The sequence below is a fragment of the Kitasatospora sp. NPDC033851 genome (assembly GCF_055576085.1).
Map to the genome: position 1 here is coordinate 1 of NZ_JBVIRL010000033.1, position 57,671 is coordinate 57,671.

Annotated in this window: 44 protein-coding genes; 11 read left to right on the forward strand and 33 right to left on the reverse strand. The window is 73.8% G+C overall.

Annotated elements, in window-relative coordinates; all coding sequences use genetic code 11:
- Nucleotides 1-246 precede the first annotated feature (246 nt).
- The 12 genes from ACZ51D_RS37530 to nrdR all read right to left on the reverse strand — a co-directional run bounded on the left by ACZ51D_RS37530 (nt 247) and on the right by nrdR (nt 13,636).
- Nucleotides 247-1,638, reverse strand: a complete 1,392-nt coding sequence (locus ACZ51D_RS37530) for an ABC transporter substrate-binding protein (RefSeq protein ID WP_465664763.1) — start codon at nt 1,636-1,638, stop codon at nt 247-249.
- Nucleotides 1,639-1,906: 268 nt separating this feature from the next.
- Nucleotides 1,907-3,121 (reverse strand): cytochrome P450 family protein, encoded by a 1,215-nt coding sequence (locus tag ACZ51D_RS37535; protein WP_465664764.1) that lies wholly within the window; start codon nt 3,119-3,121, stop codon nt 1,907-1,909.
- Nucleotides 3,122-3,250: 129 nt separating this feature from the next.
- A complete protein-coding gene (locus ACZ51D_RS37540) occupies nt 3,251-4,495 on the reverse strand; it encodes a cytochrome P450 (RefSeq protein ID WP_465664765.1) in 1,245 nt (414 codons plus the stop codon).
- Nucleotides 4,492-5,268 carry a GTP-binding protein gene (locus tag ACZ51D_RS37545; RefSeq protein ID WP_465664766.1) on the reverse strand — a complete coding sequence of 259 codons (777 nt, stop codon included), beginning with the start codon at nt 5,266-5,268 and terminating at the stop codon, nt 4,492-4,494. Before ACZ51D_RS37545 ends, ACZ51D_RS37540 begins: the two co-directional genes overlap by 4 nt.
- Entirely contained in the window at nt 5,249-5,617 is a 369-nt protein-coding gene (locus ACZ51D_RS37550; protein ID WP_360505226.1) for a DUF742 domain-containing protein, read from the reverse strand. The genes ACZ51D_RS37545 and ACZ51D_RS37550 overlap by 20 nt, the downstream gene beginning before the upstream one ends.
- Nucleotides 5,614-6,066, reverse strand: a complete 453-nt coding sequence (locus ACZ51D_RS37555; RefSeq protein WP_360505225.1) for a roadblock/LC7 domain-containing protein — start codon at nt 6,064-6,066, stop codon at nt 5,614-5,616. Before ACZ51D_RS37555 ends, ACZ51D_RS37550 begins: the two co-directional genes overlap by 4 nt.
- The gene (locus ACZ51D_RS37560; protein WP_465664767.1) at nt 6,066-7,835 is read right to left on the reverse strand and encodes a sensor histidine kinase; all 1,770 of its coding nucleotides are present in this window, start codon (nt 7,833-7,835) and stop codon (nt 6,066-6,068) included. Before ACZ51D_RS37560 ends, ACZ51D_RS37555 begins: the two co-directional genes overlap by 1 nt.
- Nucleotides 7,836-8,195: 360 nt before the next feature.
- On the reverse strand, nt 8,196-8,771 hold the full coding sequence (locus ACZ51D_RS37565) for a Clp protease N-terminal domain-containing protein (RefSeq protein WP_465664768.1): 576 nt from the start codon (nt 8,769-8,771) through the stop codon (nt 8,196-8,198).
- 3 nt (nt 8,772-8,774) lie between these two features.
- Complete coding sequence (locus ACZ51D_RS37570; RefSeq protein ID WP_465623185.1) at nt 8,775-9,023, reverse strand: RNA polymerase subunit sigma-70; 249 nt, start codon at nt 9,021-9,023, stop codon at nt 8,775-8,777.
- 58 nt (nt 9,024-9,081) lie between these two features.
- A complete protein-coding gene (locus tag ACZ51D_RS37575) occupies nt 9,082-9,849 on the reverse strand; it encodes an SDR family oxidoreductase (RefSeq protein WP_465664769.1) in 768 nt (255 codons plus the stop codon).
- Between the two features lie 205 nt (nt 9,850-10,054).
- Nucleotides 10,055-12,925 carry a vitamin B12-dependent ribonucleotide reductase gene (locus tag ACZ51D_RS37580; protein ID WP_465664770.1) on the reverse strand — a complete coding sequence of 957 codons (2,871 nt, stop codon included), beginning with the start codon at nt 12,923-12,925 and terminating at the stop codon, nt 10,055-10,057.
- Nucleotides 12,926-13,135: 210 nt separating this feature from the next.
- The gene (gene nrdR, locus ACZ51D_RS37585; protein WP_360505213.1) at nt 13,136-13,636 is read right to left on the reverse strand and encodes a transcriptional regulator NrdR; all 501 of its coding nucleotides are present in this window, start codon (nt 13,634-13,636) and stop codon (nt 13,136-13,138) included.
- A 439-nt stretch (nt 13,637-14,075) separates the two neighbouring features.
- On the opposite strand from nrdR, the gene lexA reads away from it, so the two are divergent.
- Complete coding sequence (gene lexA, locus ACZ51D_RS37590; protein WP_465623249.1) at nt 14,076-14,861, forward strand: transcriptional repressor LexA; 786 nt, start codon at nt 14,076-14,078, stop codon at nt 14,859-14,861.
- A gap of 176 nt (nt 14,862-15,037) precedes the next feature.
- On the opposite strand, the gene ACZ51D_RS37595 is transcribed toward lexA, so the two are convergent.
- The 5 genes from ACZ51D_RS37595 to ACZ51D_RS37615 all read right to left on the reverse strand — a co-directional run bounded on the left by ACZ51D_RS37595 (nt 15,038) and on the right by ACZ51D_RS37615 (nt 23,033).
- Complete coding sequence (locus ACZ51D_RS37595; protein ID WP_465623191.1) at nt 15,038-17,152, reverse strand: ATP-dependent DNA helicase; 2,115 nt, start codon at nt 17,150-17,152, stop codon at nt 15,038-15,040.
- Nucleotides 17,153-17,164: 12 nt separating this feature from the next.
- Nucleotides 17,165-18,988, reverse strand: coding sequence for an IucA/IucC family protein (locus ACZ51D_RS37600; protein WP_465623193.1), 1,824 nt, complete (start codon nt 18,986-18,988; stop codon nt 17,165-17,167).
- Nucleotides 18,966-20,372, reverse strand: a complete 1,407-nt coding sequence (locus ACZ51D_RS37605; RefSeq protein WP_465623194.1) for a lysine N(6)-hydroxylase/L-ornithine N(5)-oxygenase family protein — start codon at nt 20,370-20,372, stop codon at nt 18,966-18,968. The genes ACZ51D_RS37600 and ACZ51D_RS37605 overlap by 23 nt, the downstream gene beginning before the upstream one ends.
- 91 nt (nt 20,373-20,463) lie before the next feature.
- The gene (locus tag ACZ51D_RS37610) at nt 20,464-21,153 is read right to left on the reverse strand and encodes a GNAT family N-acetyltransferase (RefSeq protein WP_465623250.1); all 690 of its coding nucleotides are present in this window, start codon (nt 21,151-21,153) and stop codon (nt 20,464-20,466) included.
- Complete coding sequence (locus ACZ51D_RS37615; protein WP_465623196.1) at nt 21,045-23,033, reverse strand: IucA/IucC family protein; 1,989 nt, start codon at nt 23,031-23,033, stop codon at nt 21,045-21,047. The genes ACZ51D_RS37610 and ACZ51D_RS37615 overlap by 109 nt, the downstream gene beginning before the upstream one ends.
- 474 nt (nt 23,034-23,507) lie before the next feature.
- On the opposite strand from ACZ51D_RS37615, the gene ACZ51D_RS37620 reads away from it, so the two are divergent.
- A complete protein-coding gene (locus ACZ51D_RS37620; protein WP_465623197.1) occupies nt 23,508-24,710 on the forward strand; it encodes a trypsin-like serine peptidase in 1,203 nt (400 codons plus the stop codon).
- A gap of 54 nt (nt 24,711-24,764) precedes the next feature.
- Nucleotides 24,765-25,883 carry a trypsin-like serine peptidase gene (locus ACZ51D_RS37625; protein WP_465623199.1) on the forward strand — a complete coding sequence of 373 codons (1,119 nt, stop codon included), beginning with the start codon at nt 24,765-24,767 and terminating at the stop codon, nt 25,881-25,883.
- A 117-nt stretch (nt 25,884-26,000) separates the two neighbouring features.
- On the opposite strand, the gene hflX is transcribed toward ACZ51D_RS37625, so the two are convergent.
- The 5 genes from hflX to miaA form a co-directional block, all read right to left on the reverse strand.
- Nucleotides 26,001-27,503: a GTPase HflX gene (hflX, locus tag ACZ51D_RS37630; protein WP_360505198.1), complete on the reverse strand. Its 1,503-nt coding sequence runs from the start codon at nt 27,501-27,503 to the stop codon at nt 26,001-26,003.
- 268 nt (nt 27,504-27,771) lie between these two features.
- The gene (locus ACZ51D_RS37635; protein WP_465623201.1) at nt 27,772-29,952 is read right to left on the reverse strand and encodes a RelA/SpoT family protein; all 2,181 of its coding nucleotides are present in this window, start codon (nt 29,950-29,952) and stop codon (nt 27,772-27,774) included.
- Nucleotides 29,953-30,144: 192 nt separating this feature from the next.
- Nucleotides 30,145-31,056, reverse strand: a complete 912-nt coding sequence (dapF, locus tag ACZ51D_RS37640; protein ID WP_465623202.1) for a diaminopimelate epimerase — start codon at nt 31,054-31,056, stop codon at nt 30,145-30,147.
- A gap of 75 nt (nt 31,057-31,131) precedes the next feature.
- Complete coding sequence (locus ACZ51D_RS37645; protein WP_465664771.1) at nt 31,132-31,644, reverse strand: hypothetical protein; 513 nt, start codon at nt 31,642-31,644, stop codon at nt 31,132-31,134.
- A gap of 228 nt (nt 31,645-31,872) precedes the next feature.
- The gene (gene miaA / locus ACZ51D_RS37650) at nt 31,873-32,817 is read right to left on the reverse strand and encodes a tRNA (adenosine(37)-N6)-dimethylallyltransferase MiaA (protein WP_465623204.1); all 945 of its coding nucleotides are present in this window, start codon (nt 32,815-32,817) and stop codon (nt 31,873-31,875) included.
- 210 nt (nt 32,818-33,027) lie between these two features.
- Between miaA and ACZ51D_RS37655 the strand changes: the two genes are divergently transcribed.
- Nucleotides 33,028-33,372 carry an antitoxin gene (locus tag ACZ51D_RS37655; protein ID WP_465664772.1) on the forward strand — a complete coding sequence of 115 codons (345 nt, stop codon included), beginning with the start codon at nt 33,028-33,030 and terminating at the stop codon, nt 33,370-33,372.
- A 16-nt stretch (nt 33,373-33,388) separates the two neighbouring features.
- Here ACZ51D_RS37655 and ACZ51D_RS37660 read toward each other — a convergent pair whose 3' ends face one another.
- Together ACZ51D_RS37660 and miaB are read right to left on the reverse strand one after the other, a co-directional pair.
- Nucleotides 33,389-34,087 (reverse strand): class III extradiol dioxygenase subunit B-like domain-containing protein, encoded by a 699-nt coding sequence (locus tag ACZ51D_RS37660; protein ID WP_465664773.1) that lies wholly within the window; start codon nt 34,085-34,087, stop codon nt 33,389-33,391.
- Between the two features lie 87 nt (nt 34,088-34,174).
- The gene (gene miaB / locus ACZ51D_RS37665) at nt 34,175-35,674 is read right to left on the reverse strand and encodes a tRNA (N6-isopentenyl adenosine(37)-C2)-methylthiotransferase MiaB (RefSeq protein ID WP_465623209.1); all 1,500 of its coding nucleotides are present in this window, start codon (nt 35,672-35,674) and stop codon (nt 34,175-34,177) included.
- Nucleotides 35,675-35,769: 95 nt separating this feature from the next.
- On the opposite strand from miaB, the gene ACZ51D_RS37670 reads away from it, so the two are divergent.
- Nucleotides 35,770-36,789, forward strand: coding sequence for a TAXI family TRAP transporter solute-binding subunit (locus ACZ51D_RS37670; protein ID WP_465623211.1), 1,020 nt, complete (start codon nt 35,770-35,772; stop codon nt 36,787-36,789).
- An 86-nt stretch (nt 36,790-36,875) separates the two neighbouring features.
- Here the strand turns inward: ACZ51D_RS37670 and ACZ51D_RS37675 are convergent, their stop codons facing one another.
- Nucleotides 36,876-38,312 (reverse strand): sensor histidine kinase, encoded by a 1,437-nt coding sequence (locus ACZ51D_RS37675; RefSeq protein ID WP_465623212.1) that lies wholly within the window; start codon nt 38,310-38,312, stop codon nt 36,876-36,878.
- A gap of 6 nt (nt 38,313-38,318) precedes the next feature.
- Entirely contained in the window at nt 38,319-39,077 is a 759-nt protein-coding gene (locus ACZ51D_RS37680; RefSeq protein ID WP_360505180.1) for a response regulator transcription factor, read from the reverse strand.
- A 436-nt stretch (nt 39,078-39,513) separates the two neighbouring features.
- Between ACZ51D_RS37680 and ACZ51D_RS37685 the strand changes: the two genes are divergently transcribed.
- The 5 genes from ACZ51D_RS37685 to ACZ51D_RS37705 all read left to right on the forward strand — a co-directional run bounded on the left by ACZ51D_RS37685 (nt 39,514) and on the right by ACZ51D_RS37705 (nt 44,689).
- A complete protein-coding gene (locus tag ACZ51D_RS37685) occupies nt 39,514-40,242 on the forward strand; it encodes an amino acid ABC transporter ATP-binding protein (RefSeq protein WP_465623252.1) in 729 nt (242 codons plus the stop codon).
- A gap of 130 nt (nt 40,243-40,372) precedes the next feature.
- Nucleotides 40,373-41,272, forward strand: coding sequence for a glutamate ABC transporter substrate-binding protein (locus ACZ51D_RS37690; protein ID WP_465623215.1), 900 nt, complete (start codon nt 40,373-40,375; stop codon nt 41,270-41,272).
- A gap of 47 nt (nt 41,273-41,319) precedes the next feature.
- On the forward strand, nt 41,320-41,970 hold the full coding sequence (locus ACZ51D_RS37695) for an amino acid ABC transporter permease (RefSeq protein ID WP_360505174.1): 651 nt from the start codon (nt 41,320-41,322) through the stop codon (nt 41,968-41,970).
- The gene (locus ACZ51D_RS37700; RefSeq protein WP_360505172.1) at nt 41,967-42,815 is read left to right on the forward strand and encodes an amino acid ABC transporter permease; all 849 of its coding nucleotides are present in this window, start codon (nt 41,967-41,969) and stop codon (nt 42,813-42,815) included. The genes ACZ51D_RS37695 and ACZ51D_RS37700 overlap by 4 nt, the downstream gene beginning before the upstream one ends.
- Nucleotides 42,816-42,937: 122 nt before the next feature.
- Nucleotides 42,938-44,689: an FAD-dependent monooxygenase gene (locus tag ACZ51D_RS37705; protein WP_465623217.1), complete on the forward strand. Its 1,752-nt coding sequence runs from the start codon at nt 42,938-42,940 to the stop codon at nt 44,687-44,689.
- A 44-nt stretch (nt 44,690-44,733) separates the two neighbouring features.
- On the opposite strand, the gene rny is transcribed toward ACZ51D_RS37705, so the two are convergent.
- The 6 genes from rny to ACZ51D_RS37735 all read right to left on the reverse strand — a co-directional run bounded on the left by rny (nt 44,734) and on the right by ACZ51D_RS37735 (nt 51,862).
- Nucleotides 44,734-46,203: a ribonuclease Y gene (gene rny, locus ACZ51D_RS37710; protein ID WP_465623218.1), complete on the reverse strand. Its 1,470-nt coding sequence runs from the start codon at nt 46,201-46,203 to the stop codon at nt 44,734-44,736.
- Between the two features lie 132 nt (nt 46,204-46,335).
- Nucleotides 46,336-47,391, reverse strand: coding sequence for a recombination regulator RecX (gene recX / locus ACZ51D_RS37715; protein WP_465623220.1), 1,056 nt, complete (start codon nt 47,389-47,391; stop codon nt 46,336-46,338).
- Between the two features lie 4 nt (nt 47,392-47,395).
- Nucleotides 47,396-48,523, reverse strand: coding sequence for a recombinase RecA (recA, locus tag ACZ51D_RS37720; protein WP_465623222.1), 1,128 nt, complete (start codon nt 48,521-48,523; stop codon nt 47,396-47,398).
- 197 nt (nt 48,524-48,720) lie between these two features.
- On the reverse strand, nt 48,721-49,983 hold the full coding sequence (locus tag ACZ51D_RS37725) for an AI-2E family transporter (protein ID WP_396289634.1): 1,263 nt from the start codon (nt 49,981-49,983) through the stop codon (nt 48,721-48,723).
- Nucleotides 49,984-50,020: 37 nt separating this feature from the next.
- Nucleotides 50,021-50,215 (reverse strand): DUF3046 domain-containing protein, encoded by a 195-nt coding sequence (locus ACZ51D_RS37730; protein WP_360505164.1) that lies wholly within the window; start codon nt 50,213-50,215, stop codon nt 50,021-50,023.
- Between the two features lie 75 nt (nt 50,216-50,290).
- On the reverse strand, nt 50,291-51,862 hold the full coding sequence (locus ACZ51D_RS37735) for a S8 family serine peptidase (protein ID WP_465623224.1): 1,572 nt from the start codon (nt 51,860-51,862) through the stop codon (nt 50,291-50,293).
- A 235-nt stretch (nt 51,863-52,097) separates the two neighbouring features.
- Between ACZ51D_RS37735 and ACZ51D_RS37740 the strand changes: the two genes are divergently transcribed.
- Nucleotides 52,098-56,807 (forward strand): ATP-dependent helicase, encoded by a 4,710-nt coding sequence (locus tag ACZ51D_RS37740; RefSeq protein WP_465664774.1) that lies wholly within the window; start codon nt 52,098-52,100, stop codon nt 56,805-56,807.
- 441 nt (nt 56,808-57,248) lie between these two features.
- Here ACZ51D_RS37740 and ACZ51D_RS37745 read toward each other — a convergent pair whose 3' ends face one another.
- Complete coding sequence (locus tag ACZ51D_RS37745; protein WP_049660741.1) at nt 57,249-57,617, reverse strand: helix-turn-helix domain-containing protein; 369 nt, start codon at nt 57,615-57,617, stop codon at nt 57,249-57,251.
- Between the last annotated feature and the right edge of the window lie 54 nt (nt 57,618-57,671).

Here is a 57,671-nt window from a genome sequence, read left to right on the forward strand (position 1 = left end):
GGGGGGGGGGGGGGGGGGGGGGGGGGGGGGGGGGGGGGGGGGGGGGGGGGGGGGGGGGGGGGGGGGGGGGGGGGGGGGGGGGGGGGGGGGGGGGGGGGGGGGGGGGGGGGGGGGGGGGGGGGGGGGGGGGGGGGGGGGGGGGGGGGGGGGGGGGGGGGGGGGGGGGGGGGGGGGGGGGGGCCCCCCCCCCCCCCTCGACAGGTGGTCCTGGTGTGCCCGAACTTGCGTGGGGCCGGGGCGGCCCGGCTACTGCGGCCAGGCGGCGTCGATGTCGGCGGCGGTCTTCTGGATCGACTGTCCCTCGGCGAACCAGGCGGTCAGCGACTTCCACTCCTGCCCGGCGCCGACCGCGGCCGGCATCAGGTCGGAGCCGTCGAAGCGGAAGGTGGCCGCCGGGTCGGTCAGCGCCTCGGCCGACAGCTTGTCGATCGGGTCGGTGTACAGGCTCTTGTCCACGCCCTGGTTGGCCGAGACCCAGCCGGTCGCGGTCTTCACCCGGCTGCTCGCCCAGTCCGAGCTGGACAGGTAGTTCTGCACCGCCTGCACCTCGGGCCGGCTCGCGAAGGCGGCCAGGAACTCGCCGCCGCCCTCGACCGGGTTGGCGACGGACGGGTTGACCGCGGGCAGGTGGAAGGCGAAGACGTCCCCGTCCGGGCCCACCTTGGTGCCCTTGGGCCACTGCGCCTCGTAGAACGAGGCCTGCTGCAGCATCATGCACTTGCCGCTCAGGACCGGCGTGCCCGCGTCCTGGAAGGTGGTGGTGGCGATCGACTTCACGTCGCCGAAGCCCGCGTTGGTCCAGGCCGGGTTCTGCATCCAGTCGGCGACCGTCTTCATCGCCGTGGTGATCTTCTCGTCGGAGAACTTCACCTGGTGGCCGACCCACTGGTCGTACACCTCGCCGCCGTAGCTGCCCAGCACCACCTCCTCCAGCCAGTCGGTGGCCGGCCAGCCGGTGGCCGTGCCGGAGGCGATGCCGCCGCACCACGGCTTGGGGCCGCCTGCCTTGGCGATCTTGTCACTGAGCGCCATCAGGTCCGCCCAGGTCTTCGGCGCCTCGTAGCCGGCCGCCGTGAAGGCCTTCGGCGAGTACCAGACCAGCGACTTCATGTTGGCGCTCATCGGGGCCGCGTAGAAGGTGCCGTTGACCGAGCCGTAGGTCTTCCAGATCGGGCTCCACTTGTCCTGGTTGGCGACGGTCTGGGCGGGCGGCTTCACCACCTTGCCGCTCTTGACCATCTGCGCCAGCAGGCCCGGCTGCGGGACGATCGCGAAGTCCGGGGCGTTGCCGCCGGCCACCCGGACGGGGAGTTGCGACTCGAAGTCGTTCGACCCCTCGTAGCTGATCTTGATCCCGGTGCACTTGCTGAACTCGGACCAGGACTTCTCCAGGTTGTCCGACTCCGGGCTCAGGATGGAGGCGAACATCGTCACGGTCGTGCCCGAATGCCCGGCGTACTGCTGGTACTTGGCGCAGTCGCCGGACAGCGACTGGGTCGCGCCGCCTCCGCCGTCACCCGAACCGCCGGAGCTGTTGGAGCAGGCCGCGGTCAGCGCCAGTGCCGCCGCCAGGACGGGTACGGCTGCCAGACGGCGGCGGTGACGCGGTTGCGGCGCGGTCGGGTCGGTGGTGGTCAATGCGGTCTCCTCGCCAGGGCGTGCTGCCGACGGTGGCTGAACGACATTGCGCTGTACCGGAGATGGGTCTGAGGGGATCACGGGCGGACGGCGGCCGGACTGATCGAAGACGTTAACGCAGCAGCCGCCCTCCGCCAAGGTCCACGTTCGACCTTCACAAGCCGGTGTCCCGACTGTGACCCACAACCAGGCGTTTCCCGGACCGCCCCCACCAGAAGTCGAAGACCCCGCCCGGAAACCCGGACGGGGCCCATGTCGTGACGCTACGTCAGAACAGCCGGATCGGCAGCTCCAGCAGACTGTTCACCACCAGCGACGGGCTCGGCCGCAGCTCGGCGTCCGACACCGCGAGCGACAGCTTCGGGAACCGCGCGAACAGCGCCGGCAGCGCGACCCCCGCCTCCAGCCGGGCCAACGGCGAGCCCGGGCACACGTGCGGGCCGTGACCGAAGGACAGGTGCCGGCTCGGGTCCCGGGTGATGTCGAACAGCTCCGCCGTCACCCCGTGCTGCAACGGGTCCCGGCCGATCGCGTTGTACGAGACCAGCACCGGCTCGCCCGCCGGGATCACCGCGTCGCCCACCGGGATGTCCGCGGCGGTGAAGCGGAACAGGAAGTTGCTGGTCGGCGGCGTCCAGCGGAGCGACTCCTCCACCGCCGCGTCCCAGGACACCTGCCCCGAACGCACCAGCTCCAGCTGGTCCGGGTGCGCCAGCAGCGCCCGCACCGCATTGCCGATCAGGTTCACCGTGGTCTCGTGGCCGGCCGCGATGATCACCCGCAGGGTAGCCGCCGCCTCCGCGTCGGTCAGCGCCCCGCCCTCGGTGTCGGCCGCCAGCAGCACGCTCGCCAGGTCCTCACCCGGGGCCGAACGACGCTGCGCCACCAGGTCGTTGACGAAGGCGTTCAGCCCGGCGATGGTCGCCTGGATGCCCGCCGGGTCCGGCTTGATGCCGAAGAACCGCTCGTACAGGTCGCGCAGCACGCCGTGGTCCGACTCCGGCACGCCCAGCAGCGAGCAGATCACCGTCATCGGCAGCGGGAAGGCGAAGGCCGCCTTCAGGTCGACCTCCGGCTCACCCGCCGCCAGGCCGTCCAGCAGCGCGCGGGTGATCTCCTCGACGCGCGGGCGCATCAGCTCCACCCGGCGCGGGGTGAAGGCCTGCGCGACCAGCGCGCGCAGCCGGCGGTGCTCGGCGCCGTCCGTGGTCACCATGCTCGGACCGGGCACCGCCAGGCCGATCAGCGGCCAGGTCCTCGACACCTCACCGCGCTGGTAGGCCCCCCAGTGCGCGGCGTCCTTCACCAGCCGGGCGTCCGTCAGCAGCTCGCGCGCCGCCGCGTGCCGGGTCACCGCCCAGGCGGCCACGCCGCCCGGCAGCTCGACCGGCACCACCGGGCCGGCGGCGCGCAGCAGCGCGCCCTCGGCCGCGCTGTCACAGGCCAGCGGGTCGAGGACGATCGGGGCCTGGGCAGCGGTCATCGGCAACTCTCCTTCGGAGGACGGGCATCGACGGTATCGGTGCGTGTCGACGGGTTTCGCCGGTTCTCGACGGCGACGGGGCTAGACGGGCAACGGGTCAGGCCGGGCACGGGTCAGGCCGGGCACGGGTCAGGCCGGGTGGCCCGGGGTGAACGAGACCGGCAGCGCCACCAGCCCGCGCACCCACGCCGACGGCCGCCACACCAGCGCGTGCTCGGCCACCGCCAGCCGCAGGTCCGGCAGCCGGTCCAGCAGCACCTCGATCGCGGTGGTCGCGATCACCTCCGCCGCTTCCTGGGCCGGGAACGGGCAGCCGTGCTCGCCGTACGAGTAGCTCATGTGCGCCCGGTTGCCCTCGGCCGGACGGCCGTCGGCCTGCCGCACCGACGGGTCCGCGTTCGCCCCGGCGAAGCCCAGCAGCACCATGTCGCCCGCGCCGATCCGCTGGCCGCCCAGCTGGGTGTCCCGGACCGCCCAGCGCCCGGCGAAGATCTGCGTCGGGGTGTCCTCCCAGAGCGCCTCGTTCAGTGCCTGGCTGATGCTGCGCCGACCGCCCGCCAGCGAGGCGGCGAACCGCTCGTCGGTGAGCATCAGCCGCAGCGCGTTGGAGATCCAGTACGAGGACGGCTGGTGGCCGGCGATCAGCAGCACCCGCAGGTCGCGCATCACCTCGTCGTGGCTCAGCCCGGCCTCGTGCGCCAGCATCCGCGAGGCCACGTCGGCGCCCGGGAACTCGGCCTTCTCCTCGACCAGGGCGAGCATCAGCTCCAGCAGCCGCTGGGCACCGGCCGGCGCGTCCGGGCCGCCGTCCAGCATCGCCAGCAGCGCCGCGATCAGCTGCGGCGCCTGCTCCTCGTCCAGGCCGAACACCCGGCACAGCACCAGCAACGGCATCCGGTGCGCGTACTCGGCGACCAGGTCCGCCTCGCCGCGGCCGGCGAACTCGTCGATCAGCCGGTCGGCGACCTCCTCGGAGTGCTTGCGCAGCTCGTACGGGTCGATCCCGGCCAGCGCGTCGGTGACCGCGCTCGAACGCCGCACGTGCTCCTCGCCCTCGGCGTACAGGATCGAGGGGACGGGCGCCATCATCGGCTTCAGCGGCCAGTCGGCGGGCAGCGTCTCCCAGGCGTGCCAGCGGCTGGAGTCCCGGCCGAACACCTGCGGCTGACCGGTCACCAGCTGCAGCTCGCGGTAGCCGATGACCAGCCAGGCGGGCACGCCGCCGGCCAGCTCGACCGGGGCGACCGGACCGTGCGCGGCGCGCAGCTCACGGTAGAGCTGGGCCGGGTCGGTCTGGAAGCGCGGCCCGTACAGCGGCGTGGCGCCGGCGTGCGCCGGGCAGCCCGGGGGCGGGGTGGCGGCGGGCTCGGTCACGGGGTGCTCTCCTCGTACATCGCGGTGGGGGCCGCTGCCGGGGCGGCAGCCTCTTCGGAGCCGGGGGCCGGGGCGGCCGCAGCCACAGTCACAGCCGCGGCGTCCCTGGCCGGGTCAACCCCGTCGGCTCCATCGGCTCCGTCGGCTCCGGCCAGGTCGGCCCGGTCGGCCCGGTCGGCCCCGGCCAGGGCCGCCAGGTGGTGGACCAGTTCGATCAGCACCCGCTTGCCGGACTCGCGGTCGCGCGCGTCGCAGTCCACCAGCGGCACCTCGGCCGGCAGGTCCAGCGCCTCGCGGACCTGCTCCAGGGTGTGGGTCGGCTCGCCGAAGTTGTTGCGGGCCACGATGAACGGGGTGCCGTGGTGCTCCAGCCGGTCGATCGCGTGCCAGGACTCCTCCAGCCGCCGGGTGTCCACCAGGACGACCGCGCCCAGCGCGCCGCTGAACAGCCGGTCCCAGAGGAACCAGAAGCGCTCCTGCCCTGGCGCGCCGAACAGGTACAGCACCTGCCGCGCGGAGAGGGTGATCCGGCCGAAGTCGAAGGCGACCGTGGTGGAGCGCTTGCCCCAGGCGCCGGCCGGGTCGATGCCCTCCCCCGCCCGGGTCATCACCTCCTCGGTGTTCAGCGGGCGGATCTCGCTGACCGAGCCGACCAGCGTGGTCTTGCCCACGCCGAAGCCGCCGACCACGACGATCTTCAGCGCGTTGTCGGCGGTCGCCCGCAGCGGGGTGCGCTCGGCGGCGGGCCGGACGTCAGAGCCGTTGGAGGCCATGCAGCACCTGCTTCAGCGTGTCGAGGTCGGGCAGCCGGGCCTTGTTCGGCGCGAACCGGGGGTGGCGGGCGGTGATCCCCCCGGACTCCAGCAGGTCGCCGAGCAGGATCTTCACCACCGAGACGGGCAGCGCCAGCTCCGCCGCCACCTCCACGACGGCGGTCGGGGCCTCGCACATCCGCAGGATCCGGACGTGCTCCGACTGCATCCCGGGCGTCGGCTGCCGCTCGGCGACGATCAGGGTGACCAGGTCGAAGGCGTTCTCCGGGGCGCGGCTGCGGCCCTTGGTGATGGTGTAGAGGCGGTCCGGGTCGTCGTCACGGCCCGGCAGCACCGGCCCGTCGGTCATATCCCCGCGCCCTCCGGTGTGGCGGCGCTCCCGCCCGTCGCCCCGTCCTCCGCGCTGCGGGCCGGTGCGCTGAGGTGGACGCCGATCTGCTCGATCAGGCCGTGCATGTTGTGGCCGACCACGCCGACGTCCGCGTCGTCGTCCGTGACCACTGCGAGGTGCGCTCCCTCACCGGCGGCCACGATGCACAGGATGCCGCCGTGGAACTCGGTCATCGACTGCCGGACGCCGCCGCTGCCGTCACCGAACTCGATCGAGGCGCCGTGCGCCAGGCTCTGCAGACCGGACGCGATCGCGGCCAGTTGGTCGGCCTGGTCGGTGCTCAGCCCGGCGGTGTGGCAGAGCTTGAGGCCGTCGGCGGAGAGAACCAGGGCGTGCCGGGTGCCGGGGGTTGCCGCCAGCAGGTTTTCCAACAGCCAGTCGAGGTCGCGGTCGGGGGCGCTGCTCATCAGGTGTCCTTCTCGGTGACGGGGGAAGCGTCGGGCGGGGTGTCGGTACCGGTGACGGTGCCGGTGTCCGTGGTCGGCGTCGCGGTGGAGCGCTGCTCGCCCTCCATCGGACGGGCGGCGGCCCGGCGGAACGCGCCGAACCGGGCGGCCGCGCTCACCGCGTCGGCGCGGACGGGCTTCGCGGTCCGGTCCGACGCCGGGGCGGTGGTCAGCGTCTGCCCGCGCCGGCGCTGCGGCAGGCCGCTGTCGGTCATCCGGGCGGGCGCGGGCGGCAGGGGGGCGGCGGTGAGCGGGGCGGGTGCGGCCGGGGCGGTGAGCGCGGTCGGCGCGGCGGGCGCCGGCGGCAGGGGCGTGGGGGCCGGACGTGCGGGCGCCGGGCGTGCCGGAGTGAGCGCGGGGCGCGCGGACTCCACGGTCGGCGCCTGCGTCGGGACGGCGGCCGGGGCGGGCGCCGGGGCCGGGTGCGACACCAGCTGCTGCGGGATCAGCATCACCACGCCCGTGCCGCCGCGCGCGGACGGCCGGAAGGAGACCTGCAGCCCGTGCTTGCGCGCCAGCACGCCGACCACCGCGAGCCCCAGCCGGGTACCGGCGGAGAGCGTGGTGAGGTCCAGCGGCTCGGCGGAGACGGCCCGTTCGGCCCGGCGCAGCCAGCCGTCGCCCAGGCCGAGGCCGCTGTCCTCGACGGTGACCACCAGTCCGGCGGGCACCTCCTCGACGTAGACGTGCACCTCGGCCGGCGGGGCGGAGAAGTTGGTGGCGTTGTCCAGCAGCTCGGCCAGCGCGTGCATGACACCCTCGGCGGCGTACCCGGCCACCGCGGCGGTGCTGGCGTTGTGCAGCCGTACCCGCTGGTAGGCACCGATCCGGCCGAGCGCGCCGCGCAGCACCGACTCCACCGCGATCGGCTTGGCCCAGCGGCGGCCCGAGCGGGCACCGGTCAGCACCGCGATGCTGTCGGCCATCCGACCCGCCTGGGCGGTCGAGTGATCCAGGCTCAGCAGGTCGCCGAGGACCTCCTCGTCGTGCCGGTGCTGCATCTCGCGAAGCTCGGCGTGCATGCTCGTGGCCAGCGCCTGGACCCGTCCGGCGGCGGTCGCGCAGACCGCGAGCGCGGCGGCCCGCAGCCGCTCGCCCCGGCCGATCTCCTCACCCACGGCGCGCAGCAGCGCGTACTGCGGGTGCTTGCGGTGGGCGGCCAGCGCGCTGTCCACGGCCGCGCCCCCGCGCAGCTTCTTCACCACCTCGGGCAGGACGCCCTCGGCGATCAGGTCCAGCTCGGCGCGCTCGGACTCGGCCCGCGCCCGCTCCGCCTCCAGGCCGGCCCGCTCGGCGTCGAGCTCGGCGCGCACCCGGTCCAGCTCGGCGTGCGCGGCGGCGACGTCCCCCTCGGCGCGGGCCTGCCCGGCACGGGCGGCGTCCCGCTCGGCCTCGGCGGCGGTGGCCCGCCCCTTGGCCGCCGTCTCGGCCTGCCGGGCGGAGCCGGCCACGACCAGCGCCGTCATCGTCTCCCGGTGCTGCTCCGCCACGTCCTCGGCGAGCCTGCGGGAGCGCTCGGCGCCGGTCGCCGCGAGGCCGACGGCGATCAGCCAGAGGACGGCGACGGCGCCCACGGCGAGGGCGGTGAGCGGCTGGTGCGCGCTCAGGGCCCGGGTGACGCCGACCGGTGCGGCGACCAGCGCCAGCAGGACGGCGGCCGCGGTCAGGGCGACGGTGCGCGGCGCGGGTCGTCGGCGCGGCCGGCCGTCGGGGCTGGTGGCTTCTCTCATCGGGGCGGTCCTCGGCAACGTCGGCGGGCGGCGGCACGGCGGCGAATCGGCGACGGTCGCGACCGCCGACAGCTGGGTGGGGCGCATACCAGACCGCCCGGCGACGTCATCAAACGTCTCCGGGCGGCTGATCGGTTCACGCTTTCGGCCGATCATATCGATTCAGACATTGCCCTCAAGTGGCCAGTTGACGGGCAGTCTCCTTCATCCACGTCCCTTACACCGATTGGCGACGCAACCCCCGCACGACCGAGCGGCCAGGTTCACACCCTGGACTTCACGGCCGGGGTCCGCAGCCGGGGGGCCACCTCCGGGGGTTCGCAGCCGGAGGTTCACAGACTGGGGTTCACAGCCCGGGGTTCAACCCGACGTCCGCTCGATCGCCTCCCGGACGGCCTTCGGGTCCAGTCCGTGGTCGACGATCACCCGCACCGCCGGCCCCTCCCCCTCGCGGAGCACGCCCAGCAGCAGGTGCCCGACCCCGATCTCTCCCGACTTCAGCCGCAGCGCCTCCCGCAGCGAAAGCTCCAGGGCCTTCTTCGCCCGGGGGCTGAACGGCAGCCTCCCCGGCCCGGGCGCGGAGGCCGCGGCGGACCGGAACCAGCCGCGGCGCTTCCCCTCCTCCTCGGACGGGGCATCCAGCGCCCCCTCGCCGAACACCGACTCGACGGCCTCCCGGACGGCGTCCAGGTCGACCCCGATGGAGGCCAGCACCGCGGCGTCGTCCTTCTCGACGGACAGCCGCCGCACGGCTCGCAGCACGGTGTCGTGGTCCAGCCCGGACTCGACCAGCACGGCCGCCGACGGCTCCTCCGGCTGCGCCAGGATCGCCAGGAGCAGGTGCTCGGTGCCGATGTGGCCGTGCCGCAGCGCGCGTGCCTCCAGCTGGGCCCCGACCACCGCCTGTCGCGCCGGCTCGGTGAATCGCTCGAACATCCCTCAGCCTCCGTCCTCGTCCTTGCCGGCTCCCGTACCGGTTCCGCGCCGGGCGTACTTCTTGTGCACGGCCTGCCGGGTCACCCCGAGACAGACCGCGATGTCCTGCCAGGACCAGCCCTGCGACCGGGCGTTGCCCACCTGCAGGGTCTCCAGGCGGTCCGCCAGATCGCGCAGGGCGCGGACCGCCCGGAGCCCCACGGCCGGGTCACGGCTGCTCGCCGCGGCCGCGAGTTCTCCGCTCTCGCTCATGCTGTCAACTTTGGTTGACACCCGCGCCGATGTCAACCCCGGTTGACAGTCGCCGGCCTCACCGGCTGCCGAACCGCTGCTCCAGCGCCTCCTCGAAGGTCCCCACGCCCACCGCGCGCTCCGGCGTCAGGTTCCCGCCCTCGCGCAACCCCCGGCCCACCGCCCCCGGCATCCGCAGCGGCAGCAGCACCCGCCGCTTGCCCGCCGCCCGCAGGTACGCCTCGGCCAGGTCCCGGTACGACCGCACCCGCGGCCCGCCCACCTCCGGCGCGAACCCGGCGGGCTCCTCCCCCACCAGCCCGACGACCGCCGCCGCCACCTCCCGGACGTCCACCGGCTGGACCCGCGCCCCGCACACCACCGGGAACACCGGCAGCTTCACCGAGGCGTCGAAGAACCTCAGCACCAGGTCGTGGAACTGCGTCGCCCGCAGCACCGTCCACCCCAGCCCCGACTCCCGCACCAGCCGCTCACAGGCCAGCTTCGTCCTGTAGTACGCGAGCGGCACCCGGTCGATCCCCACGATCGACACGTACACCAGGTGCCGCACCCCCGCCTCGCGCGCCCGCGCCACCAGCGTCCGGACCGCCGCCACGTCCGTCTTCTTCTGCGTGGTCGCGCAGTCCACCACCACCTCGACCCCGGCCATCGCCTCCGCGATCCCGACCCCGCTCACCAGGTCCCCGACCACCCACTCGACCCCGTCACCCCCGCCCCGCGCCCGCCGGCTCAACCCCCGCACCGCCACCCCGCGCGCCGCCAGCAGCCGCACCACCTCCCGCCCCAACGTCCCCGTCGCCCCGGTCACCAGCACCGTCCCGTTCACCACACCACTCCTTCCGCCGGAACGCCTTCACCCCTACGGACCGGCCACGGCCCCGATCCGTGACATCGGCGGTTCAGGAAACGAAAAAGGCGGGGCGAGGACATGAAGTCCTCGCCCCGCCTCAGCGGTGGCTCACCACGCGGGGTCAGCACCGACGGCCGGAGCCGGCGGTCAGAGCCGGCGGCCGCCGACGGTCATCCGATGATCAGCTGCAGCCGCTGGTGGAGCCGCAGCCCTCGCAGAGGTAGCAGCTGCCGGCGCGGCGCATCTTGGTGCCGCAGGAGAAGCAGAGCGGGGCGTCGGCGTTGAGGCCGAGCTGGATCTCCATCAGCTCCGTGGAGTTGTGGGCCTGCTTCGGGGCCGCCTTGGGCGCCTCGACGGCCGGGGCCGGCTTGGCGACCACCGGGGCCGACTGGGCGAGCGACTCGGTGTCGAGCTCCTCGGCCTCCAGCGGCTCGTAGGAGCCCGTCTCCAGGTGGCGCTGGCGCTCCTCGACGGAGTGGATGCCGAGCGCCGAGCGGGTCTCGAACGGCAGGAAGTCCAGCGCCAGGCGGCGGAAGATGTAGTCGACGATCGACTGCGCCATCCGCACGTCCGGGTCGTCGGTCAGACCGGCCGGCTCGAAGCGCATGTTGGTGAACTTGGAGACATAGGTCTCCAGCGGCACGCCGTACTGCAGGCCGACCGAGACGGCGATGGAGAAGGCGTCCATCATGCCCGCGAGGGTCGAGCCCTGCTTGGACATCTTCAGGAAGACCTCGCCGAGGCCGTCGTCCGGGTAGGAGTTGGCGGTCATGTAACCCTCGGCGCCACCGACCGTGAAGGAGGTCGTGATGCCGGGACGGCCCTTGGGCAGGCGCTTGCGGACCGGGCGGTACTCAACGATCTTCTCGACCGCGGCGGCCGGGGTTTCCTCGGCCTTGGCCTCGGATTCCTTCTTCTTGGCCGAGAGCGGCTGGCCGACCTTCGAGTTTTCGCGGTAGATGGCGAGCGCCTTGACGCCCATCTTCCACGCCTCGAAGTAGATCTCCTCAACGTCCTCGACGGTCGCGGCGGCCGGCATGTTGACCGTCTTGGAGATGGCGCCGGAGATCCACGGCTGGATCGCCGCCATCATCCGCACGTGCCCCATCGGCGAGATGGAGCGCTCGCCCATCGCGCAGTCGAACACCTCGTAGTGCTCGGACCGCAGGCCCGGCGCGTCCACCACGTTGCCGTGCTCGGCGATGTGGGCGACGATCGCCTCGATCTGCTCGTCCTGGTAGCCGAGGCGGGTGAGGGCGCGCGGGACGGTGCCGTTGACGATCTGCATCGAGCCGCCGCCGACGAGCTTCTTGAACTTGACCAGGGCCAGGTCGGGTTCGACGCCGGTGGTGTCGCAGTCCATCATCAGGCCGATGGTGCCGGTCGGGGCCAGCACGGAGGCCTGGGCGTTGCGGAAGCCGTTCTGCGCGCCGAGGCGCACGACGTCCTGCCAGGTCTTGTTGGCCGCCAGCCAGACCGGGGCGTCCAGCTCGTCCAGCGAGACGGCGTCGAGCGAGGCGTCCGCGTGCTGCTTCATGACCTGCTGGTGGGCGGTCGCGTTGCGGGCGTAGCCGTCGTACGGGCCGACGACACCGGCGAGTTCGGCGCCGCGGCGGTAGGCGGTGCCGGTCATCAGCGAGGTGATGGCGCCGGCCAGGGCGCGGCCGCCCTCGCTGTCGTAGGCGTGGCCGGTGGCCATCAGCAGGGCGCCGAGGTTGGCGTAGCCGATGCCGAGCTGGCGGTAGGCGCGGGTGGTCTCGCCGATCTTCTCGGTCGGGAAGTCGGCGAAGCAGATGGAGATGTCCATCGCGGTGATGACCAGCTCGACGACCTTGGCGAAGCGCTCGGCGTCGAACGTGTCGTCGTCGCGCAGGAACTTCATCAGGTTGAGCGAGGCGAGGTTGCAGCTGGAGTTGTCCAGGTGCATGTACTCGGAGCAGGGGTTGGACGCGTTGATGCGGCCGGACTCCGGGCAGGTGTGCCAATGGTTGATGGTGGAGTCGTACTGGATGCCGGGGTCGGCGCAGGCCCAGGCGGCCTCGGCCATCTTGCGGAACAGCTTCTTCGCGTCGACGGTCTCGATGACCTCGCCGGTCATCCGGGCGCGCAGGCCGAATTCGGTGCCGTTCTCGACGGCGGTCATGAATTCGTCGGAGACGCGGACCGAGTTGTTGGCGTTCTGGTACTGGACGGAGGCGATGTCGTCCCCGCCGAGGTCCATGTCGAAGCCCGCGTCGCGCAGGGCGCGGATCTTCTCCTCTTCCTTCACCTTGGTCTCGATGAAGGCTTCGACGTCCGGGTGGTCGACGTCCAGCACGACCATCTTGGCCGCGCGGCGGGTGGCGCCGCCGGACTTGATGGTGCCGGCGGAGGCGTCGGCGCCGCGCATGAAGGAGACCGGGCCGGAGGCGTTGCCGCCGGAGGAGAGCAGCTCCTTGGAGGAGCGGATCCGGGAGAGGTTGAGGCCGGCGCCGGAGCCGCCCTTGAAGATCATGCCCTCTTCCTTGTACCAGTCGAGGATCGACTCCATGGAGTCGTCGACGGACAGGATGAAGCAGGCGCTGACCTGCTGGGGCTGCTTGGTGCCGACGTTGAACCAGACCGGCGAGTTGAAGCTGAACACCTGGTGGAGGAGGGCGTGGGTCAGCTCGTGCTCGAAGATCTCGGCGTCGTCCGTGGTGGCGAAGTAGCCGTGCTTCTCGCCGGCGGCGCGGTAGGTGAGCACCACGCGGTCGATGATCTGCTTGAGGCTCCACTCCCGCTGGGGGGCGCCGACGGCGCCGCGGAAGTACTTGGACGTGACGATGTTGACGGCGTTGACCGACCAGAAGTCGGGGAACTCGACGCCGCGCTGCTCGAAGTTGATCGATCCGTCACGCCAGTTGGTCATGACGACGTCACGCCGCTCCCAGCGGACCGCGTCGTACGGGTGCACGCCAGGAGTGGTGTGGATGCGCTCCATCCGCAGACCGCCCTTGGGGGCCTTGGCGCCCTTGGCCGCGGCCTTCTCGGACTTCGACCCGCGCGCGGAACCGCTCGTGGTGTCTGTCACTTCTCGCTCCTCCTCCTGGGCAAACGCCCGTAGTGCCCTGAAAAGTCCGGGCACCGCTGGTTCGTTCTTCCGGTGTGCGGACAGGCGGAGACCCTGCCTGTATTCGCACGGTTTGTAGTGTTCTGCGCCCCGTTTCCGGGCACGCCGGGGCCCCGTGGGGCCGATGTGGTGCGGCTGGGCCCCGACTGGGGGCCGGTGCGCCGGCGCCTCCTAGGGCGCGGCGGCGGAGACGGACACACGGGTGTCGTCCGTCTCCGGGGTGCGGGGCCGTTCTGCGCGGAGTTCCGCGATGGCGGCCTCGAAGTCTTCCAGTCCGTCGTACGCCTGGTACACGCTGGCGAATCGCAGGAAGGCGACCACGTCGAGTTCCTTGAGCGGGCCGAGTATGGCCAGCCCCACGTCGTGGGTGGTCAGCTCGGCGTTGCCGCTGGCGCGTACGCACTCCTCGACCCGCTGGCCGAGCTGGGCGAGGGCGTCCTCGGTGACCGGTCGGCCCTGGCAGGCCTTGCGGACGCCGGTGATGACCTTCTGCCGGGAGAACGGCTCGGTGACGCCGCTGCGCTTGATGACCATCAGCGCGGCCGTCTCCACCGTGGTGAAGCGGCGGCTGCAGTCCGGGCACTGCCGACGCCTGCGGATGGAGCTGCCGTCTTCGGTGGTCCGGCTGTCGACAACGCGGCTGTCGGAGTGCCGGCAGAAGGGGCAGTGCACCTGTGGATCCCTCCATGGCGAAACGGGCGGACCTGTTGAGTCTATGCGATACGACCCCGGCCTCGGCAAGCTGATCATGCGCCGTAACCACTAGTACTGGGCACGGAGAGGACTGTAACCACTAGATGTAGGTCTCCGGGGGAAGCGACACCCCTGGCGTGTCGGCGCCGATTAGACTGCCGGAGTCGAGTTTCACTCGAACATTTACTCGATGTACAACAAAGCCTTGATCGAGTCAGCCAAGTCCCGAATAATTCACTCGAACGTGTGTTTGGCGCAACCTTTCGATAGGAGGTGCGTTGGGCTGGAAAAGGGGAGAGGACAGCCGACGAGAGGGGCCGCCGTGAACACGATCGAAAGCAACACCATCCCGGTGCAGGAACACTCCCAGTTCAAGGTGGGGCAGCGCACCACGAATCAGCAGAGCGTGGACATCAGCATGGACCGCAGCGAAGACCACCGCCTGTCCGGCACGGCCCTTTCCGGCCCCAACCGCGTGCCCGACCAGCCGATCGAACACTCATCCGCCATGGACGACGCCCACGCCTCGCCCGCCCGCGCGATGCCGGGCCGCCCCCCCGGGATCCGCACCGACGAGGCCGGCCTCACCGAGCGCCAGCGCCGGGTGATCGAGGTCATCCGGGATTCCGTCCAGCGCCGGGGGTACCCGCCGTCCATGCGTGAGATCGGCCAGGCCGTCGGCCTGTCCAGCACCTCCTCGGTGGCCCACCAGCTGATGGCCCTGGAGCGCAAGGGCTTCCTGCGCCGGGACCCGCACCGTCCGCGCGCCTACGAGGTCCGCGGCGTCGAGGTGGCCCGCCCGAACACCGCCGAGACGGCCGGCCGCCCGTCCACCTCCTACGTGCCGCTGGTCGGCCGGATCGCCGCCGGCGGGCCGATCCTGGCCGAGCAGACGGTCGAGGACGTCTTCCCGCTGCCCCGCCAACTGGTCGGCGAGGGCGAGCTGTTCGCGCTCACCGTGCGCGGCGACTCGATGATCGAGGCGGCCATCTGCGACGGCGACTGGGTCACCGTGCGCCGCCAGCCGGTCGCCGAGAACGGCGACATCGTGGCCGCGATGATCGACGGCGAGGCCACCGTCAAGCGGCTCAAGCGCGAGGACGGCCGGATCTGGCTGATGCCGCACAACCCGGCGTACGAGCCGATCAACGGCGACAACGCGACCATCCTGGGCAAGGTCGTCGCGGTCCTGCGCCGCCTCTGAGCATCCGGCGGCCCGCCGCACGCACGACGGGCCCACGACACCGGGAAGGGGCTCCACCGCACGTGCGGGGAGCCCCTCCGGCGTCTTCGAAGGCCTCTACGAAGGCCTCTTCGCGCCCGTCTTCGGCCCGCGACCTGAGTCCCGCGACCTGAGCCCGCGGCCTCAGCCCCGCGGCCTCAGCCCCGCTTCGTCACCGGCCGCACCGGTGCCGCCGAGGCGTCGATCGCCGCCAGCGAGCGGCGCACCTGGTTGCGGTCCGTGGTGTACCAGAACTCGGGCATCGAGGAGCGGAAGAAGCTCCCGTACCGCTTGGTCTCCACCCGCGGGTCGAGCACTGCCACCACGCCCCGGTCGTCCGCCGCGCGGACCAGCCGGCCGGCGCCCTGCGCCATCAGCAGCGCCGCGTGCGTGGCCGCGACCGCCATGAAGCCGTTGCCGCCGCGCTGTTCGACGTCCTTCTGCCGGGCGCTCATCAGCGGGTCGTCCGGTCGCGGGAACGGGATCCGGTCCATCACGACCAGCTGGCAGGCCGAGCCGGGCACGTCCACGCCCTGCCAGAGCGAGAGCGTGCCGAACAGGCAGGTGGAGGCGTCCGAGGCGAACTCGCGGATCAACTCGCCCAGGGTGTCCTCCCCTTGGAGCAGGATCCGCTGGTCGAGCCGCTCCCGCATCGCCTCGGCGGCCGTCTGGGCGCCGCGCATCGAGGAGAACAGGCCCAGCGTCCGCCCGCCGGCCGCGCCGATCAGCTCGGCCAACTCGTCGAGCATGTCGGGCCGTTCGGGATCGCGCCCGGGATCGGCCAGGTGCTTGGCGACGTACAGGATGCCCTGCTTGGGGTACTTGAACGGCGAGCCGACGTCGATCCCGCGCCAGTGCGGCACCGCGTCCTCGCCGAAGCCGGGGCCGGGCTCCGGGTTGTCCCCGGCTGTCCGGACGTCCGGCAGCCGCGTCTCGGAGGGCAGGCCGACGGAGGCGGCGACGCCGTTGAAGTCCCCGCCGAGCTTGAGGGTGGCCGAGGTGAGGACGACCGAGCGCTCCTTGTACAGGCCCTCGCGCAGCAGCCCGGAGACGCTCAGCGGGGCGACCCGCAGCGAGGCGGTGCCCAGCCCGTAGCGGTCGCTGCGCTCGATCCAGACCACGTCGTACTCGGAGTCCTCCAGCAGCCGCTCGGCGGTCTCGTGCACCGTCTCGGCGGAGGCCATCGCCTGCTTGCGGACGGCGTCCTCGTCGCTGAGCGCCTTGTCCCTGGTCTCCCCCAGCGAGCTGATCACCTGGCGGGCGGCGTCCCGGATCGCGGTGACCGCGTACGCCAGGTACTCGGGCAGTTCCTCGACCCGGCCGGGCTGGGCGGTCTCCATCAGGCCGTGGTAGTTCTCGGCGGCGGCCTGCAGGGCGTCGACGGCCTTCTCGTTGGCAAGCCGGGCGGCCCGCTTCACGGCCCGGTTGACCGCGCCGACGGTCAGCTCGGCGGTGGCCGCGCCGGTGACCCGGTTGACCAGCTCGTGCGCCTCGTCCACGATCAGCAGCCCGTGCTCGGGCAGCACCGGCGCGCCCTCGATCGCGTCGATCGCGAGCATCGCGTGGTTGGTGACGACGACGTCCGCCAGCTTGGCCCGCTCCCGCGCCTTCTCGGCGAAGCACTCCTGCCCGTACGCGCAGCGGGTGGCGCCCAGGCACTCCTTGGAGGTGACCGCCAGCTGGGCCCAGGCCTTGTCGGAGACGCCGGGGCTCATGTCGTCGCGGTCCCCGGTGTCGGTCTCCTCGGCCCAGTCGCGCAGCCGCAGCACGTCCTGGCCGAGCTTGCCGGTGGGCCCGCCGAGCGCGTCCACCGGGTCGAAGAGGCCCTCGCCCTCCTCGCTCGGGGTGCCCTCGTTGGCCCGGTGCAGGCACAGGTAGTTGGAGCGGCCCTTGAGCATCGCGAACAGCGGGCGGCGGCGCAGCACCGGATGCAGCGCCTCGACGGTGCGCGGCAAGTCCCGCTCCACCAGCTGGCGTTGCAGGGCGAGGGTGGCGGTGGCGACCACCACGCGGTCCCCGTGGGCGAGCGCGGGCACCAGGTAGGCGAGGGATTTCCCGGTGCCGGTGCCGGCCTGGACGAGCAGGTGCTCGCTGTGGTCGACGGCGTCGGCGACGGCCTCGGCCATCCGGACCTGGCCGGGGCGCTCGACGCCGCCGACGGCCGCCACGGCGGCGTGCAGCAGGTCGGGGATCCGCGAGCGCGGGACGGTGACGGGCTCGCCGGCGTCTTCGCCGAGGTCCGCCGCGAGCTGGGATTCGGAGTCGTTCGTCATGACCCTCCCAGCCTACGGGGCGGGGGTGACAATCCGGTCCCGTCTCGCGGGCAGCCGGACGTCCACCTCCACCAGTGCGTTCGGCACGGTCCCGAACCGGGCGGCGTGCGGGCGGTGCGGGCGGTCCTGGTAGCCGTCGAGGATCAGCCGGTTGCGGTTGAGGCAGAGCCGCTCGATCCGGGGCAGGAACAGGTCGAACAGCTCGAAGCGCTCGCGCAGCTCGGGGAAGCGGTCCTGGTGGCGGCGGATCTCGGCGCGCAGCAGGGCCCAGAACTCGGTCTCGGGCAGTCCGGTCTGCGCCTCCAGCAGCGGGGCGAGGTAGCGGAAGACGCCGATGAACAGTCCGGAGTGGAGGAACTGGCAGAGCCCCTGCGGGCGCTCCCGCAGCAGTACGTCGGCGACCTCGGCGGGCAGGTCGCGCAGCTCGGGCAGGTCCTGCGAGCTGAGGTTGACGTCGTCCACGAAGTCCTTGACCGCGAGCCGGGTCGGGGTGTCCCGTTCGTCGAAGACCACGATGGCGTTCTCGCCGTGCGGGGAGAAGACCAGCCCGTACCGGTAGAGGAAGTGCAGCAGCGGCGGCAGCATCGCGGCGAACAGCCGGCCGGTCCACTCGGCCGGGGTGAGGCCGGAGCGGGCGATCAGTTCGGCGGCGAGCGCCCGCCCGTCGGAGCCGGTCTGCAGCAGGGCGGCGAGGGTGCGGGCCCGCTCGCCGCCGTCCAGGCAGGGGCCGAGCGGTTCGCGCCAGATCGCGCCGAGCAGTTCCTTGTACTGGTACGGCGCCTCGGGCATCTCCCGGTACAGCGGGTGGTCGACGGTGACGGAGGCGATCTCGCCGAGCAGGATCACCCGGCACTCGTCGCGCAGGAACGGGTCGGCGTCGCGCAGGCCGTGCAGCCAGGCGGTGACGGCGGGCGCGGCCAGGGTGCGTTCGGTGGGCAGGCCGCGCCAGACCAGGGTGTTGAGGATGGACAGCGGCAGTTTGACGGTGCAGCGCTCGGGGCGGGCGGTGTTGAAGAAGGAGCGGATGGACTGCTGGGGCAGCCGTGGGGCGCCGTCCGAGGGCAGCGGGACGATCTCACCGGAGGCGATCCAGGGCGCGAACAGCGGCAGGATCGTCTCGTCCCACTGCCAGGGGTGGACGGGCAGCAGCAGGTAGTCGTCGGCGTCCGGGCCGAGCGCGGCGCGCAGCGCGTCCACGTCGTCCAGCTCGCGGGCGTACAGCTGCTCGGGCCGCTCCAGGCCGGGCACGCCCCGGTACTCGGCGAGCCGGCGGTGGACGGCGATCCAGGGCAGCGGGCGCGGGCTGCGGGCCTCCGGGCTCCAGCGGGCGGCGTCGGCGGCGGAGAAGCCGATCCGGCCCTTGTTGGGGACGATCCAGGGGTGGCCGCCCTGCCGGCCCTCCAGTGCGGGGTGGTCGAGCTCGGCGAGTTCGGCGGCGGTGAGCGCGGTGGCGAGCTGGCGGGCGTCGGCGGTCAGGGTGGCGGAGAGCTCGCGGATCAGGTGGGCGGTGGTCTCGCCGCGCATCCCGAGGGTCTGCCGGGCGTACGGGAGGAAGCGCAGCGGGTCCAGGCCGTCGGGGCGGGAGCAGCGGACGGATTCCGGGTCGACCTGCCAGCCGTCGTAGGCGCCGCGCCGGGCGGTGAACCGGTACTCGGCCTCGGGCAGTTTCAGCAGGTACTCGCCGTCGAGGGCCCCGGGGACGGGTTTGAGCAGTTCCTCGTAGGCGAACTCGCCGAGCATCTTGGCCAGCAGGGCGCAGCCGGCCCGCTGCCAGTGCCCGGCGGTGAGGTGCGGGGGCAGGTAGAGCGGCGGTTCAGCGGCCGACGGTTGCGGCACGGGTCAGCTCCTGGGGGCGAGGGAGGACGGGGGTCAGGTCGAAGGGGGCGGGGACGGGCGGTGCCGGGACGGGCGGTGCGAAGCCGGTCCACGCGGTGCGGTCGGGCAGCCGGTGGACGGTCCGCCCGGTGACGGCGTTGAGGATCACGGCGGCCCGGTGGGCGCCGAGCCCGAGGTCGGGGGTGCCGACGCCGTGGGTGTGCAGTTCGGCGTTCTGGACGTAGAGGCCGCCGGTGAGCCCGGGCCGGGTGGCGACGCGGTGGTCGAGGTCGACCCGGTAGCGTCCGGCCTCGTCCCAGTCGATCAGGTCGGCGAGCGGTTCGAGGGCGGCCGGGCGGGCGGCCCGGTAGCCGGTGGCGAGGACCAGGGCGTCGGTGCGCAGGACGTGCTCGGCGCCGGAGTCGGTGTGCCGGCAGTGCAGTTCGAGGCCGCCGCAGGGGCCGGGGCGGGCGTCGGTGACGGCGGTGCCGGGGGTGATCTCGACCGGGGCGGTGTCGATCGGGCGGCCGATGGTGCGCTCGTAGAGGTGGTCGTGGATCTCGGCGAGGGTCTCGGCGCTGGCGGCCTTGTGGAGCTGCCACTGGGCGGTGACCAGGGCGTCCCGGACGGGGCCGGGCAGGCCGTGGAAGTAGCGGGTGTAGTCGGGGGTGAAATGCTCCAGGCCGAGCTTGGAGTACTCCATGGGCGCGAGCGCCCGGGTGCGGGTGAGCCAGCGCAGCCGGACGCCGTCGCCCTCGTGGCGGCGGAGCAGGTCGAGGAAGACCTCGGCGCCGGACTGTCCGCTGCCGACCACGGTGATGTCCCGGGCGTCGGCCAGGTCGGCGCGGCGGTCCAGGTAGTCGGCGGAGTGGAAGGCCCGCGGATGGCCGGCGAGGCCGGCGAAGGCTTCGGGCAGCACCGGGCGGGTGCCGACGCCGAGGGCGAGGCTGCGGGCCCGTACGGAGGACCGTCGCCCGGTCGCGGTGTCGGTCAACTCGACCCGGTAGAACGGGGCGTCCCAGTGCAGGGCGGTGACTTCGGTGCCGAAGCGGCAGTTGGCCAGCCGCTCGGCGGCCCAGCGGCAGTAGTGGTCGTACTCGCGGCGCGGCAGCTGGAAGCGCTCGGCAAAGTAGAACGGGAACAGCCGGTCCTGTGCGCGCAGGTAGTTGAGGAAGGACCACGGGTTGGTCGGGTCCACCAGCGAGACCAGGTCGGCGAGGAACGGCACCTGCATCCGGGCTCCGTCCACCAGCATCCCGTGGTGCCAGCGGAACTCCGGGCGCTGGTCGCAGAAGAGCGTGCGCAGTCCGGGGACGGGCTCGGCGAGCGCGGCGAGCGAGAGGTTGAACGGACCGATGCCGACGCCGAGCAGGTCGTACGGCGGCGGCGATGCTGGGGTGTCCACGGGGTGTCCTAGGCGGGGTCGGGGCCAGGCAGGTCGGGGCTGGGCAGGTCGGGGCCAGGCAGGTCGGGGCTGGGCGGCGGCGCTGGGCAGGTCAGGGGCCGGACGGGGGCTGGGCGGGCCGGGGCGCCCGGACGCGCACCATCAGGGCGGCACGCTTGTCGGGCAGGTCGAGTTCGGCGGCCGCGCGGAACCCGGCCCGTTCGAAGGCCCGGACCGAGCGCCGGTTGCGGACGTCCGGTTCGGCGACGACCCGTTCGCAGGACGGGCGGCGGCGCAGGATCCGTTCGGCGAGGGCGGCCAGCAGGACGGCGCCCAGCCCCCGGCCGCGACTGGCGGCGGGGCCGAGCAGCAGGTGGACGCCGGTGTCGTGCGGCCGGGCCGGGTAGTGCGCGGCCAGCGGGTCGAGGTCGGCGCGGTAGACCTCCCAGTAGCTCATCGGCTCGCCGTCGAGCAGGCCGAGGCAGGGGACGCTGCGGCCGTCGCCGTCCAGCTGGGCCCGGACGTGCCGGCCGGTGGTCTCCGGCGGCCCGGCGAGCTCCCAGAAGGCGGCGACCTCGGGGTCGTTCATCCACCCGGTGAGCAGTTCCAGGTCGGCGGGCAGCCGGACCGGGCTGAGCCGGAACTCGCCGGCCGGGGTGGGGATCGCGCCCCATCCGGGCAGGTCGTCCAACATCAGCCACCCGCCACCGGGTTGGGGATGTCCACGTAGACGGACTGGCTGGCGACCGGGCCGACCAGCTCGTCCATGCCGTTGATCCGGGTGAGCAGGTTGGCCTTGCAGGGCAGGGTGGGCGCGTCCAGCAGCAGCCCGGGCAGGGCCGAGCCGGTGGCGGCGACCTGCGGCCCGGCCAGGAACCGGCGCAGCGCGGCCAGCAGCACCGTTTCGTCGGCGAGCTGCTGAGAGCCGAGGGCGCCGATCAGGCCGAGGACGTGGTTGATGCCGAGGTAGTAGGCGAAGTGGTGGTCGATCACCGGGTCCGGCAGGAAGGTGTCGCTGTCGGAGCCGAGGCCGGGCAGCCGGGCGGTGAGCCGCTCGGCGGCGCTCTCCCGGTAGTAGTAGCCCTGGTTGTCGCGGTAGCGGCCGCCGCTGGGCCAGCCGTCGCCGTCCAGCAGGACGAGGCTGTTCTGCTGGTGCGCCTCCAGGGCGATGCCGCCCCGGCCGTCCAGCCACAGGATGGGCAGGACGACGGCGTCCAGGTAGCGCAGGAACCATTCGGCGGCCACGGTCGGCAGCGGGCGGCCGCAGCGCGCGGCGAGCGTCCGCAGGGTGTCGCCCAGCCGGGAGGGCACGGTGTCGCCGGTGCCGAGCGGCTGTTCGGCGACCAGTCCGGCGACGCACAGCGCGCGCTCGGCGGGCGCGAAGGGCTGGGCGCGCAGCACGGTGTCCAGGCCGCCCGGGTCGCCGAGCGCAGGGTGGTCGACGCCGATCCAGGCCGGGTCGCGGACGATGTCGAAGCCGGGGTGGGCGGCCCGCCACTCGGCGGCCAGCCCGCTCTCCAGCAGCCGGTGCATCTCCAGGCCGCGGTGCAGTTCCTTGCGCAGGTTCTCCCGGCGGGAGTTGGTGATCCGCAGGCCCAGCGAGAGCTTGAGCATCCACGGGGTTCCGGGCCGGTAGACGGTGCGGACCGAGGAGGTGGGGTACCAGGGCTCGCCGGCCGGGCCGAGGTCGTGCAGCAGCCCGTCCGCGAGCAGGGCGGCGACGGCCGGGCGGTGGGTGAGTTCGCGGGCCTGCCAGGGGTGCAGCGGGAGGGCGGCGGTGCCGGGCGGCAGCGCGAGGCGGCCGTCGAGCAGGCCGGCGGTGAGCTGTTCTGCGCTCTCGGTGACGGCGGATCCCGCGGCGAGCAGTTCGCGGTCCACGGCGTACCAGTGGAGTCGGAAGGAGCCGTGCAGTTCGGGCGAGTAGGCGGCGCTCTGCGCCGGGCCGAGGCCGTCGCGGCTCTTCGGGGTGGGGTGCAGCGGGTGGCCGAGCAGCAGGGACTGCTCGGCGGCGAGGAAGTGCGAGCGCTCCGGTCCGCCGGGCGCGGCGGCGGTGCGGCGGTGGGCGAGGATCTCGGCGGTGCGGACGACCGAGTCGGCGACCCGGCCGGCGAGGTCGGCGACCTGTCCGGGGTCGGGCCGCTCGGCGGCCGCGGCGGCGAGCAGCGCGGCGGCGGTGACGGCGTCCACCGGAGCGTCGGCGCCCTCCCCCGCGACGCTGCCCTCGCCGACCGCGAGGGTGGCCGGGCCGAAGCGGTGCCAGCCGCCGGGCGACCAGTAGCGGACCGGGGCGGTGAGCCGGGCGGCCCCGCCGAGGACGGCGATCCGCAGTCGGCCGTCCGGCCCGGGCCGGGCCCCGGTCTCCCGCGTCCAGCAGCGCAACAGGGCTTCCACGGCGGCCTGTTCGGCGGCGACGACGGGATCGGGGTGCAGCAGCGGGTCGGGTTCGGGCCGGCCCTGCGCGCTCGCCTCGGGGCGCTCGGGGTCCGGCACCGACTCCCTGCCCCGGCCTGACGGTTGGGGGGTGCCCCTGCTCTCCGGTGTTCTCCCCCCACCGTCGGCCGGGGGTGTCCCCACCGCCCGCTGGTCGCTCGTCGCTTTCGGCGTCGGCGCGCCCTTCGGCTCCCGAGAGGGCTCCGTCGGCTGCGGCGGTTCGGGCGGGGCTCCGGTGAGGGCGGTGCTCAAGGCTGCTCCTTGGGGCGCGTGGGGGTGCGGACGCGCACTGTGGTGGGAGGGGGTCGGCGGGCGCTCGCACCGTTCGCGTCAGGTAAGGGTTACCTATCCCTGAGGGGTGATCACAAGGACGGCTCACTCGTCCGGGTGAAGATCGGGGATTGTCCACCACCGGGGCGAAAAGGCCTGCTGCGCCAGCGAGCCGACCGGGCCGCATCACGGATCGGTGACCTCCGGCCGGCGCCGCAACCCGGGGGGTGGGCACGGCCGTCCTCGTCTGCGGTGGAAGACTCCAGGGCGGCGGGCCGCCGCACCACGGTCCGGCCGCGCACGGTCGGCCCGGCACCGACCGGCCCCACGCCGACCGCCCGACCCAGCACCGACCGACCGAGCACCGACCGACCCGGCACACACCGAGCCGCCGCACACCGACCCGGCACCGACCGAGCCGGCACCGACCGACCGAGCACAGGGGGAAGCGCACAGATGCCTACGATCCACCGGTCAGCCCTGGCCGCCGCCGCGGTCGCGGGAACCCTGCTCGCCGTGAGCGCCTGCGGGCCGGACGGCCCGGCGGGCGACGGGGGAGGCAGCGCCGCGCCGCCGCCCTCCTCGGCCGCGGCGAACGGCGGCACCGGCGGAGGCGGTGTGATCGGCGGGATCACCCTCCCGTCCGGTCTGCCGACCAGCCTGCTGGAGGGCCTGCCGAGGACCTGGGACGACCTGAAGAAGTGGAAGTTCGAGGACTGGGACACCTGGGCGTCCAAGCACGTCTTCAACAACCCGGTGGTGAAGGACTTCTGGGACCCGGACAAGATGGGCGACTCCAAGCCCGCCGAGCCGGCCCCGCCCGCCGCCAAGCCCTCCCCGGCCACCCCGAAGCCCGCCACCGACGACGGCGTGACCGACCCCGAGCCGCCGACGGTCAACGCCGTCGCGATGCCCCGCCCGTACACCAAGCAGCCCTCCGGCAAGGTGTTCTTCTCCGCCAAGGGCGGCCGCGGCAACTGCTCGGCGACGGTGATCGCCGACCCGCAGCACCCCGGCAGGAGCAACCTGGTCTGGACGGCCGGCCACTGCGTGCACGAGGGCAAGGGCGGGAGCTTCTACAAGGACCTGGTGTTCGTGCCCGCCTACAACAACTCGGGTGCCTCCAGCGGCGGCAAGCGCGCCCCGCTGTCCGAACTGGCCCCGCTCGGCACCTGGTGGGCCGACCAGGTCACCACCTCGCCGCAGTGGATGGTCGAGGGCGGCGGCACCGGCGACGCCGCCAACCAGTACGACTTCGCCGTCATGCGCGTGCACAACCAGAACGACACCGGCAAGTCCCTGGAGGAGACGGTCGGTTCGGCCGTGCCGGTGTGGTTCGACGCCCCGCGCGACAAGGTCAGCGTGTCGGCCGTCGGCTACCCGCTGCTCAAGCCGTTCGACGGCCAGGAGCTGTACAGGTGCGACGGCGGCAAGCCGACCCGGCTCTCCTTCGACGCCAAGCGCCCCACGATGCTCACCATCGGCTGCAACATGACCCAGGGCTCCAGCGGCGGCGGCTGGTTCGCCACCATGCCCGACGGGAGGACCGCCCTGGTCAGCAACACCTCGATCGGCACCGAGGGCCACACCTCGCTCAGCGGCCCGTACCTGGAGACGGTCGCCAAGCAGGCCCTGGACTGGATCTCCAGGAAGCAGTAGCCGCCACCGGGGGGCGGTACGGAAACACCAGCACAGCACGGGGGACGATGCAGCATGCCGAGAACCACCAGCCGCGGGCGCCGGGCCAGGACGGCCGGCGCCGCGCTGCTCGCCGTGACCGCCCTGGCGGCGGCCGCCTGCGGTCCGGACGGTCCCGCCAGGCCGGCCGCCCCGCCCCCCGCCCTTCCCACGTCCGCGCCCACCAGTCTGGGCGACCTGACGGGCTGGAAGCTGGAGGACTGGACGAAGTACGTCGCCGACAGCCGGTTCGCCAACGAGACGGCCCCGGGCTTCTGGTCGGCCGCCCGGATGGACGCCGCCAAGCCCCGGCCCACCCCGGAGTACTCACTGACCGCCCCCGCCGCCCCCGGCGTCGAACGGGACGCCCCGCCCGCCGCCGTCCCCGCCAAGCCGCAGCCGCACCCGTACGGCCAGGCCACCGCCGTGGTCGGCCGACTCTTCATGACGACGCCTCAGGGCGACGCCACCTGCTCCGCCACCGTGGTCTCCGACCCCGCCAACCCCGGCCGCAGCAACCTCGTCTACACCGCCGCGCACTGCCTGCACGACGGCAGGGGCGGCGGCTGGCTGAGGAACCTGGTCTTCGTGCCCGGCTTCAACCGGGACGGCCAGGCGAGCCACGGCAAGCCGTACTCCGACGCGCAGGCCGCCCCGTACGGCCGGTGGACGGCGGTGCGCGCGATGGTGTCGCCGACCTGGCTCCAGGAGAGCGGCGTCGGCGCCCACAACCAGTTCGACTACGGGATCCTCCGGGTGCGCGCCGAGAGCGACTCCGGCACGTCCCTGGAGGAGACGGTCGGCGGCTCGGTCCCGATCTGGTTCAACGCCCCGGCCGACCAGATCACCGCGGCCGCCGCCTACGGCTACCCGGCCGAGCGGCCCTTCGACGGCATGGAGCTGGACCACTGCGACTCCCCGGTCCCGCCCGCCCGGATCTCCTTCGACCCGGCCCGCCCGCCGATGTACGTGATCGGCTGCACCATGACCGCCGGCTCGAGCGGCGGCGGCTGGTTCATCACCAGGGACGGCAAGCCCAACCTGATCAGCGTCGGCGCGATCGGCAACCGCAACCCCGCCGGGTACCAGGCCGGACCCTCGCTGCAGGACCAGGCGAAGCAGGCCTTCGACTACTTCGCCAAGAACGTCAGATGACCCCCGGCGGAGGCCGGCCGACCCCCGTGGAGCGTGACCCGGCGGAACGCGGAAGGGCCCCCGGGACCGTCGCCGGTCCCGGGGGCCCTTCCCCGCGCTTTCGCCTGCGCTTCGGCCTCAGCCCCGCAGGGCCACCGTGAAGTACTCCAGCTCGGCGGCCAGCTCGGCCGGCACCTTGGCGTGCAGCAGCGTGCCCTCGCCGGTGTGCTCGGTGGAAAGCAGCTCGCCCTCCGCGTGCACCCGGGAGACCAGCGCGCCCTGGGTGTAGGGCACCAGGACCCGCACCTCGACGGCCGGTCGCGGCAGCTCGTCGTCGATGAGCTTGAGCAGCTCCTCGATGCCCGCGCCACTGCGGGCCGACACCACGATGGCGTGCGGCTCGCGGCGCAGCAGGCGCTGCAGCACGTGCGGGTCGGCGGCGTCCGCCTTGTTGATCACCACGATCTCCGGCACGGCCTGCGCGTCGACCGAGACGATGACCTCGCGGACGGCGGCCAGCTGGGTCTCCGGCTCGGGGTGCGAGCCGTCCACCACGTGCAGGATGAGGTCCGCGTCGGCGACCTCCTCCATGGTCGAGCGGAAGGCCTCGACCAGGTGGTGCGGCAGGTGCCGGACGAAGCCGACGGTGTCGGCCAGGGTGTAGACCCGCCCGCTCGGGGTCTGGGCCCGGCGCACGGTCGGGTCCAGGGTGGCGAACAGCGAGTTCTCCACCAGGACGCCCGCGCCGGTGAGCCGGTTGAGCAGGGAGGACTTGCCGGCGTTGGTGTACCCGGCGATGGCCACCGACGGCACCTGGTGGCGCCGGCGCTCCTGGCGCTTGGTGTCGCGGCCCTTCTTCATGTCGGCGATCTCCTTGCGGAGCTTCGCCATCTTCTCGCGGATCCGGCGCCGGTCGGTCTCGATCTTGGTCTCACCGGGACCGCGGGTGGCCATGCCGCCGCCGGACGAGCCGGAGCCGCCACCACCCATCTGCCGGGACAGCGACTGACCCCAGCCTCGCAGCCGCGGCAGCATGTACTGCATCTGCGCGAGCGCGACCTGCGCCTTGCCCTCCCGGGACTTGGCGTGCTGGGCGAAGATGTCCAGGATCAGGGCCGTCCGGTCGACGACCTTGACCTTGACCACGTCCTCCAGGTGGATCAGCTGGCCGGGGGTGAGCTCACCGTCGCAGACCACGGTGTCGGCGCCGGTGGAGGAGACGATGTCGCGCAGCTCCTGCGCCTTGCCGGAGCCGATGTAGGTGGCCGCGTCGGGCTTGTCGCGGCGCTGGATGACGCCGTCCAGCACCTCGGAACCGGCGGTCTCGGCGAGCGCGGCGAGCTCCGCCATGGAGTTCTCCGCCTCCTCCAGCGTGCCGTCGGTCCAGACGCCGACGAGCACCACGCGCTCCAGGCGGAGCTGGCGGTACTCGACCTCGGTGACGTCTTCGAGTTCGGTGGAGAGGCCGGCGACCCGGCGCAGGGCGGCGCGCTCGCTGCGGTCGTACTGGTCGCCGTCGTAGTGGTGGTCGAGGTCCTCGTCGATGGCCGCGAGGTCCTCGTCCATGAGGGCTTCCGCCCGCAGACCGTCAAGGCGGCGCGGAGCGTCGGCGTGGTCGCGGGTGTCGAACGTGGAGGTCATTCTGTCCTTTGGCTGCTGGTACGGGTGGCCTTCGGGGACCGCCGCGCGGTCCCTTAAGGAGTGTGCCCAGCTGCCGCCCCGGCTACCGTCCGGGCGGGGTGAGCTACCCCTCGGGTCCTCGGCTGCCACCGGGGCTCCTGTGCCCTGTGAACGCCGCGGACCGGCCGTGAATTCCCCATGATGGTCGCACGCCCGGCGCGGGCCGGTCATCCCATTTCCGGTGCGGCGGCGCCGGAAGCGACCGGTCCCGCCCGGTGGCACGGAACGCCTAACCGACCTCCGGGGCGTGCGGGCGGCTGACGTCGTACACCCCGGAGACCCGCAGCATCGCCCGCATCAGCCCGGGCAGCGCGCCCGGCTCGGGCAGTTCGACGGTGTAGGTGTGCCGGACCCGCGACTCCTGGGGCGGCTCGACCTCGGCCGAGACGATGCCGACGCCCGCGGCGGAGATCGCCGCGGTGAGGTCGGCCAGCAGCCGGGGCCGGTTCAGCGCCTCGGCCCGCAGGGTGGCCCGGTGACCGGCCGCCGGGGCGCCCTGCGGCTGCCAGTGGACCTCCAGCGGGGCCCGCCCGTCCGCCCGCATCCGCTCTCCCGCCGGGCAGCCGGTGCGGTGGACGGCCACGGCGCCGCCGCGGATCGGGTAGCCGGCCACCTCGTCCGGCGGGACGGGCGTGCAGCAGCGCGCCAGCCGTACGGCCGCCCCGGGCCGGCCGGTCACCGCGACCGGGGCGGCCCGTTTCTCGGCGGTGCGTCGGCCGGGCGGGGCGGGCTGGGCTCCGGCCGGGCCGGTACGGACCGCCGGCAGCCGGGCGGGCGGGTCGGCCAGCCAGCGCTCGATGGCCAGCCGGGCGGCGGGGGTGTGGGCGTGCGCCAGCCATTCCGGGGAGGGGCCGGAGGGCTGCCCGCCGCCGGCCGGGAGGGTCTCGGTGAGCACCGCGATCAGGTCGCCGTCCTCGAGCACGGTGGAGAGCGCGCTGAGCCGCCCGTTGACCCGGACGCCGATACATCGGTGGCCGGTGTCCTCGCCGAGCAGGTAGGCCGCGTCCACACAGGTGGCTCCGGCCCTCAGCTGAAGCGTTTCGCCGCTCTCCGTCACGACGGTGATCTCGCGGTCGCCGGCCAGGTCGGCGGTGAGCGCGGACCAGAAGGCGTCCGGGTCGGGCGTGTCCTGCTGCCACTCCAGCAGTCGGCTGAGCCAGCCCGGCCGGGCCGGGTCGGTGCGGTCCAGCTCGTCGGTGTCCTGGGCGGCGGCGGCCGGGGACGGGTCGCCGAGCGCGACCACCCCGGTCTCGGCGACCTCGTGCATCCGGCGGGTGCGGACCAGCACCTCGACCACCGCGCCGCCGCTCAGTGCCACGGCGGTGTGCAGCGACTGGTAGAGGTTGAACTTGGGCGCGGCGACGAAGTCCTTGAACTCCCCGGGCAGTGGCGTCCAGCAGGTGTGCAGTTCGCCGAGCACGGCGTAGCAGTCCGCGTTCTCCTCGACGACCACCAGCAGTCGCCCGAAGTCGGCCGGCCGCGGCGCCTGCGGCAGGCCGTCCGGCCCGGGCGCGCCGGACCGCTTGAGCAGCACCCGGTGCAGCGAGACGCAGTGCCGGGGCCGCACGGTCACCTCGGCGGCCACCCCGGCCTCGGCCAGGTGCCGGGCCAGCTGCCGGGCGAAGGGTTCCAGCACGGTGTCCGGCTCGGCCTCGTGGTCGGCCGTCAGGGCGCGGGTGCGGGCGTGCTCCTCGGGGTGCAGGGTGGCGAAGACGATGTCCTCGAGCTCCGCCTTGAGCACCTGGATGCCGAGCCGCTCGGCCAGCGGGATCAGCACGTCCCGGGTGACCTTGGCGATCCGCACCTGACTGGCCGGCTTCATGTGCCGGATGGTGCGCATGTTGTGCAGCCGGTCGGCCAGCTTGATCACCATCACCCGGACGTCGTCCCCGGTGGCGACCAGCATCTTGCGGAAGGTCTCGGCCTCGGCGGCGGCGCCGAAGTCGACCTTCTCCAGTTTCGTCACCCCGTCGACCAGGTAGGCGACTTCGGGTCCGAATCCGGCACCCACCTGGTCCAGCGTCAACTCGGTGTCCTCGACCGTGTCGTGGAGCAGCGAGGCGACCAAGGTGGTCGTCCCGGCGCCGAGTTGGGCCAGGATCATGGTGACGGCCAGCGGGTGGGTGATGTACGGCTCACCGCTCTTGCGCTTCTGGCCGCGATGGCTGGCCTCGGCGAGCCGGTACGCCCGGGCGAGCAGGCCGAGGTCGGCCTGCGGGTGGTGCTGCCGGTGGACCCGGACGAGCGGTTCCAGGGCGTCCGGCACGGGCGGCCGGCCGGTGGCCAGTAACGCGGCCCGGCCGGCTCGGCCGAGGGCGGCCCGGCCGAGCTCTCCGAGGGGCCTCCTGGCCCCGGCCTGCCGTACGGTCGTCGGCTGCCCCGTCAGGGACTGCCCGGCTTCGATGGTCATCGGCACCTCCGGCAACGTCGCCGGGCGCGGCCCCGCTGGGGACGGTGATCTTGCTGCCCCTCCCAGGGGTGATCGACCCGGTGGTCCATGCTACCGAGCAGAGCACGTTCCGCGACGCCGTGATTCCCGTCCGCGACCGGTATCACCCGATCGGGGGGATTCGTCACCGCACGAATTGGGCAAACCGGGCCGTCAGCTCCGGCGGGCGGACTCCCACCAGCGCGCGTCCAGCCGCCCCTCGGCCACGATCACCGCCGGCCCGGTCATCTCCACCCGGCCGTCCGGGTGCTCGGTGATGACCAGCCGGCCGCCCAGCACGTCCACGGTGTACGCGACGGCCTCGCCGGTGACCGCCGGGTCGGCGCCGTCCCGGCGGATGGCGGCCACCGCGACGGCGCAGGCGCCGGTGCCGCAGGAGCGGGTCTCGCCCGAGCCGCGCTCGTGCACCCGCATCGCGACGTGCCGCGGCCCGCGGTCCACCACGAACTCGACGTTGACGCCCTCGGGGTAGGCACCCTCGGGGCTGGTGAGCGGCGCGGCGAACAGCTCGCCGGCATGGTCCAGGCTCTCCACGAAGGCCACCGCGTGCGGGTTGCCCATGTTGACGTTCAGCGCCGGCCAGCGCCGCTCGCCGACCGTGACCTCGATGCCGTCCGGCCCGGGCAGCCGGGCGCGGCCCATGTCGATGGTGACGTCGCCGGGCGTGCCGTCCTCGGCGTCCTCGGCGACCGTCGCGGTGAGCACCCCGGAGCGGGTGGCGACGGCCAGCTCGCCGGGCTTGGCCAGACCCGCCTCGACCAGGAAGCGGGCGAAGACCCGCAGGCCGTTGCCGCACATCTCGGCGATGCTGCCGTCGGAGTTGCGGTAGTCCATGAACCACTCGGCCCGGTCGGCCATCCCCGCCGATGCCGGGTCGGCGGCCGAGCGCACCACGCGCAGCAGCCCGTCCCCGCCGATGCCGGCCCGCCGGTCGCACAGCGCGGCGACGGCCTCGGGGCCGATCTCCAGCGCGCCGTCCGGGTCCGGGACGATGACGAAGTCGTTCTGGGTGCCGTGCCCCTTGAAGAAGGGGATGCCGCCCTGCTGAGGAGAGGATGCGCTCACCCCTCCGATGGTACTGATACTCGCCGGCTCGCCTCCGGGGCGGGGAGAGCGGGGGCGGAGGCCGTGAGCCCGGCCTCAGCGCAGGTAGGCGACCCGCCAGACCGCGAGCGCGCAGGCGGCCAGCGCGATCACGGTGTACAGCACGATCGCCTGCCAGCCGGCCCGCTGCCCGGAGCCCCGGCGCGGCAGTCCCGGCCACTTGTAGCCCGCGTGCCGGGCGGCCATCGCGCCCCAGCCGACCGAGGCGGCGGTGAGCAGCAGCCCGAGCATCCCGACCATGGTGGCGCGCGCCCCGGCCGAGCCGAAGGCGAGCGGGAAGGCGAACATCAGCGAGCCGAGGGTGCCCAGCAGGGCGATCGGCAGCGTCTGCCACCAGCGCAGCCGGCGCCGCGGGCGGATCTCCCGCTCGTGCACCGCACCGCCGGGCGGGGTGCGGGTGTCCAGGGCGGGCAGCGCGACCGCGTACGAGGTCGGCGTCTCCAGTCCGGTCAACACGGGGAGGTCACCCATCGTCGACTCGTCGAACTCCTCGGCCGGCGCGGTGACGCTTCCGCTCTGGCCGGGTTCGGGGCCGGTACCCGTCGACACACGGCCTCCCCTGACAGTTCGACACGAGCGGACTCGCGGTCGGGCACGGTCGGCCCGTTCGGCCGACTCCTATGGCTTCGATGATGGCATGTCCAGGGAGGCGTTCCGGGGCCTGACCGGGGTCGACGGGTGATCCGTGGCCATCACGTGATCGGGCCGTGACCGCCGGTTCGTCCTGCACGGTCGCCTGCGCGCGCAGGTGCACCGCCGAATTGGCCGGAACCCGTCCTACGCGGCCGGAACCCCCTGACGGTCGATCAGTTCGAGGGAGTGTTCCAGCAGCTCGACGGGGTCGGTGCCGGCCGGTCGGGAGAGCCAGTTGATCCGGTCGTCCCGGCGGAACCAGGACTCCTGGCGGCGGGCGAATCGTTTGGTCGCCCGGACGGTCTCGGCCCGCGCCTCGTCCTCGGTGCACTCGCCGGCGAAGTGGTCGAGCACCTGCTGGTAGCCGAGCGCCCGGGAGGCGGTCTTCCCCTCCCGTAGCCCGACCTTCTCCAGCGCCCGCACCTCGTCCGGCAGTCCGGCCGCCCACATCCGGTCGACCCGCAGCGCGATCCGTTCGTCCAGCTCGGGGCGCGGCACGGCGACGCCGATCTGCACCGCCTCGTACACGGCGGTGTTGCTCGGCAGGTTGGCGGTGAACGGCTGCCCGGTGATCTCGATGACCTCCAGCGCCCGGACGATCCGCCGCCCGTTGCCGGTGAGGATCGCCTCGGCGGCGGCCGGGTCCAGCTCGGCCAGCCGGCGGTGCAGCGCGTCCGGGCCGGCCGCCTCCAGCTCGGCCTCCAGCCGGGCCCGGACCGCCGGGTCGGTGCCGGGGAACTCCATCTCGTCGATCGCGGCCCGGACGTACAGCCCGGAGCCGCCGACCAGGACGGGGGTGCGCCCGGCGGCGAGCAGCCGGTCGATCTCGGCGCGGGCCAGCCGCTGGTACTCGGCCACGCTGGCGGCCTCGGTGACGTCCCAGACGTCCATCAGGTGGTGCGGTACTCCCCCGCGCTCGGCCATGGTGAGCTTGGCGGTGCCGATGTCCATGCCCCGGTACAGCTGCATCGAGTCGGTGTTGATCACCTCGCCGTCGAGGCTGCGGGCGATGGCGACGGCCAGGTCGGACTTGCCGGCGGCGGTCGCGCCGACGATCGAGATGACGCGCGGGGTACGGAGGCTGCTCACCGTTCCAGTTTCGCACTGCTACGTTTTCGCGAGACCGCCTCACCCGCGCACCGGGCTGCCGCTCGCCCGCCGCTGCGCGACGATATGACTGTCTCCGAGTCCGTTTCCGACCGTTTCCCCAGTTGGCGCCCGGTTTGCGAACGCTTCCCCGGGTACGGACGTTGTGCAGGGGACGGGGATGGACGGACGACAGGGAAGGGTGAGACCGCCATGGGTCTGATGGACAACCTCAAGGGCAAGGCCGAGGAGCTCAAGGAGAAGGCCAGCGAACTGGCCGGCAAGCACAGCGACCAGATCGATCACATCGTGGACAAGGCCGGCGGCGCGATCGACAAGGCGACCAAGGGCAAGTACAGCGACAAGATCGAGCACGGCGCCGACAAGGCCAAGGACGCGGTCGGCGACTTCGCCCACAAGCCGAAGCCGGGCGACGAGGGCCGGCCCCCGCCGTCGCCGCCGTCGCCGCAGTCCCCGCCGTCGCCGCCGTCGCCGCCGTCGCCGCAGCCCCCGCAGTCCCCGCCGTCGCCGCCGTCGCCGCAGCCCCCGCAGTCCTGACCCGCCGGGTCCTGTCCTAGGACCAGGACGCCACGAAGTACCCGACCCCGTACGGCGCGTCCTGGTAGTCCAGTCGCCCGGTGAGGCCGGCGCCCTCAGCGGCGCCGGCCAGCACCTGCCAGGGCGCCCGGCCCTCGGCCTTGAGTTCCGCGGCCAAGCCGGTGTCCAGCGCGGCCAGGGCCGGCAGGTCGGCCGAGCCCAGGGCGGCGGCCAGCGCCGCGTCGAAGCCCTCGGCCCGCTCGTCCAGGTAGCCGGGCGCCTTCACCGAGCGGCAGGCGCTGCCGTCGCCGAGCACCAGCAGGGCGACCCGGTCGGCGAGCCCGGCCAGGCCCTGGCCGAGGCCGAGCATCCGGTCGGCCGGGGCGTCGGCGGGCACCGCGCACGCGTGCGTCGGCAGGGTCACCCCGGCGCGCTCCAGTAGCCAGGCCCCGACGGTCAGCGAGGGCGCCAGCTCCGGCCCCTCGACCCGGTCGCCGGGCAGCTTGGCGATCAGCGGCACCCCGTAGCGGTGGAAGGAGCCGGCCCCGCCCTCGGTCCACACCTCGGCCTTCGGCCCGGTGCCGACCACCACGACCAGCTGCGGACCGGCCGCGACCAGCGCCGCCAGCGCCTCGTCGCAGGCGACGCGCAGCGCGTCCAGCTCGGCGGCCGCCCCGGCGGCGACCTCCGGGACGAGCAGCGGCGGACAGGGGCACACGGCGGCGGCAACCAGCATGTGGATCACTTTAGAGCCTGTCGCCCGGAAGCCGGACGGCCCGGCGGGAGCCGAAGCTCCCACCGGGCCGTCCGGAATGCGCGCGGGTCAGTCGCCGCAGCAGGCCCCGCCCGCCGGCGCGGCCAGGGGCAGCGCGGCCGGGGCGCCGATGGACGGCAGGCCGAGCATCACGCCGGCCGGCGCGGCGGGCTTGGCCTGGCGCTTCTCCCAGGCGTCGCCGGCCCGGGTGCGGCGCACCGCGAGCGCCGGGCCCTCGGCGAGCAGGTGGTGCGGGGCGGCGTAGGTGATCTCGACGGTCACCATGTCACCCGGGCGCACCGGCTCCTCGGGCTTGGAGAAGTGCACGAGCCGGTTGTCGGGGGCGCGGCCGGAGAGCCGCCGGGTCCGGTCGTCCTTCTTGCCCTCGCCCTCGGCGACCAGGATCTCCAGGACGCGGCCGACCTGCTTCTTGTTCTCCTCCCAGGAGATCTCCTCCTGGAGGGCGATCAGCCGGTCGTAGCGGGCCTGCACGACCTCCTTCGGCACCTGGTCCGCCATCTCGGCGGCCGGGGTCCCGGGGCGCTTGGAGTACTGGAAGGTGAAGGCGTTGGTGAAGCGGGCCTCGCGGACGGTGTGCATCGTCTCCTCGAAGTCCTCCTCGGTCTCGCCGGGGAAGCCCACGATGATGTCGGTGGAGATCGCCGCGTCGGGCATCGCCGCGCGGACCTTCTCGATGATCCCGAGGAAGCGCTCCTGCCGGTAGGAGCGGCGCATCGCCTTGAGCACGCGGTCCGAGCCGGACTGCAGCGGCATGTGCAGCTGGTGCATCACGGTCGGGGTCTCGGCCATCGCGGCGATCACGTCGTCGGTGAAGTCGCGCGGGTGCGGCGAGGTGAAGCGGATCCGCTCCAGGCCCTCGATCTGGCCGGCGGCGCGCAGCAGCTTGGAGAAGGCCTCGCGGTCGCCCAGGTCGGAGCCGTAGGCGTTGACGTTCTGGCCGAGCAGGGTCACCTCGATGACGCCCTCGTCCACCAGCGCCTCGATCTCGGCGAGGACGTCGCCGGGGCGGCGGTCCTCCTCCTTGCCGCGCAGCGCGGGGACGATGCAGAAGGTGCAGGTGTTGTTGCAGCCGACCGAGATCGAGACCCAGGCGGCGTACGCGGAGTCGCGGCGGGTCGGCAGGGTGGAGGGGAAGGTCTCCAGCGACTCCAGGATCTCGACCTGGGCCTTCCGCTCGATCGCGGCCCGCTCCAGGAGCGCCGGGAGGTGCCCGATGTTGTGGGTGCCGAACACCACGTCGACCCAGGGGGCGCGCTGGACGATGGTGTCGCGGTCCTTCTGGGCCAGGCAGCCGCCGACGGCGATCTGCATGCCCTTGTGGCGGCTCTTGACCGGCGCCAGCTGGCCGAGGTTGCCGTACAGCTTGTTGTCGGCGTTCTCGCGCACCGCGCAGGTGTTGAACACCACCAGGTCCGGGTCGCCCTCGGCCCCGGCCTTGACGTAGCCCGCCTCCTCCAGCAGCCCGGACAGCCGCTCGGAGTCGTGGACGTTCATCTGACAGCCGTGCGTGACGACCTTGTAGCTCTTCAATCCGCTCTCACCGCTCACCAGACCAGGGTACGGGCAGCCGCGAAGCGCTTTTCCCGACGCTTCCCCGTTCCGTTCCACTCCCGTTCCGCCGGAGCGCCTGGCAGTATCCCTGCATGACCCCCACCACCCCGTCCCGTCTCGGCGCCGCCGTCCGCACCGCGGCCCGCAGCCCACTGTGGCGGACGGTGCTGGTGCTGGTGCTGCTCGTCGCCGGCTTCGGCGGCTGGTGGCTGTCGGCGGGCCGCTCGCCCGGGTACCCGCGCGGGGAGGTCCGCTTCGCCACTGGCGTGCAGCGCGGCGTCTACGACCGGTACGGGCAGCTGCTGCAGGAGCACGTCTCCCGGACGATGCCGGGGGTGCGGCTGGCCCTGGACAACACCGAGGGCTCGATAGACAACCTCACCCGGGTGATCACCGGCCGGGACACCTTCGCGATCGCCACCGCCGACGCGGTCGCCGACTACCAGGGCCCCGGCAAGGACCGGCTGCGGGCGATCGCCCGGCTCTACGACGACTACCTGCAGCTGATCGTCCCGGCCTCCTCCCCGGTGCGCCGCACCGCCGACCTCAAGGGCCTGCGGGTCGGCGTCGGCCTGCCGCAGTCCGGGGTGAACCTGGTGACCAAGCGGCTGCTGGCCGCGGCCGGGCTGGACCCGGAGCGCGACATCGTGCCGGTGCCGGCCGGGGTCGGCGAGGCCGCCGACGACCTGCGCGCGGGCCGGTTGGATGCCTTCTTCTGGTCCGGCGGCCTGCCCACCAGCGCGCTCACCGACCTTTCCGACCACGTCCCGATCCGGGTCGTGCCGCTGGGCGACCTGTCCGAGGCCCTGCACAAGGCCGAGGGCGGCGGCACCGACGCCTACCGGGCGGCCACCATGCCCAAGAACACCTACCCGAACGCCGAGCCCAAGGACGCGGTCGCCACGGTGGCCGTGCCCAACCTGCTGATCACCCGGGACGACGTGGACGCGGACCTGGTCGAGGGCATGACCCGCGCGGTGATCGACAGCCGCGACCGGATCGGCGCCCAGGTGCACGCCGCCCAACTGGTCGACCTGCGCACCGCCGTCTACACCGACCCGCTCCCGCTGCACACGGGCGCGGCGCGCTACTACCGCTCCGTGAAGCCCTGACCCACCGCTCGGTGAAGCCCTGAGCCATCGCTCCGTGAAACCCTGCGCCCCAGCCCGGACAGCACCGGGCCGCCGTCGGGGCCCGGCTACTTCTTCTCCGGATTCTCCGGCCGCGGCACCGCCAGCGTCACCGCGAGCCCGGTCGGCTTGACCGGTGCGAAGCCCAGCGAGCCGCCGCCGGCCGCCAGCAGGGTGCGGGCGATGGACAGGCCCAGCCCGGAGCCGTCCACGTTCTGGTGCCGCGGGCTGCGCCAGAACCGGTCCCCGGCCCGGGACAGCTCGTCCGCGGCGAGGCCGGGCCCGGCATCGGTGACGGTGACCGCGACCTCGTCCCGGCGGACCGCGACCCGCAGCCGCACCTCGCTGCCGGCCGGGCCGAACTTCAGCGCGTTGTCCACCACGGCGTCCAGGGCCGAACCGAAGCCGATCGGGTCCGCCATGCCGACCGCCAGCGCCGGGCCGTCCCAGCGCAGTCCGATCCCGCGCTGCTCGGCGACCGGCCGCCAGGCGTCCACCCGGGCCAGGGTGAGCTGGGCGAGGTCGGTGCGCTCCGGCTCCGGGCGGGCGTGCTCGGCGGTGGCCAGCCCCAGCAGGTCGTCCAGCACCCGGGCCAGCCGGGTGCCCTCCTCCCGTACGCCGCTGAGCTCCTCCTCGTGGCCCTCGGGCAGTTCCAGGCCGAGCACCTCGACCCGCAGGAGCAGTGCCGAGAGCGGGTTGCGCAGCTGGTGCGAGGCGTCCGCGACGAAGGCCTTCTGCTGGTCCATCGCGAGCACCACGTGGTCGGCCATCTCGTTGAACGAGCGCGCCAGCCGCTGCAGTTCGGGCGGTCCGCCGCCGGGGGCGACCCGGGCGGCCATCCGGCCGGTGGCGATGTCGTGGGTGGCCCGGTCCAGGGTGCGCACCGGGCGCAGCACCCACTCGGTGAGCCGGACGGCCAGCAGCACGGCGACGATCATCGCGGCGGCCTCGCCCGCGACCAGCACCAGCCACTTGTGCAGCACCCGGGTGCGCAGCCCCCCGGTGGGGGACTCGCTCAGCACCACCGCGACCACGTCGCCGTCGCGCACCACCGGGGCGGCCACGGTGATCGTCCGGTCCGGCGTCCACGGCCAGACCTGCGGCGGATTGTGGCTGCGCCGCCCGTCCAGCGCCTCCTGGAAGGCCTGGGCGCCCCAGCCGGCCGAGGGCACCCGCCAGGTCTCGGGGGCGGCGGCGATCGGCAGGCCGTCGCGCTGGAAGATGCCCAGGCGCACGCCGTACAGGTCGTAGTAGCGGCGGACCTCGGCGTCGATCGAGTGCTGCCGGCTGAGGTCCCCGGGGGCGGGTTCCGGGTCGCCCTTGCGCGCGGAGTCGGCGGCGCCGGAGGTGGGCAGGTCCTGGGCGAAGCGGGCGGCGTCGTCGAGCCGGTCGACGACGACCGTGGTCTGCTCGGCCGCCGCGACCGCCGCCGCGAGCGGCAGCCCCAGGGCGGCCAGGACGCAGAGCATGAGGGCGATCAGGATGCCGAGCAGGCGGGTGCGCACGTGCGGTCAGTGCTCCGCGGGGGTGTTCGGGGCCGGGTCCGCCGCGGCGGGCGCCGGGGACTCGGGGATCAGGCGGTAGCCGACGCCGCGGACGGCCTCGACCAGCCCGGGCAGCGCGAGCTTGTTGCGCAGCGAGCCGATGTGCACCTCCAGGGTGCGCCCGTTGCCCTCCCAGCCGCTGCGCCAGACCTCGCTGAATATCTGCTCGCGCCGGTAGACCACGCCCGGGCTCTGCGCGAGCAGGGCGAGCAGGTCGAACTCCTTGCGGGTGAGCGGCACGTCGCGGCCGTCCACGCTGACCCGGCGGCGTTCCCGGTCGATCAGGATGCCGCGGGACTCCAGCGGGCCGCGCTGCTGCGGCACGGTGTCGGGCGCGGGCACCGACACCGAGGAGGGGGCTGCGCCGCGGCGGGCCACCGCGTGGATGCGGGCGAGCAGCTCGCCCATGTCGTACGGCTTGGTGACGTAGTCGTCGGCGCCGAGGTTGAGGCCGTGGATCCGGGAGCGGACGTCGGCGCGGGCGGTGACCATGATCACCGGCACGCCGCTGCCGGCCCTGATCCGGCTGCACACCTCGAAGCCGTCGCGGTCGGGCAGCCCGAGGTCGAGCAGCACCACCCGGTACGGCTCGTTGCCGTCCGGCACCAGGGCGTCCAGCGCCTCGTGCCCGCTGCGGGCGTGCCGGACCTGGAAGCCGTGCCGGCCCAGCACCGCGACCAGCGCGGCGGCCACGCGTTCGTCGTCCTCGACGAGCAGCAGTCGCATCCCGTTTCTCCTCCTTCCCCCACGTGATCACCGGTGATCGCCGGACCGATCGGTCAGGTCCCGGTCCTGCGCAGTATGGGCCAGCGGGCGGCCCGGCGCCAGGTTCGACCGCACACCGGGCTCGTGGGGGACGGGCAGCGCCGGTGCGGATTCCCGCTGTGACATGCCCCGTCGGCGCCCTCGCGAACAGCTCGTACCCACCGTGTGTCCTTTTCGTGATCCTCAAGTTCCGCTCAGATCGGCTGACGGCGCGTGGTCACGCCTCCTATGGTCGGCCCACCGGGGGCTGCGGCTCCGCCGGTCGCGGCTCCCGGATTTGCACCACCATTGCCCCCCAAGGGAGTTGAGACTTCTCGGGTTGGCACTATTCGATACAGAGGGAGCAGGCGCGATGACCGAGAGCCCGGTCCAGGACTCCACCCCCGCAGCCGCCCCGCTGGTCGCGCTGAGCGGCGTCAACAAGCACTACGGCGCGCTGCACGTCCTGCAGGACATCGACCTCACGATCGCCCAGGGCGAGGTGGTCGTGCTGATCGGCCCGTCCGGTTCGGGCAAGTCCACGCTCTGCCGGACGATCAACCGGCTGGAGGCCATCGACTCCGGCACGATCACCATCGACGGCCGGCCGCTGCCCGCCGAGGGCAAGGAGCTGGCCCGGCTGCGCGCCGAGGTCGGCATGGTGTTCCAGAGCTTCAACCTGTTCGCGCACAAGACCGTGCTGGAGAACGTGGTCATCGGCCAGGTCAAGGTGCGCAAGGTGCCCCGCCCGGAGGCCGAGAAGACCGCCCGGGAGCTGCTGGAGCGCGTCGGCGTCGGCGCGCAGGCCGACAAGTTCCCGGCCCAGCTCTCCGGCGGCCAGCAGCAGCGCGTGGCGATCGCCCGGGCGCTGGCCATGAAGCCCAAGGTGATGCTCTTCGACGAGCCCACGTCGGCGCTCGACCCGGAGATGGTCAACGAGGTGCTGGAGGTCATGCGCCAGCTGGCCGCGGACGGCATGACGATGGTCGTGGTCACCCACGAGATGGGCTTCGCCCGCTCCGCCGCCAACCGCGTGCTGTTCATGGCCGACGGCAAGATCGTCGAGCAGAACACCCCGGACGCCTTCTTCACCGCCCCGCGCTCCGACCGCGCCAAGGACTTCCTCTCGAAGATCCTGCACCACTGACGCTTCACCGACGCTTCGAGCCCACGCGGGGCAGCCTCCGGCAACGGAGCCGATCGGCCCTGCCCGTGCACGACTTCCAGACGCCAGAGCCCGGTTGACACCGCGGCCCAGCCCCAGGAGACCAACCCTCATGAGGACTTCCCGCACCCTCGCCGTCGCGCTCGTTGCCGTCGCGCTCACCGCCACCGCCGCCTGCGGCAAGGACGGCACCCCCGGCGCCGCCGCCACCGCGAGCGACGCCCCGAAGCTGCCGACCTACACGGTCAAGACCGACGCCAAGATCGACTCCCCGATCATCGCCGAGGCCAAGAAGCGCGGCCAGCTGATCATCGGCGCCAAGGCCGACCAGCCGAACCTCGGCTGGGAGGACGTCTCCAGCGGCGACCGCAGCGGCTTCGACATCGAGGTCGCCAAGATGATCGCCGCCGACCTCGGCTTCACCCCGCAGCAGATCAAGTGGCAGACCCTGGTCTCCTCGCAGCGCGAGCCGGCCATCGCCAAGGGCCAGATCGACTTCTACGTCGGCACGTACAGCATCAACGACGAGCGCAAGAAGACCGTCTCCTTCGCCGGCCCGTACTACATCGCCGGCCAGGACCTGCTGGTGAAGCAGGACAACACCTCGATCACCGGTCCGGAGAGCGTGGGCGGCAAGAACGTCTGCACCGCCACCGGCTCGACCTCGATCAAGAACATCCAGCAGTACAACCCGAAGATCACCCAATTCGACACCTACTCGGCCTGCGTCGAGAAGCTCCTCTCCGGCGAGGTCGACGCCGTCACCACCGACGACGCCATCCTCAAGGGCTACGCCTCCAAGTACACCGGCAAGCTCAAGGTCGTCGGCAAGCCCTTCACCAAGGAGAACTACGGCGTCGGCCTCAACAAGGACGACAAGACGCTGCGGGACGCGATCAGCGACGCCCTGAAGGCCCACGAGGACAACGGCGACTGGAAGAAGGCCTACGACGCGACCCTGGGCGCCTCCGGCTCCCCGGCGCCCGACGTCCCGGCCCTCGAGCGCTACTGACCCGCCCACCGCACATCCCTGACCGTTATTGAGAGGAGGGCCGCCGGATGGGGTTCCTGTTCGACGACGACAACTTCGCGTTGTTCCGCGACGGCTTCCTGCAGACGATCGAGCTGAGCGCCCTCAGCGCCCTGCTCGCCCTGCTGCTGGGCACCCTGCTGGCGGCCTTCCGGGTCTCCCCGGTGCCGGTCCTGCGCGCCTTCGGCACCACCTGGGTGACGCTCTTCCGCAACACCCCGCTGACCCTGCTGTTCTTCGCCGTCACCTTCGGCCTGCCGCCGCTCGGCGTGCACTTCAGCCACCTGGCGTTCGCGGTGCTGGCGCTCGGCGGGTACACCGCCTCGTTCGTCTGCGAGGTGATCCGCTCCGGCATCAACACCGTGCCGCTCGGCCAGGCGGAGGCCGCCCGCAGCCTCGGCATGACCTTCGGCCAGACCCTCACCCTGGTCATCCTGCCGCAGGCCGCCCGCACCGTCCTGGGCCCGATGAGCAGCGTGTTCATCGCGCTGCCGAGGAACTCGGCGATCGCCGGCGCGTTCAGCGTCAGCGAGCTGTACAGCGTCCAGCAGACCTTCTCCGAGCGCGGCTACTCGATCTTCTCGATCTTCTTCTGGGTGGCCTGCGCCTACCTGCTGATCAGCGCGACGATCGCCACGCTCTTCCGCTTCCTGGAAACCCGACTGGCGGTGGCCCGATGAGCATCTTCCAGCGCCCGGTGACGGCGAGCGTCCTCTACGACACCCCCGGGCCCAAGGCCCGCGCCCGCTACCGGCTGTTCGGCGTCCTCTCCCTGATCGGCGTCGCCGCCCTCCTCTGGTACGTCGTCACCACGCTCGCCGACAACGGCCAGTTCGACGCGGACCTGTGGGACGCGTTCCAGTACAACACCGTCCAGCAGCGCATCCTGGACGGCCTGCTCTCCACCCTGAAGGCCTTCGGCCTGGCGGCGGCGTTCTCGCTCATCCTCGGTGCCCTGCTGGCGGCCGGTCAGCTCTCCGACCGCAAGCCGGTCCGCTGGCTCTGTGCCGGCATCGTCCAGTTCTTCCGGGCGATGCCGCTGCTGATCCTGATCGTCGCGCTCTACTACGCCTTCTTCGCCCAGCAGCCGATGTGGGCCCTGGTGCTCGGTCTCACCCTCTACAACGGGGCGGTCCAGGCCGAGATCATCCGCAGTGGCGTCAACGCCGTCCCGCGCGGCCAGGCCGAGGCGGCGTACGGGCTCGGCATGCGCAAGACCCAGGTGATGATGTCCATCCTGGTGCCGCAGGCCGTCCGCTCGATGCTGCCCTCGATGATCGGCCAGCTGGTCGTCACCCTCAAGGACACCTCGCTCGGCTTCATCATCACCTACAACGAGCTGCTGTTCGTCGGTAAGGCGATCGCCAGCCAGCCGCTGAACGCCGCCGGGTTCCCCTACATCCCCGTGGTGCTCGTGATCGGCCCGATCTACATCGCCCTGTGCCTGCTGCTGACCGCGCTCGCGCGCTGGATCGAAGCACGCGGCCGTCGCGGCGCGAACCGGCGCACTTCAGCTGCTGCTTGACGGACACGCAGGTGAACTGTTGCATTGCTCTTCGTGACACCTCCCGGGAGCATCCACGCGGCATATGCGGCAGCGGTAACTGACGCCGGCCGATCGGCCGGTTCGTGCCCGGAGGTCCGCTCATGGACCCGGTGATCGTGGTCGGGGCCGGACCGGTCGGTCTGGCCCTGGCCCTCGCCCTGGCCCGGCACGAGGTGCCGACCATCGTCCTGGACGAGGGTTCCGGGCTCTGCCCCGAAGGCCCGCGCAGCCTCGTCATCGGCGCCGACACCGCCGCCTTCCTGACCCGGATCGGCTACCCGCGGGCGGTCTCCGACTCCGCCCTGTGGGACTCCTTCGGCATCTGGCGGCGCCGCCAGGAGGTGCTGCGGATCGACCTCACCGACTCGCCCACCTTCCACCTCCCCCAGCACCGCCTCCAGCGCGGCCTGCGCGACGCCCTGACCGGCACCCCGCTGATCAAGCTGGTCCCGCTCCACCGGGTCGTCGAACTCGAACAGGACCGGGACGGCGTCAGCATCCGCACCGTGGGCACCCAGAGCGGTGCCACCACCTGGTGGCGCGGCAGCCACCTGGTCGGCTGCGACGGCGCGAGATCCGCCGTCCGCAGGTTCCTGAAGATCCGCTTCCCCGGCCGCCCGGCAGTCGACCGCAACGCCATCGCCACCGTCCGGGTCGACCTGCCCTTCGACGGCGCCCGGCTGCACCGCGAGCCCCCGTGGCGCGGCGACCGCGAGGCCTCCGCCCGTCCACTGCCGGACGGCGTCTGGCGGCTCGACTGGCGGCTGCCCCCCGGCCGCCCCGCCCCCACCGAGACGGTCGACCCGCACGCCACCTGGCCGGGCATCGTCACCGGCGACACCCTGCTCACCCGGGTCACCGCCACCCTCACCGGCTGGTGCGGCGAACTGCCCCGCTTCGAGCTGCTCGCCGCCGCCGACCACACCGCCCAGCAGCGCCTCGCCGCCCGGTTCCGGGTCGGCCGCTGCTTCCTCGCCGGCGACGCCGCCCACCTGCACGGCGCGCTCGGCATGCAGAACCTCGCGGACGGGCTGCGCGACGCCGACAACCTCGCCTGGCGGCTCGCCCTCGCCTGGCACCTCCACTCCGGCGGCCCGCAGCCCGGCGGCTCCCTGCTGGACGGCTACGAGGCCGAACGGCGCGGCGCGGTCGGCGCCCGGCTGCGCGCGGTCGACCAGTCCATGCCGCTGCTGCGCCCGCTGCGCGGCTGGCAGCAGACCCGGCGCTCGCTGCTGGTCGGCGGTTTCCGCAAGCACGCCCCGCTGCTCGCCGACGGCCAGCTCGGCACCGGCCGCTTCGGCGGCGCGCCCGCCTACCCGGCGGCGCCCTCCGGCGTCCCCGCCCGGGTCCCGGTGCAGCGCGGCTCGCGCGGCTCCACCTCGCTCAGCGAACTGCTGCCCGCCACCGCCCCGGGCGTGCTCGTCCCGGACCTGCCGGTGCTCACCGCCGACGGCACCCCCGACCACCTGCACGCCCGCCTCGGCGCCACCTTCCTGCTGCTGCTGGTCGCGCCCGGCACCGCGGTCTGGTCGTCCCAGCACTGGCTCGGCGCCGGGCTGATGCCCCGGCTCGCCGAGGTCGCCGCCGCCCTGCCGGTCCCCGCCGAGGTCCTGGTCGCCGAGGACTACCCGGGCGCCGGCCCGCACACCGTCCTGCTGATCCGCCCCGACGGCCACCTGGTCGGCGTCACCCAGGGCGCCGTCGCCGAGGACCTCCTCGCCCTCGCCGACCACGCCCGCGGCGGCCCGGACGCGCTCACCTCGGCCCCGGATCCCGCGCCGGAACCCGAGCACGAGCCCGAGCCCGAGCCCGCCGGACGGCACGCACCGCACCAGGTCGACTCCCCGAGCTAGAGCGCCTCCGACTCGGCCCCGCGGGCGGGGACGGCCCGTCCGGGCTAGCTCGCCACCGCCGTCGCGCGGCTCTCGCGGACCACGGTCACCCGGATCTGCCCCGGGTAGGTCAGCTCGGCCGAGACCTGCCGGGCGACCTCGCGGGCGAGCTGCTCCGCGCCGAGGTCGTCCACGGCGTCCGGGCGGACCATCACCCGCACCTCGCGGCCGGCCTGCATCGCGTAGACCTCGGCGACCCCCGCGTGCGAGCGCGCGATCTCCTCCAGCCGCGCCAGCCGGCGGACGTACAGCTCCAGCGACTCCTTGCGCGCCCCGGGCCGGCCGCCCGAGCAGGCATCCGCGGCCTGGGTCAGCACGGCCGTCACGGTGTCGGGCTCCACCTCGTTGTGATGGGCGGCGATCGCGTGCACCACCTCCGGCGACTCGCCGTACCGCCGGGCGAGTTCGGCGCCGACCGCCGCGTGGCTGCCCTCGGCCTCGTGCGTGAGCGCCTTGCCGATGTCGTGCAGCAGCGCGGCGCGCCGCACCGGCTCCGGGTCGACGCCGAGTTCGACGGCCATCATCCCGGCCAGGTGCGCGGACTCCAGCAGGTGCCCGAGCACGTTCTGCCCGTACGAGGCCCGGTAGCGCAACGAGCCCAGGGTACGGACGAGTTCGGGGTGCATCACGCCGACCCGGGCGTCCAGCAGAGCGTCCTCGCCGGCCCGGACGCAGCACTGCTCGACCTCCGCGCGGCTGCGCTCGTGGAGCTGCTCGATCCGGGCCGGGTGGATCCGGCCGTCCTCGACCAGCTGCTCCAGGGTGAGCCGGGCGGTCTCCCGGCGGACCGGGTCGAAGCAGGACAGCTGCACCGACTCCGGGGTGTCGTCAACGATCAGGTTCACCCCGGTGACCGCCTCGAAGGCGCGGATGTTGCGGCCCTCACGGCCGATGATCCGGCCCTTCATGTCCTCGTTCGGCAGCCGGAAGACGGTGACGGCGGTTTCCGCGGTCTGCTCCGTCGCCAGCCGCTGGATGGCCCCGGCGAGGATGGACCGGGCCCGGCGCTCGCCCTCCTCCTTGGCCTCGCGTTCGATCTCCCGGACGGTGACCGCGGCCTCCAGCCGGGCCGAGGCCTCGGCCTCGCGCAGGAGTTCGGCGCGGGCCTGTCCGGCGGAGAGCCCGGCGGCCCGTTCCAGGGCTGCCGCCCGGCGGGTCACCAGCGCCTCGGCCTCGCCCAGGGATCGCTCCAACTCGGCCGAGCGCTCGGCCAGTTCGTCCTCCCGTCGGCGGAGTCTACGCAGCTCCTCGGTCAGCTGCTCCTCGCGGCGGGTGAGTTCGGCCCGCTGCCGGGCGGTCTGCTCCTCGGCCGACCGCCGGGCCCGCTCGACCTCGGCCGACGCGCTGCGCCGGGCCGTCCGGAGCCGTCCGATGACCAGCCCGGCGAGCACCGCGAGCACCAGCAGGAGGGCGGCGGCCGAACCGGCGATCAGCAGGAGCGAGCCGCTCGGTCCGGCGCCCGCCGAGATCGTCATGCCGCCCACTCCCCGTCCCCTGCGCGGGCCGCCGTCCGCAGGCGCCCCGGGCACTGAAGGCGAGGCTAGGCGCGGGTCACGAAACGGTCAAGACTTGACCTGGTCCGCACCAAGAAGCCTACGAAACTGCCACTACTCCCACGCGGTTTCCGACAGTTCACTCGGCTCCTCGTCCAGCGCGGCACGCACCACCCGGAACGCCAGCCCCTCGGAGTAGCCGCGCCGGGCCAGCATCCCGACCAGCCGCCGGGTGCGGACCTGTCGGTCCAGCCCCCGGGTGGACCGCAGCTTGCGCTCGACCAGCGCCCGGGCCGCCTCCGCCTCGTCGTCGTGGTCGAGCTGGGCGACGGCCTGCTCGACCAGGTCGGCGGCCACCCCCTTGGTGCGCAGCTCCTGGGCCAGCGCCCGCCGGGACAGGCCGCGGACGGCGTGCCGGGACTCCACCCAGGCCGCGGCGAAGGCCGCGTCGTCGATCAGCCCGACCTCCTCGAGCCGGGTGAGCACCTCGTCGGCGACCTCGTCCGGGATCTCCCGCTTGCGCAGGGCGTCGGCGAGCTGTTTGCGGGTCTTGGCGGCACCGGTCAGCAGCCGCAGGCAGATGTCCCGGGCGCGGCTCTCCGGATCGGCCGACTCCTCGGCCTGCTTCTTCCGGGAGGTGCGGCCGGCGCCCTCGTCCTCGCCTGGCAGCCCCTCGCCGGACTGCTCCTCGAGGAACTGCTCCTCGCCGGAACGCCCGCGCCGGGCCCGGCCCCGACGGGCGACGGAACGGGAGGTCGAGGCGGCCACACCCCCGTGACCGGCCGCCTCGGCCTCGCCCCGACCGTGCTCCACGGCCGCCGGTGCGGAGGCGGGCAGGCCCGCTCCCGGCTCCTCGGCCGCCAGGGCCGAGCGCCGGCGACGGCGGCCGGTGGGCAGCTCGGAGGCGGAGACCAGCCCCAGCGCCTCGACCGGGCCCTCCGCCGGACCCGGGCCGGGCGCCGCGCCGCGCACCGCCCGGACCGGGGCCCGGTCGAACTCCGGCTCCCGGCCGGATGTCCACTGCCCGGTGGACGGACGCTCCCGCCGCCGGCTGGAACGCGACGGCGCGGGCGCCGACTCCTCCGCGACCGCGGCGAACCAGTCCGGCGGCCCGTAGTCGTCGTCCTCCTGGTCCGCCGGGCCGCCGCCCACCGTGTCGTACTGCGTCAACGGCTCAGGCCTTGGCCGCCGCGGTCTTCTTCGCCGCGGCCGTCTTGGCGACGGTCGCGGTGATCGGCTTCGCCGCGCCGTCGGCGGCGGTGACGGCAGCAGCAGCGTCCGCCTCGCCCTCGGCCGGCTCCTCGCTCTTCGGGCCGATGCCGAGCTTGCCCTTGATCTTCCGCTCGATCTCGTCCGCGAGCTGCGGGTTGTCCCGCAGGAAGTTGCGGGCGTTCTCCTTGCCCTGGCCGAGCTGGTCGCCCTCGTAGGTGTACCAGGCGCCCGACTTGCGGATGAAGCCGTGCTCGACGCCCATGTCGATCAGGCCGCCCTCGCGGCTGATGCCGACGCCGTAGAGGATGTCGAACTCGGCCTGCTTGAACGGCGCGGCGACCTTGTTCTTGACCACCTTGACGCGGGTGCGGTTGCCGACCGCCTCGGTGCCGTCCTTCAGGGTCTCGATCCGGCGGATGTCCAGACGGACCGAGGCGTAGAACTTCAGCGCCCGGCCACCGGTCGTGGTCTCCGGCGAGCCGAACATCACACCGATCTTCTCGCGCAGCTGGTTGATGAAGACCGCGGTGGTGTTCGACTGGTTCAGCGCACCGGCGATCTTGCGCAGCGCCTGGCTCATCAGCCGGGCCTGCAGACCGACGTGCGAGTCACCCATCTCACCCTCGATCTCGGCGCGCGGGACGAGCGCCGCGACCGAGTCGATGATCACCAGGTCGATCGCGCCGGAGCGGATCAGCATGTCGGTGATCTCCAGGGCCTGCTCACCGGTGTCCGGCTGGCTGACCAGCAGGGCGTCGGTGTCCACGCCGAGCTTCTTGGCGTACTCCGGGTCGAGCGCGTGCTCCGCGTCGACGAAGGCGACCGTGCCGCCGGCCTTCTGGGCGTTGGCCGCCAGGTGCAGCGTCAGGGTGGTCTTGCCGGAGGACTCGGGGCCGTAGATCTCGACCACCCGGCCGCGCGGGATGCCGCCGACCCCGAGGGCGACGTCCAGGGCGGTGGACCCGGTGGAGATCACCTCGATGGGCTCGTTGGCCTTCTCACCGAGACGCATCACCGAGCCCTTGCCGAACTGCCGCTCGATCTGGGCGAGCGCGGTCTCAAGGGCCTTCTCGCGGTCCGTACCTGCCATGGCTTTTTCCCTCGGGTTCTGTGCTGTGCGCTTCATCGTCATCGACGCTAGCGCGTCCCACTGACAAACGAGACCGACCCGGCTCGCCCTGTGGAAAACTCTTCGCCGGAGAGTACAAAGAACATCTGTTCGATTCAAGCTTCGCACGTCCGCGCCGTGGCGCCCCGGGCGTCACCCCCGGAGCGCCGCCCCCGGCGTCACTTCCCGTCCCCGCCGACCATCCGCCGCAGCCGCCGCGCCGCCTCCCGGCGCAGCTCCCGCCGGGCCCGCCGCTGCTCGCCCCGGTCGATCCGGGGATCGGTGGCCACCTCGTACCGCCGCACGTACGTCCCGACGAAGCCCTGCAGGGTCGCCGCCGCCGGGATCGCGATCAGCGCGCCCACCGCGCCGAGCAGCGCCGCGCCCGCGATCACCGCGCCGAAGGCCACCGCCGGGTGCACGTCCACGGTCCGCGCGGTGATCCTCGGGTGCAGCAGGTAGTTCTCGACCTGCTGGTAGACCACCACGAAGACCAGCACCCAGAGCGCGTCCACCGGCTCCACGGTCAGCGCCACCAGCACCGGCAGCGCCCCGGCCAGGTACGTCCCGATGGTCGGCACGAACTGCGACATGACGCCCACCCAGACCGCCAGCGCCGCCGAGTAGGGCAGGTCGAGCAGCGCGAACATCACCCAGTGCCCGGCGGCCGAGACCACCGCGAGCAGCGCCCGGGAGTAGAGGTAGCCGCCGGTCTTGGCGAGCGCGATCTCCCAGGCCCGTAGCACCTCGCCCTGCTTGGCGGGCGGCAGCAGCGAGCAGACCGTCCGGCGCACCCGTGGGCCCTCGGCGGTGAAGTAGAAGGTGAACAGCCCGACCGTGAAGGCCTGGAAGAGCCCGCCGATCACGGTGGAGGAGACGCCCCAGACGTTGTCGGCGGCCTGCTGGGCGTAGTTCTCGATGGTGCCGGAGTCCTTGAGCAGCTTCTTCTGCAACTCGCCCAGGGACAGGTCCTGATGGAAGGTCCGGTTGATCCAGTTGATCAGGTTGTCGACCAGGTGCGGCAGGTCCCCGGCGATCTTCGCCACCTGGTCGACCAGCAGCGTGCCGAGCGCCGCGAGGAAGCCGAGCACCGCGACCCCGACCGTGACGAACACCAGGAAGGTGCCGACCCCCCGGCGCACCCCGCGCGCCGCCATCCGGTCGACGGCCGGCTCCAGCGCGAGCGAGAGGAAGAAGGCCACCAGCAGCATCACGAAGAGGTCGATCAGCTGCCGGAAGGCCCAGTCGGCGAGCTGGAACAGCCCGACCAGCACGAGGAACAGCACCATCGCCCGGGGCAGCCAGCGCGGCATCCCGCCGCCCCACAGACCGCCGCCCCCACCCGCACGCTCACCGTCGGCCCGTACCTCGTCAGCCGGTCGTACCTCGTCGGCCGGCCGCACCGAACTGTCCGATTTCCTCTGCTCTGCGCTGCTTGTCACCCGGACAGTCTGTCCCATACCGGGCGGCGGGCCGCGCTCAGCGCAGCAGCGTCGAGACCCCCTGGGTCTCGCAGACCACGCGCCAGACGTCCTTGGCCTCCCAGCCCGCCTCCAGTGCCTGGCGCACCGACCGCCCGCCCAGCTCGGTCATCACGTGGTCGGTCGCGAACGACTCCGCGTACGCCTCCCCGAAGTGCGCGTACATCCGTCGCCAGAACTCCGTCAGCCTCATGGCTCAAGTATCCCTGCCCGGCGGCGGGCGACCCGGGCCCGCCGCCGGCGCGGACCCCCGGCCTCGCCGCACGGGTCACCGCGGCAGCGCCAGCAGCCCCGCCCCGAAGTACTGTCGATCGCCGCAGGCGTACGGCCCCGGCGGGCAGCCGGCCGCCGCCGTGCTCGCGAGCAGTGCCGCCAGCGCGTCGGAGCCGAGGTCGGGGTGCAGCGCCGCCGCCACCGCGATCGCGCCGGTCACGTGCGCGGCCGCCATCGAGGTGCCGGCCAGCGCCGTGTACTGCCCGCCGGGCCAGTCGGAGACGATCGCGTTCTGCGGTCCACCGTCCGGGTCGCCGCCGGGGGCGGCCAGCGAGATCCGGCCGCGCCCGTAGTTGGAGTAGGCGGACGGGTGGCCGTCCCGGTTCACGGCGGCGACGGTGACGACGCCGGGCAGTTCGCCGGGCAGCCGGACGCACTCGGTGCCCAGGTAGCGGGTCTGCGCCGGACCGGTGACCCGGTCGTTGGGGCTGCGCTCGTCGGTCCGGGGGGCGCCGAGGTCCTGCGCGTCGTTGCCCGCCGAGGCGACCACCACCGCGCCCTTGCTCCGGGCGTACCCGGCGGCCCGGTCGACGGCGGCGATCAGCGCGGCCTGGTCCCGGTCCTCGGGGCAGTTGTACTTCCACGGGTCGGCGAAGTAGCTGTTGTTGATCGCCTTGGCGCCGTGGTCGGCGGCCCAGAGCAGCCCGCAGACGATGTTCTCGGCGTAGTACTGCCCGAGCGGTCCGAGCAGCCGGACGGCGGCGATCCGCACGCCGGGCGCGACCCCGGTGACGCCGCGGCCGTCCCGGGCGGCGCCGACGATCCCGGCGACGTGCGTGCCGTGGCCGCTCTCGCCCACCCCGGGGTCGGGCCGCCAGGCGCCGGTGCGGGCGTCGGGCCGGCCGTCGGCGCAGGAGGCGGAGGCCTTCGGGTCGACCGCGGCGCGCAGGTCCGGGTGGGTGTCGTCCACGCCGGAGTCCAGGACGGCGACCAGCACCCGGTGCAGCGTCCCGGGGTCCGGCACGCCGCTCGCGGGGGCGCCGTTCGGCGCCGGGGACGCGTTCGGCGCCGGGGACGCGTCGCCGGCCCGCGTCGCGGTCGCGCCGAGCAGGGCGAGGTTCCAGGCGCCGCCTTCGGCCGGGTCGGGCACGGTGGCGGTCCCGCTGTCCGCCCGGTCGGCGCCGGCGCGGTCCGCACCGGCGGTCCCGCGTTCGCCGCGGCCCGCGCCCGCCGTGAAGTCCCCGGCCCCGTCCACCGCCCGGGGCGGCGCCACCACCGGCGCGGTCCGGGTCGCACCGACGGCGGCGATCCCGGGCCGGGTGCGCACCTTGTCCGCGAACCCTCCGGTCGCGTACGCCAGGACGGCCCCGATCTGCGGGTACTCCTGCACCACCTGTCCGCCCGCCGCCCGGCTCTCCGCCCCGGCCCGGGCCGCCCCGGACGCGTCCTCCCGCGCGGCAAGCACCAGGTAGCTGAGGTAGGGGCGCCCCGGCCCGGAGACGTACGGGACGGCCCCGCCCACCACGAGCGCCGTGAGGAGCATCGCGAGCAGGGCCCGGGCGGGTCCGCGGACCCGGCGGCGCCGGCCGGCGCGGGCGGGCCTGTCCGACGGGTGCGCCTGCGCCATCGCACGGTCTCCGCTCGTCGGTCCGGTGGGTCACGGATGGATCATGCTTCCAAATCATCACCATATGAGCGGATTGTCGTTTCTGCTCCCCGGCTTGCACCTCCCCTGGCCCCTCCCGCCCGCACCCCTCGCACGGCCGCCTCGCCTGCCCCCGCCCTCGCCCCGCGCCCGGTCGCCCCACCCGGCCCAGCTCGCCACGCGCACGGTTGTCGGTCCCACCCGGCACCATGGGGGCATGGCGCCCCAGCACCCGACCCCGCCCGGCGATGACTCCTCGCCGGCCGACGACTCCCTGGCCGGCTTCGCCCCGGCCACCCGGGCCTGGTTCACCGGTGCCTTCTCCGCCCCCACCACCGCCCAGGCCGAGGCCTGGCGCGCCATCCGGCGGGAGACGGACGTCCTGGTGGTCGCCCCCACCGGCTCCGGCAAGACGCTCGCCGCCTTCCTCTCCGCCCTCGACCGGCTCAGCAGCACCCCGCCCCCGGCCGAGCCCAAGCACCGCTGCCGGGTCCTCTACGTCTCACCGCTCAAGGCCCTCGCGGTGGACGTCGAACGGAACCTGCGCGCCCCGCTCACCGGCCTGCGCCAGGCCGCCGTCCGGCTCGGCCTGCCCGAGCCGGAGGTCCAGGTCGCGATCCGCTCCGGCGACACCCCGGCGGCCGACCGCCGCCGCTTCGCGACGCACCCGCCCGACATCCTGATCACCACCCCCGAGTCGCTGTTCCTGCTGCTCACCTCGGCCGCCCGGGAGGCCCTGCGCGGCGTGGACACGGTGATCCTGGACGAGGTGCACGCGGTCGCCGGCACCAAGCGCGGCGCCCACCTCGCGCTCACCCTGGAGCGGCTGGACGAACTGCTGGAGCGCCCGGCCCGCCGGATCGGCCTGTCCGCGACGGTCCGCCCGGTCGAGGAGGTGGCCCGCTACCTGAGCCCGCAGCGCGGCGCCGTCGTCGTCCAGCCCCCCGCCGACAAGGACTTCGACCTGTCGGTGGTCGTCCCCGTCCCCGACCTGGACGACCTGCCCGCCGCGCCCGCCACCGGCGGCGCCGCCGACAGCGACCCGCAGCGGCAGGCCTCGATCTGGCCGCACGTCGAGGAGCGGATCGTCGACCTGGTCGAGGCGCACCGCTCGACCATCGTGTTCGCCAACTCCCGCCGCCTGGCCGAGCGCCTGTGCAACCGGCTGAACGAGATCGCCCACGAGCGCGCCACCGGCGCCGTCGTCCCCGAGGCGCACGCCCCGGCCCAGCTGATGGGCGGCTCGGGCGCGGCCAAGGGCGCTCCCGCGGTCATCGCCCGGGCCCACCACGGCTCCGTCTCCAAGGAGCAGCGCTCACTGGTCGAGGAGGAGCTGAAGGCCGGCCGGCTGCCCGCCGTGGTCGCCACCTCCAGCCTGGAGCTGGGCATCGACATGGGCGCCGTCGACCTGGTCGTCCAGGTCGAGTCCCCGCCCTCGGTCGCCTCCGGCCTGCAGCGGGTCGGCCGGGCCGGCCACCAGGTCGGCGCCGTCTCCACCGGCGTCTTCTTCCCCAAGTACCGGGGCGACCTGGTGCAGTCCGCCGTGGTCACCGAGCGGATGCGGGCCGGCCGGATCGAGGCGCTGCGCATCCCGCGCAACCCGCTGGACGTGCTCGCCCAGCAGCTGGTCGCGATGACGGCCCTGGACGCCTGGCCGGTGGACGAGCTGCTCGCCGTGGTCCGCCGCGCCGCGCCCTTCGCCACCCTCCCGCAGTCCGCCTTCGACGCGGTGCTCGACATGCTGGCCGGCCGTTACCCCTCGGACGCCTTCGCCGAGCTGCGCCCCCGCGTGGTGTGGGACCGGGTGGCCGGCACCGTGACCGGCCGCCCCGGGGCCCAGCGCCTGGCCGTCACCTCCGGCGGCACCATCCCCGACCGCGGCCTGTTCGGCGTCTTCATCGCGGGCACCGACCCCAAGAAGGGCGGTGGCCGGGTCGGAGAGCTCGACGAGGAGATGGTCTACGAGTCCCGCGTCGGCGACGTGTTCACCCTGGGCACCACCTCCTGGCGGATCGAGGAGATCACCCACGACAAGGTGCTCGTCACCCCCGCCCCCGGGATCCCCGGCCGGCTCCCCTTCTGGAAGGGCGACACCCTCGGCCGCCCGCTCGAACTCGGCCGCGCCCTCGGCGCGTTCACCCGTGAGCTGGGTGCGCTGCAGCCCGAGGCCGCCACCGAGCGCCTCAAGCGGGCCGGCCTGGACGACTGGGCCGCCGCCAACCTGCTCGACTACCTCGCCGAACAGCGCAAGGCCTGCGGCCACCTCCCGGACGACCGCACCATCGTGGTCGAGCGCTTCCGGGACGAGCTCGGCGACTGGCGGATCGTCGTCCACTCCCCCTTCGGCGCGCAGGTGCACGCCCCCTGGGCCCTCGCCCTCGGTGCCCGGCTGCGCGAGAAGCACGGCCTGGACCCCCAGGTCATGCACGCCGACGACGGCATCGTGCTCCGCCTCCCGGACGCCGATCTGCTGGCCCCCGACTTCGATTTCAGCAGCCCTTCCGAACCCGCGGGTTCGGCCCCGGACGACGCCCCGGTCGGCGCCGACGCCGCCCTGTTCGACCCCGGCGAGATCGAGCAGCTGGTCACCGACCAGGTCGGCGGCTCCGCCCTGTTCGCCTCCCGCTTCCGCGAGTGCGCCGGCCGCGCCCTGCTGCTCCCGCGCCGCAACCCCGGCCGCCGCACCCCGCTCTGGCAGCAGCGCCAGCGCGCCGCCCAACTCCTCGAGGTCGCCTCCGAGTACGGTTCGTTCCCGATCGTGCTGGAGGCCGTCCGGGAGTGCCTGCAGGACGTCTTCGACGTCCCCGGCCTGGTCGAGCTGATGGGCGACCTCGAGTCCCGCGCCGTCCGCCTGGTCGAGGTCACCACCGCCGAACCCTCGCCGTTCGCCCGCTCGCTGCTCTTCGGCTACGTCGCCCAGTTCCTCTACGAGGGCGACTCCCCGCTCGCCGAGCGCCGGGCCGCCGCCCTGTCGCTCGACTCCCGGCTGCTGTCCGAACTCCTCGGCCAGGCCGAGCTGAGCGAGCTGCTCGACCCCGAGGTGCTCGCCGAGTTGGAGGCCGAACTCCAGCGCCTCACTCCCGAGCGCCGGATCAAGGACGCCGAGGGCGTCGCCGACGCCCTGCGCCTGCTCGGCCCGCTCGCCGAGGCCGAGTTGACCGTCCGCGGCGCCGAGCCGCTCTGGGCCCTGGAGTTGGAGGCCGCCCGCCGGGTGATCCAGGTCCGGATCGCCGGCGAGCGGCGCTGGGCCGCGATCGAGGACGCCGGACGGCTGCGCGACGCGCTCGGCACCCCGCTGCCGGTCGGCGTCCCCGAGGCCTTCACCGAGCCGGTCAAGGACCCGCTGGGCGATCTGATCGCCCGCCACGCCCGTACCCACGGCCCGTTCACCGCCGCCGAGGCCGCCGACCGCTTCGGCCTGGGCACCGCCGTCGTCACCGGCACCCTGCACCGCCTCACCGCCGCCGGCCGCCTGGTCCAGGGCCAGTTCCGGCCCGCGGAGAGCCACATCGCCCCCGAGTGGTGCGACGCCGAGGTGCTGCGCCGGCTGCGCCGCCGCTCGCTGGCCGCGCTGCGCCAGGAGGTCGAGCCGGTCCCGCCGCGCGCCCTGGCCGCCTTCCTCCCGCAGTGGCAGCACCTGGCCGGCCACCGGCTGCGCGGCCCGGACGGCCTGCTCCGGGTGGTCGAGCAGCTCCAGGGCACCGCGCTGCCCGCCTCCGCCCTGGAGAAGCTGGTCCTCCCGGCCCGGCTCGCCGACTACTCCCCCGGCCTGCTGGACGAGTTGACGGCGGCCGGCGAGATCGGCTGGTGCGGGGCCGGCGCGCTGCCCGGCAAGGACGGCTGGCTGAGCCTCCACCTCGCCGAGAACGCCCATCTGCTGCGCCCGGAGCCCGTCCCGCCCGCGCTCACTCCGCTGCACAGCGCGCTGATGTCCGCACTGGCGGGCGGCTACGGCCTGTTCTTCCGCCAGCTCGTCCAGCAACTCCCGGAGGAGACCCCGGAGCCCGAGGCCGTCGCGGCCCTCTGGGACCTGGTCTGGGCCGGCTACGTCACCAATGACACCCTCGCCCCGCTGCGCGCCCTGCTGGGCTCCGGGCGGACGGCGGGCGCGACCGCCCACCGCGCGCCCCGGGCCACCCCGCGCGGCCGCTACGGCGGCGCGGGCCGCGCCTTCGGCCGGGCCGGCGGCGCCCTGCGCAGCGGCCCGCCGACGGTGGCCGGGCGCTGGTCGCTGCTGCCCGCCTTCGCCGCCGACCCGACGGTCCGGGCCACCGCCCGGGCGCAGAACCTGCTGGACCGGCACGGCCTGCTCACCCGCGGCACGGTGGCGGCCGAACGGGTGCCCGGTGGCTTCGCCGGGGTCTACCGGGTGCTGGCCGCGATGGAGGAGCGCGGCCGGGCCCGCCGGGGCTACTTCGTCGAGGGCCTCGGCGGCGCCCAGTTCGCCATGGAGGGCGCGGCCGACCGGCTGCGCTCGGTCAGCGGCCGGCTGGAGCGGGCCCGGGCCGCCGAGTGGCCGGCCGCCCCGGCCACCGAGCCGCCGCAGACGCTGGTGCTGGCCGCCGCCGACCCGGCGAACGCCTACGGCGCCGCCCTGCCGTGGCCGGAGCCGCCGACCGCCCCCGGCGGCAAGGAGTCCACGGCCCACCGCCCGGGCCGCAAGGCGGGCGCGCTGGTGGTCCTGGTGGACGGCGATCTGGCGCTGTACGTGGAGCGCGGCGGCAAGTCCCTGCTGGCCTGGCCGGAGGACGGGGCCACCCGGGCGCTCGCGGCGGGAGCGCTGGCCGCCGCCGTCCGCGAGGGCGCCCTCGGCAGCGTCACGGTGGAGCGGGCCAACGGCGAGCCCGCCCTCGGCTCGGACCTCGGCCGCGCCCTGGAGGAGGCCGGTTTCCACGCCACCCCGCGCGGCCTGCGCCTGCGCCCGTAGGCCAACGCCGCGGGCGCCCCGAACACACCGGAGGCCGCGGGGTCCAGGACCCCGCGGCCTCCGGCCACGTCTGATCACCCGATCGGTGGCGGCTGCGCCTCCACCGGCCGTACCGGTTCCCCGCGTCGGCGGGGGGCGGGTCCGGTCGCGTTCCGGTCGGCATGGACCGGTATGAGACCGAGGCCCCAGCCTCCGGCCGCGAGTAGCCCGAGCACCGCGCCGTCGGCCGACTGCCCCCGGACGACCAGGAGCCACCAGGCGAGCCCGGCCGCCACCGCCGCCAGGACCCACCGCACCGGACGCCGCACCCGGAACAACAGCCGGAGCAACAGCCGCGCCCGTGCCCGTATTCGGGCCATCGGGCGCACCATCGTGTCTCTCCGCACGACCGCCCTCCCTTCGCTCGCCCCGGGCGGGTACGCCCGGGAGTCGAGGCCGGGATCAGGCGGCGACCACGTCCATCGCGGCGGCCTTGGGCGACATGTTCGCCCGGTCGGTGCCGGGGGCGGGCAGCGGAACCGGTTCGAGTACCGGCCTCAGCAGATCACCTTCGGAGAGGGTGGCCATCGCCGCAAGTTCGGCGAGCGACAGTTCGTCGCTGACCTCGCGCATGACCTCGGACATCCGGACGTCGAGTGCGTCGCAGATGGCGGAGAGCAGCTCCGAGGAGGCCTCCTTCTGTCCCCGCTCGACCTCGGAGAGGTATCCGAGCGAAACCCTGGCTGCCGCCGACACCTCGCGGAGTGTGCGGCCCTGGCGCTGGCGCTGCCGACGCAGTACATCGCCCAGTAGGCGACGGAGCAGGATCATCGGTGCCTCCCTCCTCGGACTGCGGATCGAGATGTCACGCCCCCACCGTACCGC

Bases quoted from the DNA above. Each gene is read 5' to 3' on its own strand.
- ACZ51D_RS37730 (WP_360505164.1), bottom strand. From the start codon at position 50,215: ATGAGGCTGACGGAGTTCTGGCGACGGATGTACGCGCACTTCGGGGAG.
- ACZ51D_RS37700 (WP_360505172.1), top strand. From the start codon at position 41,967: ATGAGCATCTTCCAGCGCCCGGTGACGGCGAGCGTCCTCTACGACACC.
- ACZ51D_RS37670 (WP_465623211.1), top strand. From the start codon at position 35,770: ATGACCCCCACCACCCCGTCCCGTCTCGGCGCCGCCGTCCGCACCGCG.
- ACZ51D_RS37570 (WP_465623185.1), bottom strand. From the start codon at position 9,023: ATGAGCGAGAGCGGAGAACTCGCGGCCGCGGCGAGCAGCCGTGACCCG.
- ACZ51D_RS37660 (WP_465664773.1), bottom strand. From the start codon at position 34,087: ATGCTGGTTGCCGCCGCCGTGTGCCCCTGTCCGCCGCTGCTCGTCCCG.
- ACZ51D_RS37705 (WP_465623217.1), top strand. From the start codon at position 42,938: ATGGACCCGGTGATCGTGGTCGGGGCCGGACCGGTCGGTCTGGCCCTG.
- ACZ51D_RS37740 (WP_465664774.1), top strand. From the start codon at position 52,098: ATGGCGCCCCAGCACCCGACCCCGCCCGGCGATGACTCCTCGCCGGCC.
- lexA (WP_465623249.1), top strand. From the start codon at position 14,076: ATGGACCGCAGCGAAGACCACCGCCTGTCCGGCACGGCCCTTTCCGGC.
- ACZ51D_RS37565 (WP_465664768.1), bottom strand. From the start codon at position 8,771: ATGTTCGAGCGATTCACCGAGCCGGCGCGACAGGCGGTGGTCGGGGCC.
- ACZ51D_RS37535 (WP_465664764.1), bottom strand. From the start codon at position 3,121: ATGACCGCTGCCCAGGCCCCGATCGTCCTCGACCCGCTGGCCTGTGAC.
- ACZ51D_RS37695 (WP_360505174.1), top strand. From the start codon at position 41,320: ATGGGGTTCCTGTTCGACGACGACAACTTCGCGTTGTTCCGCGACGGC.
- ACZ51D_RS37690 (WP_465623215.1), top strand. From the start codon at position 40,373: ATGAGGACTTCCCGCACCCTCGCCGTCGCGCTCGTTGCCGTCGCGCTC.
- ACZ51D_RS37735 (WP_465623224.1), bottom strand. From the start codon at position 51,862: ATGGCGCAGGCGCACCCGTCGGACAGGCCCGCCCGCGCCGGCCGGCGC.
- hflX (WP_360505198.1), bottom strand. From the start codon at position 27,503: ATGACCTCCACGTTCGACACCCGCGACCACGCCGACGCTCCGCGCCGC.
- ACZ51D_RS37595 (WP_465623191.1), bottom strand. From the start codon at position 17,152: ATGACGAACGACTCCGAATCCCAGCTCGCGGCGGACCTCGGCGAAGAC.
- recA (WP_465623222.1), bottom strand. From the start codon at position 48,523: ATGGCAGGTACGGACCGCGAGAAGGCCCTTGAGACCGCGCTCGCCCAG.
- ACZ51D_RS37620 (WP_465623197.1), top strand. From the start codon at position 23,508: ATGCCTACGATCCACCGGTCAGCCCTGGCCGCCGCCGCGGTCGCGGGA.
- ACZ51D_RS37655 (WP_465664772.1), top strand. From the start codon at position 33,028: ATGGGTCTGATGGACAACCTCAAGGGCAAGGCCGAGGAGCTCAAGGAG.
- ACZ51D_RS37680 (WP_360505180.1), bottom strand. From the start codon at position 39,077: ATGCGACTGCTGCTCGTCGAGGACGACGAACGCGTGGCCGCCGCGCTG.
- ACZ51D_RS37555 (WP_360505225.1), bottom strand. From the start codon at position 6,066: ATGAGCAGCGCCCCCGACCGCGACCTCGACTGGCTGTTGGAAAACCTG.
- ACZ51D_RS37560 (WP_465664767.1), bottom strand. From the start codon at position 7,835: ATGAGAGAAGCCACCAGCCCCGACGGCCGGCCGCGCCGACGACCCGCG.
- ACZ51D_RS37550 (WP_360505226.1), bottom strand. From the start codon at position 5,617: ATGACCGACGGGCCGGTGCTGCCGGGCCGTGACGACGACCCGGACCGC.
- ACZ51D_RS37635 (WP_465623201.1), bottom strand. From the start codon at position 29,952: ATGACCATCGAAGCCGGGCAGTCCCTGACGGGGCAGCCGACGACCGTA.
- ACZ51D_RS37625 (WP_465623199.1), top strand. From the start codon at position 24,765: ATGCCGAGAACCACCAGCCGCGGGCGCCGGGCCAGGACGGCCGGCGCC.
- rny (WP_465623218.1), bottom strand. From the start codon at position 46,203: ATGACGATCTCGGCGGGCGCCGGACCGAGCGGCTCGCTCCTGCTGATC.
- ACZ51D_RS37545 (WP_465664766.1), bottom strand. From the start codon at position 5,268: ATGGCCTCCAACGGCTCTGACGTCCGGCCCGCCGCCGAGCGCACCCCG.
- ACZ51D_RS37745 (WP_049660741.1), bottom strand. From the start codon at position 57,617: ATGATCCTGCTCCGTCGCCTACTGGGCGATGTACTGCGTCGGCAGCGC.